Below are 57,671 nucleotides of genomic sequence, written 5' to 3'. Positions count from 1 at the left end.
AAAAGTGATCATGACTGATCTTTATCGTAAACATATGGATGATATTATTTCGGGTGAATTTTCAGCAACCATGATGAAAGACTGGGCAAATGATGATGCTAACTTATTAAAATGGCGTAAAGAAACCGGTGAAACAGCCTTTGAAAAAGCCGCTGAATACCAAGGTAAAATTGATGAACAAGCCTACTTTGATCAGGGTGTAGTCATGGTCGCTATGGTAAAAGCTGGGGTTGAACTTGCTTTTGAAACCATGCTTGAGTCAGGTATTTTACCAGAATCAGCTTATTATGAATCCTTACATGAACTTCCTTTAATTGCCAATACCATTGCCCGTAAGCGTTTATATGAAATGAATGTGGTGATATCTGATACTGCTGAATATGGTAATTATCTTTTCGCTAATGCAGCGATCCCATTATTAAAAGAAAAATTTATGCCAATGTTACAATCGGGCGATCTTGGTAAAGCGATCCCAGAAGGTAGCGTTGATAATGCGCAATTACGTGATGTAAATGATGAAATTCGTCATCACCCAATTGAAATTATTGGCCGTAAATTAAGAAGCTATATGACTGATATGAAACGTATCAATGTTGCCAGTTAATCAATCAATTAGCCAAGGCTTGGTCGTAAAAAGGTGCTTAATTGCACCTTTTTTTATGGATAAATGTTAGAAAAAATGGCTGGTTTGTTAAAGTTAAATTTTAGTATTAAATTTGATGTGATCTTAAAGGATCGCAAATGGGATCAAAAGGATCTAACTTAGATCGTTTTGATCTTGATAATGGATCACTAAAATTTTTAAAAATTATATAATTAAATAAATTTTATTTTACTTTTTTATTTATTTTTTACCTAAATTATGTTATCTTTTATGTAATTTTTTAATTTTATGGAGGGATAACATATCAATGAAAATTGCTTTTCGACCAACAGATTGTTGGCGTTGGTATTTTGATAATCAATATGATAGTTTGATGCTTGAAGTATCAAACGATATGTTATTTCGTTCATGTTATTCCAGTAAAATGTTAATTCCTGATGTTTTTAGGGAATTTCCATTTTCAGTGAGTGATGCAACATCCTATTATCAATTTTATGATAGTTGTCAAATATTGGCATTAACTGACTCGCAAAAGATTGAATTATCCATTAATGCCATTGTTGCGGCTAATTTTATTAAACCTCAAATGCCAAAAAGTTGGTATTTTTGCCAACAACCTAAGCTATATCGTCCTAAATTAGCGGACATTGTTGAAGTCAGCATGCAAGAAGGTGATCAACGGGTTTTTTTATTAGTTGTTGAAGCGGGTGAAAATGCTTCACTATGTATTATTGCTCAACCTACATTTGTGGCAATGAATAAAACATTTTATTTTTCCGAAGCAATTAAAGTGATGAATGATCGACTGGCGCCAATCCAAAAAAATGTCATGGATCAGAGTTCGTTGATAGACCTTAAGTTAGAAGCCATTTCGTAAACAATACCATTCTAATCCGACTATTGTCTTGTCAGTAAAACTTAATTTCGATTTAAACCTGTTATATTTTGATTTTGTTATTCACAGCAGGTTGTGAAGCAGGCAATGTATTGATCTGATTAATCGATGACTTAAACGGGATTTTCGTTACGGTATCGCAGTTGAATGCTTTAAAACTGAATACAAATGACTTTAAAGGATAGCATTTAGCATCAACGGTTTTAAAATGAAGCCATATAACATTATTAACGTATTGATTGGCAGGCTAACTTGTCATCATAGTGGGGTAATAATTTATTAAGTGTCAATCAACCATTTTAATCAATAATTAACGATTTATTATTGATAAATCGGGATTATATAACCAATGATCATTAAGGTTTTTTTATTAATTCAATTTTGATATCACCCTCAGGTATACAACTACAAGCTAAAATACGGTGATCGCGTTTTATTGCAGATTGAGTAAGAGGATTCACTTTTCCTTGTTTTAATACCACTGCACATTTACCACAAATTCCAACTCTGCATGAATAAGGGAGAGTAATATTATGTTGTTCCAGTTGTTCTAAAATAGTCTGTTGTTGATTTCCTTTGATTGTATTGTTCTCAAAAGTAATATTACACTGTTCGTGGTTAAACCGATTATTTTCGGGAAAAGATTTTAAATACTTTTTGGCCGGTTGCTTTTCAAGTATCTCAACAGGATCGTCAATTGATATTGATCCGACATTGCGAGCTATCATATTCATTCCAAAATCTATTTCCCCTTGCTCATCAGTCCGAAAATAGCGGAGCGTATTGAGTGGTTCATTATTAGCTAAAGGCTTTGCTGTATTAATATTAAAAGTGGTAAGTACACAGCGACTACACGGTTTAACGATATCAAAAATGACATCGCCAATTTTAATTGTTTTCCAGCCATCTTCGGCAAAAGGAAGCGCACCTTGAATGATGATATTGCTTCGAAACTGCTGAATATCGAGCTTTTCCAAGCATCTTTGTTGTAAATAATTGAATGATGCTTCATTCAATAGTAGATAAGGATAGCCATCTGCAAAGCTTACCGGTGTTTGAGGATATCGTTTTGTTCGTCTTGTCAAATTAGTGCCAATCCAACGCAGTTGCACATTTTTTTGAAGAATGTGACTAAAAAATTGGTTTAGTCTGATTGGTGCAATATGAGACGTAAAATGGTTACCCCAAACTTCGGTTGGTTCATTAGTTTCAATAAATTCATCAAATTGAATTGCTATTGATTCGTTATTTGACGTTGAAACAACAATACTGTTGTTAACTATAGCTGTTTTTAGTTTTAAAAGCTCAGGAAATTGTCTTGCGGTGATAAATGTTCCGTCAGGTTCACTAATCATCAATACACGATCATATTTGAATCCCCCTTCAACAACATTCGACGTATTTAGGGGAATACCTGCAAGCGATTTAATCGGATAGATAAATAGTTGACTGACAGCGCTCATAATAAATAAAGTGATGAGTAAAAATGATCTTAATTGTAAACTGAATTCATCGTAATTTATAGGCAGTAGATAGTACGCCTATAAATAATCGATTGGCTACATAGGCAGATCTTGTAGAACTTTAGCATATTTTACTACATAGTCTAGGAAAATATTAGCAGAAGAAATGTAATAAACGAAATGTCCTTTAGTTATGATAGCATGAGGACCTTTATTTACTCCGCAGTGGTAACCAGGATTTAATTGAAGCTCTGATTTTTCAATTATTTTCTTATATTTTTCAGCTTCAATCGTAGAATCAAATGTTAATATCAAAACAGAAAAAGAAGGATAATATTTATTGTAAATACGGGTATTACTTTTAAAACCGTACCATTTTATACCAGATCCATTAAATTGATAATATTGATTCGAATTACAATCAGAGAAGCGAACCGAGCCGGATCGTTCAAAATAGAGTCGTTCATCTTGATTGAATCCATCTTGATTAAGTCTCTTAAAGAAAGCATCTAATTTGCCAAATTCGACTTGATCAAATTTTAAGGTTAATTCAGTATATGGTACTGAGGATGTTCTATTATTGAGTTGAAAAAAATAATAAAAAATTATTATTAGTAATATTATTAAAAAAAATATGCATTGAAAAAACAAAATTTTTCTTCTTTTCATACCAAACCCCTAATTCCTTAATGATTAATTTGTTAAAATGTTATGTAATTGGAGTATAGCTAATTTCAAGGATAAAAAAATAAGTTTTACCACTAGGTGTCATTACTGATATTTCATCGTCAACTTTATGACCAATTAACGCTCTGGCAACAGGACTATTAATAGAAATCCAATTTTTTTTAGGATCAAATTCATCGGCTCCTACAATGCGGTAAATTTGTACATGACCGGATTCATCTTCTAGTTTAACCCAAGCACCAAAAAATACTTTGCCTTCTTGCCTTGGATCAGGATCGATAATGGTTAATATTTCTAGGTGTTTTGTTAAAAATCGTACTCGTCTGTCAATTTCACGCAATCGTCGTTTTCCATAAATATATTCTGCATTTTCACTCCGATCGCCAAGGGCTGCCGCATCAGATACAGCTTGAGTAACACGGGGTCTTTCTTCTTTCCATAAATATTTCAATTCACGATCGAGTGCCAAGTAGCCCTCTCTTGTTATATAATTAGCTTTTTGCATAATAAGTTTACATTCCGTTAATCGACGAGATATACAGAGATATCATGATAAATAATCAAATAAGCCATATTATAGCGGGTGAATTGACAGTAAAACCAGAACAAGTTTTAGCTGCTATTCAATTATTAGATGAAGGAAGCACTGTTCCTTTTATTGCGCGTTATCGTAAAGAAGTGACCGGTGGGTTAGATGATACCCAACTACGTACTTTAGATAGTCGGTTAGGTTATCTGCGAGAACTTGAAGATCGTAAACAAACGATATTAAAGTCAATTGAGGAACAAGGAAAACTCACCCCAGAACTGAGTCAAAAAATTACCCAAACACTTAGTAAAACTGAACTTGAAGATCTCTATCTACCCTATAAACCTAAACGCCGTACACGGGGACAAATTGCTATTGAAGCAGGACTTGAACCATTGGCCGATGCGTTATGGAATAATCCATCACTTGATCCTGATAGCGAAGCGGAAAAATTCTTCAATTCTGAAAAAGGAATCGTCGATACCAAATCTGCATTGGATGGGGCACGATACATCTTAATGGAACGATTTGCCGAAGATGCGGCATTACTGGCTAAGGTGCGCCATTATCTATGGAATAATGCGCATTTAGTTTCGCAAGTGGTTGCAGGTAAAGAAGAAGAAGGAGCAAAATTTCGTGATTATTTTGCGCAAAGCGAACTGATTTCAAAAGTGCCTTCTCATCGTGCTTTAGCGATGTTCAGAGGACGAAATGAAGGCTTTTTACAACTTTCACTTAACGCCGATCCGCAATTTGAAGAAATGCCAAAAGAGAGCTATTGCGAGCAAATTATTACTGAGCATTTAGGGATTCATTTTAATGATCAACCTGCAGATAAATGGCGTAAAGCAGTTATTAATTGGACATGGCGAATTAAGATTTTAATGCACATGGAAACCGAACTGATGACCACTTTACGTGAGCAGGCGGAGGAAGAAGCGATCAATGTGTTTGCCGCTAACTTGCATGATATGTTAATGGCTGCGCCGGCAGGGATGAAAGTTACCATGGGAATGGATCCAGGATTACGAACAGGCGTAAAAATTGCTGTTGTTGACGCAACTGGTAAATTAGTCGCAACTGAAACGATTTATCCGCATACCGGGCAAGCGGATAAAGCGGCAATGATTGTTGCGGCGCTATGCATTAAATACCAAGTTGAATTAGTGGCGATTGGTAATGGCACGGCATCGCGTGAAACCGAACGTTTTTATCTCGATGTACAAAAAAAATATCCTGAAGTCAAAGGTCAAAAAGTCATTGTGAGTGAAGCAGGCGCATCGGTCTATTCCGCATCTGAGCTAGCCGCTCAAGAATTTCCTGATTTGGATGTATCAATACGTGGTGCGGTATCGATAGCTCGCCGACTACAAGATCCATTAGCCGAACTGGTAAAAATTGATCCAAAATCAATTGGTGTTGGTCAGTATCAACATGATGTTAGCCAAACTCAGCTCGCTAAAAAACTGGATGCTGTTGTGGAAGATGGCGTAAATGCCGTTGGCGTAAATTTAAATACGGCTTCGATGATGCTGTTAGCTCGCATAGCGGGACTGAATAAAGTTATTGCACAAAATATTGTCAATTGGCGTAATGAAAATGGAAAATTTTCTAATCGTAAACAGTTATTAAAAGTTTCACGCCTTGGGCCTAAAGCCTATGAACAATGCGCTGGATTTTTGCGTATTATGGATGGAGACAATCCACTTGATGCATCTGCTGTTCACCCCGAAGCTTATCCGGTTGTGGAACGCATTTTAGATAAAAATCATAAATCATTAAAAGAGATTTTAGGTGACTCGAAATATTTAAACTCACTCAAAGCAGTTGATTATGTTGATGACCATTTTGGTGTGCCAACCGTGACCGATATTATCAAAGAACTTGATAAACCCGGACGCGATCCACGGCCTGAATTTAAAACAGCTCAATTTGCCGATAATATCGAAACCATGGACGATTTGAAAGTGGGCATGGTCATGGAAGGTGCGGTAACAAATGTGACTAACTTTGGTGCATTTGTTGACATTGGTGTACATCAAGATGGGTTAGTGCATATATCAGCCTTATCTGATAAGTTTGTTGAAGATCCTCGAAGCGTGGTTAAAGCCGGTGATATTGTCAAAGTTAAAGTGATGGAAGTCGATATTGCGCGCAAACGTATTGCTTTATCGATGCGACTTGATGATCCAACAACGCCAAACTCTGAAGGTGCTAAATCAAGAATTAACAAATCAACCAGCACGGCTAAAAATACACAGTCAACGCCTATTACCAATAGTGCAATGGGTAATGCTTTTGCCGCAGCTTTTAAAAAGGGAAAATAGCGGCGTTAATATGTGTTCCATAAAACGAAAAGGAGGCTAACGCCTTCTTTTTGTTTAATGTTTATTTCATAACATTTTAATAAAATTACTAATAATAAATACAATGGTTAAAAATAAAATCAGTTAGGTTAACTTATTTAGCTTGTGTATTTTTCCATCCAATATTCATCTGAAAGCCATTAAATAATGATAAATCAATATTTAGTTATTCCATATTACTCATATTATTATATACTATACACAATTGATTCAGTTATTTGTAGTCTTGCACAATTAGTTATCTGTAATTAATCAAATGGTTAGTTTAATTAAACTGTTTTAAGCTGATCTACTATATAGCACTCCTTAATTTAATATTCTTAAAAAGAATAGTTAACAATACTAGAATATTGCACTGTTTTTTAGAACGATATAGTCCATTGTTACCAATTTATTCAATAAAATAGACCTTTACATGGATGCAATTAACAACTTTCGAATAGTTTTTAGCGTGTATGCTGTTTTTTTTATAAATTTAAAATGTAATCGGTAACAATTTTATCAACGTTTTGATAAATTTGTCGTTCACTAAAACTTCAAATCAATAACTTTGTTTCAACTTATAGACAAGCTTATGGGTAGAGGAATTAGCATGAATAGTGATATGTTTGTTTTCAAAAAACTTTATTTGATGCAATTTATATTGAATATTGCCGTTATTGCTATTTTTGGGCTTTTTTGTCGCATTGCTTTAGCAGGATTATCTGTTTCTACGACCACTGTGGAATATATTCACGGTAATCCACCAGATATTCTTGAAACCGCTGACACCAAAGTCTTAAACGGAATTCAATTCAAATTAAACATTGATGGTCTTGATCCGGCAATTGTTTCGCCGGGGCCTGCCAATAAGATTTCTGTTGCCTACAATACTTCACCTAGTCTGTATTCATTTGCTGTTGATACTTCAAGTTTAAATGAAAGTGATATCAATGATGTGGATGGTGATAAATTAGCTACCAGCGATAGTTTTATCATTCAATCGATTAATGCTGAGTGGCGCGACCAGAACAATAATGTTATTCCTTCTGATTCTACAGCATTTTTGGGTAGTGATGTGTGTAATTCATCTACGGCTAATGCAAAATCATCGGTAAAAGTGACGATTCAATTTATTGCTAAAACTCAGTACGGTGAGCCTGATACTTCAGAACCAAGAGAAGTATCAAAAACATTTGAAGTAAGTGCTGATGACGGTATCTGTTTTATCCGACCCGGTATACTGGCTTTGATTACTCACAATGGTTGGGATGAAGGTGGGAACTATGCGCCTTATGGTGCTGATACAATAGATGTTAATCCTTCTTATAACAGCGATCAATTTACTATTCATCAAGGCTTTAAGGCCACTGCAAAAGATCAAAATGGTAATTATTTCCCAACTTATGCTTTTCCGGAAGCTCGTTTCAGAATTGTACCTGTCAATCCAATATATGATTATAGTTATACCTTGGTCAAAAATCCAAATAATTCATTAGTTAATACTGCACGTGATTCAAATGCTGATTCTAAAAGTGAATTTAAATTTACTGACAATGTACCTGGTCAAGGTGATAAATTTGTCATATTAGTGACGAATAATCGAACGCTAGCACAGTTTTATTATACTTTTTCTATAAAACATTGGTTATATTTCTTAAATAACCTTCCGGGTAATTGGCAAAATTCAAATAGATTATGTCAAAACAATAATGACAGATTGCCAACACGAGCTGAGATTACAAACTCGTCTTTAGCTTACACTCCAACCACTAATGATAACTATTATGTAAAAAATAATGGGTACAAAAGAGCAATTGGTGAAGGATTAACACCAGAATGGGGTAAAGTTTACTTCTATGCACCTTTAGATATTATTGGTCGAGATATGTTAAATGGTTTGTCAAATTTGAAAAATTTCATCTATTATGATTTCTATTTCACCAATGAACAATCATCAGTAAAAGATATATATGGAAATAATCGATACTACAGTGTAGGGATTGTAGAAGGTAACGTTATTGTTGAACCAGATATAGCATATACCTTATGTGTTAAATATTAGAGAATATATAAAATTATCTGCTTTTTCAAAAAGTGCAGTTAAAGTAATAAGATAATATCTTTAAATTTAATATTGAGTTTCCACTAAATGAGCAGATTTAAAAACCTGCTCATTTTTATTGTAAAAATTTTACAATAATAAGGATGTAGGTCGATATCTCAATTTTTTTAATTAGCTCGTCATCGTCCTGATATTTTGGCTATTTTCACATTAATCAAAACTATTTAATTATCATGATAAGTAAACAGTGGGCAAAATAATATTTTTCAGCCCAAATTGTTTTAACTCAGTAGCAAAATTTTCGACATGTTGTTTTGATGCTGGTTCCCATGTTTTGGCTATTCCTTGGACACCATGGTGGTGAAAAGCATTGATTCTCACTCTCATACTCGGATCCAACGCCAATAAAAAGTGCGCGATTTGTTCTGCCTTATTTTGAAGATCCGTATGAGTTGGGATGATCAAGAATCTGACTTCGTGTAATTTTTGGATCTTTGAAAGATATTCTATTGTTTTTATGACTCGATGATTATCTCTGCCGGTTAACTTTTTATGAACTTGGGTATCCCAAGCTTTAAGATCAATCATCGCACCATCCATGACATTCACTACTTTTTGCCAACCCGTTTGAGATAAATAACCATTGCTATCAATAAAACAGGTTAAATGTTTTAAGTCATAGGCATGTTTAATGGCATGAAACAGTTTTTCAATAAAAGGTAATTGAATGGTCGCTTCCCCGCCACTGAGCGTAATACCATTTAAAAAGGGAAGGTATTTTCGAATGATGTTTAGTATATCCTCAACACTATATCGGTAAGTCATTGGTGTTGAGTGATATTGGCAAGTCTGAAGGCAAGTATCACATTGCTGGCAAGCTGATGTTTGCCAGATAACTTGATGATGACTAAACGTTAACGCCTGATGTGGACATGTGGCGACACAGTCACCACAATCCTGACATAGTGAAATGGTATAAGGATTGTGGCAATTTAAGCATTTAAAATTACAGCCTTGTAAAAATATAACTAATCGATTTCCAGGCCCATCAACGCAAGAAAAGGGTAAAAGTTTATTAACGATTGCCCATGACTTGTTCATGACTGATCACCCGTGGTGTACGGCATAAATAGCTATTATTAACGGTATCTTGTGCGGCTTCACTACCTAAAAATGTGGTATTAATCCGTGAACCTTCTTCTTTATATTTTTTGAAATCTGATAATCTCACCATGTAGCCCGTTACTCGTACCAGATCATTACCACTAATATTGGCGGTAAACTCTCGGAAGCCAAATTGAAATGCCGCTTTACAAATTTGCAGTAAAGCGGAAGGATTATTTTTAATGGTTTCATCAATCGTTAAAATATCACTAATGCCTGATGTATAATAGTGGTGATGTTTAAACAGTGCCATAATATGGGTAACAGGATCCGGCTCGTGACCATAAGGAATTCGTAAGCCCGGTGTAGTGCCTCTATCCGTGCTGATGCCAGATTGAGCATGTAACATAGCTTTACCTTGCCAAGCATGGTTAATTTTATGATGATTAATAAAGTCGGCTAATTGTTTAGAAATGGTGGTAGCCAGTTCATTAGCATCTTCATCGACACCATAGCGACCCGCTAAGTTCGATTTTTCTTGTAGTATATTAATCGCTTCAGCCATAGCATAAATACCAAACATGGGTGCAAATCGGTTGGCATCAATTAACCCTTCTTTTACTAAAAAACTATTTTGAAAAAAGTTTGATTTTTCGTACAAAAAGGCTGAACGGGCTTTGATTAAATTTAATTGTAGTTGGCAGTAATAGGGTAGCGTATTTTGCAGAAAATCATCAATATGTTGACTGCGTTTTGCCACTTCTTTTAAGTTGATTCTTGAGAGGGTACTGCCACCACCAGCGATAGGTAAGGAGTTATAACAGCTGACAACGCCATAGCCTTTTTCATCAAAATCTTTTTGAATCATCTGATTATTGGCGATATGAGGTTTAGCCGTTTCGCAAATATTGCCTATTGCAACGGATAGTAACGCTTCTGGTGTGATGTTTTCATCATAGATAAAGGTTAAATTTGGTGCAACTTGTTTGAGTTCTTTGTCCACACGTAAAATTAGACGACAAATAATATTATCAGTTGGTCCAATGTTGGCATGCATAAAAGCATCAGGTAAATTACGATCTAACATTATCCAAAAATGTCTTAATCGTTGATAAAGTTCATCTTCAGTGAGATCCCCAACATAGGGTAACAATATTTGATCTAAACAACCCAGATAAACAGGCATGCCGGTAACGGATGGTACATGATGATAAGCAATAGTCAGCATATTTAAGGCATCATCAAACGTTTTGGCGGGGTCAAGTTCTAACCACTCAGAGCCTTGTTTAAGAAATTTAGCATAATCAGGTAATACATATCGAGGCTTATAAGGCGCATGACCCTCAAACATATCACAAATAACATTTTCGTCTAACGCTTTTCGGGTTTCATTATCAAGATCAACATAAGGCAGGTTATTTTCTGCCGCTAATGCCAATAAGTTGGCTTTCTGTTTGGGTGATAAATTAGGATCGGTGACGATTTGATAACAACTGCTTTGGAACTCTGTCATGTGCATATTAACCTCGATACTAAAAAGCAAATTTATTTAATTTAAATGGTGAACCTAATGATTATTTTTCGATAATCATGCGTATTGGTTCATAATCAGCAGCATTAATTGGCGAATGAGTTTCAAAATACTGTTTTACAACATCCGCATCACGATAACCAGTATCCACATAAGTAGGTAATGTGTTGATTATCGGATAGCCGTCTCCGCCCATCGCTAAAAAATCCAATGTCACCAGACGATACTTCTTTTGTAAGTCAATGGGTTGTTGATTGATTTTGACATTTTCAATATTTTCACCTGAGCGCGTTAAGGTAATATTTCTTAGATGAGTAAAGCCACCTGATCCTTGCTTTTTGCTCAATGCAACGTTAAGGTAGTCAATCAATTCACGTCCGGTTAACTCGACATAAACCACACTATTGCCAAAAGGTTCAACTTTAAGAATATCTCGATAAGCAATATCGCCTTCAATCAATGAATCTCGAATCATCCCACCCGATAAGATACCCAAGTCTGCACCTGTCTTTTCAATAAAAGCACTGAGTAATAATTGTCCTAAATTACTTTGCTGATATCGGACAATATGGCGATCGCCTTCAAGTCGACCGACCAATTCGCCGCTTTTAATTGACAGTTTTTTTCTGCCTTGTTCTTGATAAGGTTGCAATATCTGCAATAGCTGTGGGTCTTGAGGGATCTCAGTGGTGTAAAACTCAAGGCGTTTAGTGTCGTTGCCATTATCCACTTCTTTTTTAAGGTTAATAGGAATTAATTGATAATTTTTAAGTGTCAATTTTCCATTTAGAAATTCAAAATCTGCTCTACCTACGTATTTTCCCCATTCGTGAGCCTGTACTATCCAAGTCCCATTTTGTTGATCAGGTGCGCAGGGTGTACCGGGAACATATTCAGTGACTCGTTTATTTGCACTTGCCATACAAACCGGATTTTGAGAATGTCCGCCTACAATCATATTTAATTCGCCCGATTTTAAGCCTCGGGCTAATTCTACATCACCCGGCGCCATTGAACCGTGTTCACCATTTTCGTAGTGTCCCATATGGGTCACGGCGATAATCATATCTGGGTGTTCGTTTTGTTGAATTTGAGCAATCACTTTTTGTGCTTCAGGTAATGTTTGGCGAAACTCAACACCTTGCGTATTCATGGGTGAAGCGAGATAAATGGTATCATCAGTGGTAAGACCAAATACGGCAACTCGGATACCATTTAAGTCAAACATTTTATAGGCATCAAAGACACGATTATCCGTGCCTTTGAAGTAAGTATTAGCAGACAAAAAAGGAAAATGTGCCAATTGTTGCTGTTCACGAATGATAGATAACGGATGATCAAATTCATGATTACCAACAGCCATAGCATCATAGCCTATTTCGTTCATGCCAATAAAATCCGGTTTAGCTTGAAGTACATCAGATTCGGGCACACCTGTATTAATATCACCACCTGACAAAAGTAATAATGTTCCACCTTTGGCAGTAACTTCTTTTCTGATGTCATCTACCACCGTTTTTTGAGCGGCAAGCCCATATTCACCAATTTCATTTTGCCAAAAACGACCATGATGATCGTTTGTATGTAAAATGGTGAATTGATAGGGTTGATTCTCTTTCCAAGAATGGGCTCTTGGCTGTTGCGTGATAGCATCTGCTATTGAATTGGCCGAAAATAGTCCCAAAGCAAGGGCTAGTGATAGTTTTTTAGTTATATTTAAATAATACATGGTGTCTCCTAATTCCTTATAGACAATCACTACTCCGTAATGACCTTATAAATTAATGTTGGCACGTGCGCATTATCACTCATAGTGATATTGTCATACAGTTTTTGTTTGATCGCATCAAGTTTGTCAGTGCTAGCGTGGATGGTAAGTAAAGCTTCGCCTTGTTCCACTTTATCGCCGACTTTTTTATGTAACACAATACCTACCGCAGGATCGATGATATCGTCCTTCGTTGCACGTCCTGCACCTAATTGCATCGCTGCGATTCCGATTTGATCGGCAACAATACGAGAAACATAACCCGATTTAAGTGCTGGTAAGGCGATTTGGTAAGGGGCACTTGCTAATTTTTCAGGGTGATCAACCACAGAGCTATCACCACCTTGCGCTTCAATTAAGGTTTTGAATTTTTCAATCGCTTTGCCATTGTTTATTGCCTCTTGAAGTTTTACTCGTGCTTCATCAAGCGTTTTCGCTTTATTCGCTAACACTACCATTTGGCTGCCCAATGTCAGTACTAATTCAGTTAAATCTGAAGGACCTTGACCTTTTAAGGTATCAATGGCTTCTTTTACTTCTAGCGCATTACCAATTGCAAATCCAAGCGGTTGTGACATATCCGAAATTATCGCCATGGTTCTTCGTCCAATTTGATTGCCGATCTTGACCATTTCATAAGCTAATTTTTCTGAATCTGCCATCTCTCGCATCAATGCGCCATCACCGGTTTTCACATCTAAAACAATTGCATCGGCACCTGCAGCTAACTTTTTGCTCATAATCGAACTAGCAATAAGTGGAATTGAATTGACCGTACCGGTAACATCACGAAGTGAATAAAGTTTTTTATCAGCAGGCGTTAAATTACCCGATTGTCCAATAACTGACACACCTTTTTGATTGACTTGATCAATAAATTCTTGCTTATCTAATTCCATTTTAAATCCAGGGATTGACTCAAATTTGTCATTGGTACCCCCTGTGTAACCAAGTCCTCGTCCGGACATTTTAGCAACCGGTACACCAACGGCTGCCACTAATGGGGCAAGCACAAGGGTAGTGGTATCGCCAACGCCACCTGTTGAATGTTTATCAACTTTGATACCTTGAATTGAAGAGAGATCGACAGTATCACCCGAATGCATCATCGCTGTGGTTAAATCAGCACACTCTTTTGACGTCATGCCTTGATAGTAGATAGCCATTAATAGAGCACTCACTTGATAATCAGGGATTGTGCCATTAGTATAATTGGTAATAAAAAATTGGATTTCTTCAGTTGTTAGTGGATGTCCATCACGTTTTTTTTCAATAATATCTACAAATCTCATTAATCTTCTCTCTTAATGTCAATATATTAGGTTAATATTACCTTGGTCTGTTTATTTGATGTTAAACGACGTTTAAATCAGTCAACATTTTTGCGCATAAATTGTATAATTTAATACGACATGACATTGTCATTTTTACTCATTTTTAGTGATAATTTTTTATTATAAGAATGTTTCTAGTCTAAATCACTGGGTGAAAATGACCAAGGTAATAGCTCACCAACGGTTGTTTCTTGTATTTTTCCTTGCATATTTGTCAAAATTACGGGCATATCTTTAGCGCAAAATTCACTTATTACTTGGCGACAGGCTCCACAGGGTGAAATAGGTTCGTGGGTATCGCCAATGACAACTAATTTTTTAAATTTGCGTTTGCCTTCTGAAACGGCTTTGAAAATAGCGGTTCGTTCGGCACAGTTAGCCAATCCGTACGATGCATTTTCAACATTGCAACCTAAAATGACCTCGTCATCTTCAGTAATGAGTACCGCACCAACTTGAAATTTAGAATAAGGTACGTAAGCGTTAGAACGTGCGGTTTTGGCCAGTTCGATTAGTTTTTCAATTTTCATCATGATAATCCTGTTAATTATACCTTGTTCTATTGATGTTTAGATTGCACATTCATCGGTGATTGTAAATCCAGACGATAAATCCCAAATCCTAGATTATCTTTTTCCACATAGCTTGCTGGATATAACGAATGTTTTTCGATAACTGCTTTGGCTTCTTCAGTTGGTGATGATTCAAAACGAATATCTAATTTGGTATTACTGGTTATCGGGGCAATTTGCCAGTTATTATCGACTGCCACCTTTACCTCCCCATTTTTATGGGTGGTGTTAGTGATATAAGCCGATAAAATCACTCTTAAATCATCGGGTGAATTAAATTTAACATTTTTGCTTCCCGTTCCCGGAAACGCACCGGTATAAGCACGATAATTATTTGTTGCTATCAAGAAGGTTTGATTAGGATCAATTGGTTTTTGTTGATAGGTTAAATTTTTAATTCGTTCAGACTGCGCATTGATTAGTTGGCAATTGCCATCGTAGCGAGCAGGCTGAGTAATATCAATTTGGTAATTTACGCCATCAATCGTATCGAAATTATACGTTCTGAAATGATCCCAATCTATTAAGTACTGCGGTGTCGTGACTTTCGTATCAATCTGATTATATACCCCTGCCGAACATTCAAGCCACTCTTTGACCTCTTTGCCGGTCACTTGGACGACTGATAACAGGTTAGGGTATAAGTAGATATCCGCTGCATTTCTAAATGTAAGATCGCCTTTTTTTACATCAACAAAAGCAGTTGGATCGTTTTTTCTACCACCAGCCTTGAACGGGGCAATAGCCGATAAAACTGGTAAACCATCAAGATCTGGGTCACCTTGAATAAATTGTTTTACATATGCTATTTGCGCATCACTTATAATTTGTAATGCCGTAGTATCTTGAACTAAAGCCAAATAACTGGTGATATCACTATCAATTTTCCCAATCGGTTTTCCGACAAATTCACGTGTACCTTGGTGATCTTCTTTTAGTACGTGAGTAATATGTTGATCGGCATCAACCAGTGCTTTTTTGGTTTTCACGTCATAAATTGGGCGAGCTTGAGATTTACCTGAAGTCACTTGCCAATTTGAATTGTCACCATTTAGGACTAAATCAACAACGCCCAAATGGCTTCCCCATTGTCCGGGCATAACGGCAGGAACATGATTTATATTGCCGGTTTCAATATTAGTATTCGGTAATGATTTAAAATTGTCGCTTGGAAACACGCCATGTGAATGACCAAACATAATCGCATTAATACCCTCTACTTGACTTAAATAGTATACCGAGTTTTCGGCTAATGCTTTATAAGGTTCAGCAGAAACACCCGAATGCGGAATGGCGATAATGATATTAGCTCCTTCTTTTTTCATTTGCGGAACTAACTGTTTGGCTGTTTCTGTGATGTCTTTAACTTCGACTTTTCCATCCAAATTTAATTTATCCCATTGCATAATTTGAGGTGGAACAAATCCTATATAACCAATTTTAATAGTGTGTTGATTACCTTCTCGATCAATAACCGGCGTGTCGACAATAATATATTGTTTAAAAAAGGGCTGCCCGGTCGTTGCATCATAGACATTGGCATTAATATAAGGAAATTTAGCACCGGCAAGGCTTTTTTGCAGGAAGTCTAAACCAAAGTTAAACTCGTGATTACCTATGTTACCAACGGTATAATTTAACGTGTTCATGGCTTTATAGACAGGGTGGGTCTCACCATTTTTAAGCCCTTTATTGACAGTATAATCTGCCATAGGACTTCCTTGAATTAGATCGCCATTATCAACCAGTACACTGTTTTTGACTTCATTGCGAGCTTGATGAATTAAATTGGCGGTTTTAGCGAATCCAAAGGTATCGACAGATTGATCTTTAAAATAGTCAAAATTCATCATATTGCCATGCAGATCGGTTGTTTCGATAATTCTTAAATCTACTGTTGCTGCATGAAGCGTGCCAGAAATCAATAGGGTTAAAAGGGGTAAAGTGAGTTTATTTTTTATCATATGAATCTCCTATTTATTTCCGGTAATGCTATTTTTCATCCGTTTTAATAATAAATGTTGGTAATGAATAAATCGTTTAATAATGGCTGGGTGATAATTATTTTCATTGATTGCTGTTTGTAATGATAGCTGATCATCGGTGGTGAAACAGGATAGTACATAATCCGTCAACCGTGCTTTTTGCAAATCTTCAACAAACGCCGCATCAATTCCACACAGTGTAATATCGAGCAATTCTAAACGAGTAAAGTGAAAGATAGATTGGGCTAAACAATATTCTTTTTCGATGTCAGTACCAAAAATGCCTGCGTCATCGGTATTTAAGGTAATTCGTACACCCTGATCATAAAGCTGTCTTACTGGGTGATGATGGATATCCCCATGTAACTCATTGACTAAAATGCGGTTACTGGTTAACGCAACTTCTAATGTTATGTTGCGTCGAACTAATTCGTTGATTAATTCCTGATCTTCAATCGCTCGAATGCCATGCCCAATCCTATCTGCACCATGTTTAAGGGCTTGAATAATGCTTGCTGCGGGTTCTATTTCGCCAGCATGATAAGATTTTTTTAAATTGAGTTTTTGGGCTAATTGGTGTGAGGTTTGAAAATCATCGAAGTGACCGGCTTTTTCATTACCGGCAATATTAAAACCGGTAATAAATGGGTGAGGGTTTTTTTCAATAAATAATAGGGTATCATGTACTGTTTTCGCCCCTAAATGCCTAACACCAATCACATGATATCTTACGGTAATATTAAATTCTTTTTGTACGTCAGTTATGGCGGCATCCATTTGCTGTAAGGTTTGATGAAATCGCTCTTCATCCCAGATTATTTCACCCTGTTCTTCTGTTGCGCAAATGTGATAAGGAGATAGAAAGAGTTCGCAATAGATTAGCCCCTGTTTGGCATTTCGATAAAGAAAATCATAAGTAATAAGGTAATAATCTTCGGGGGTTTTTACAAAATTTGAGACAGTATCATAGGTTTGAATAAACTGAACAAAATCAGTTTCATCATAGCGATATCGCCCATTTTTATATTCGTTAGCATCATATTCACCCGATTGATAGCATAACGAAGATGGGAAGGTAATATGATTTTTATCAGCTAACTTTTTAGCCATAAAAGGGGTAATACTACCTTCAACATGTTCATGTAATATCACTTTAGGAAGCAATGGTTTATTCATTTGATAAGTTATCTTTTTAATATGCTTTCTCGGCTCCCACTATTAGGTCGCTTAACACAAATAGTGATAGATTAATGGCATTTTAGCTTTGCTAATTGCGTTGTTATCTATTTTACCTTGATCAGGTATCTTATTTCCATACTTTTTGTGTGACCAATTTTTATTTTGTGAGATAGGTATCGTTTTATTTTAAACAGTATCACCCTGATTAATCACATCATCTCAAGGTTAAAAAGGATAATTTTAAACGCTAGCTTAATCAATATGCTTGTTTTTTATTCAAACAGAAGGACAATGATCATTATCCTTCTGTGATTGAATAATACTTCTTAATAACAATTAATTAACGGCCTCGGCTGTTTTTTGTTCATTGGTGTCATTTTTAAATATGACCATAAATATGACAGCCAGCACCAGCGCATAGCCAGCAAAAATGAGCCATACGGTATGCCAATCTGTGATCTGTTTTTCATCAATGATTTGCGTATAGTGTTCGGCGACAATTCCGCTAATCACCGAACCTAAATAAGCACCAATACCATTAGTCATTATCATAAATAGACCTTGAGCACTGTTACGTATACTTGGCGATACCGATTTTTCGACATACATGGAGCCAGAAATATTATAGAAATCAAATGCACAACCATAAACTATCATCGAAAGTAACAGTAATACAAAGCCAATTGGTGATGGGTCGCCATAGGCAAAAAGACCAAAACGCGCAACCCAAGCTAGAATACTAATCAACATTACATATTTGATGCCTAATCTTTTCATAAAGAAAGGTACAAATAAGATAAATACGACTTCCGATATTTGTGAAATCGACAATAAGACTGACGGGTATTTCACAACTAAACTCGTTTCATAGATCGGAATGTTTCTAAAGTCTCGTAGGAATTGGTCACCAAAAGTATTGGTAATTTGTAAAATTCCACCTAATAAGACCGCAAACAGGAAGAATATTGCCATTCTTGGTTGCTTAAATAAGACAAGTGCATCTAATCCTAACGAACTGATAAGCGATTTTTCTTTGATTGCATTTTTTGATGTCGGAATCAAAGGGAGTGTTAACGACACCAGACATAATACGACTGAACCGGCTGCCGCTGTGTATAGTTGCATGTTACTAAGATCAAATTTTAAAAAGCTAACTAACCACATGGCAACAATAAAGCCAATTGTGCCAAATATTCGAATGCCGGGAAATTCAGCGATGACATCAAGCCCTTTAGATTCGATACATGAATAAGCTATTGAGTTTGATATCGCAATGGTAGGCATGAAAGCTAAACAATGAATAAGCATGACAATCATCATCATAGAGGGTGAAGTAATTAATGCAGCAATGCATAATGTAATTGCACCAATTAAATGACAAAGCATGTATAAGCGATTAGCAGGGATCCATCTATCTGCAACTACACCTAATAAACCCGGCATAAATAGCGATGCTAACCCCATTGAACCATACACTAATCCAATATCTGTTCTTGAAAAGGATAAAACATCATTCATGTAAGAACCGAAGGTGATTAACCAACATCCCCAAATAAAAAATTGCATAAAAAATATAACTTTTAGTTGTAACTTAGTATTCATTTCAATTCCTTATTCAATGCGATCTTTTTCATAACTTCTTACCTAAAATATAATCAATAAATTGATTGCAACTTCAACCTGTTGTATAGCGATATTGCGTGAAACCGAAAAATTTTTTTTTGACTGAACACTTTTGATGATGTAGTTCAGTCATTAACAATTTTGAGTAATTAAAAAAAATGGCAGTCATTCTGCCATTTTAGTTTTGGTTTAATAAAACCGATTCTAACGCAACGGTGATCATTTCTTTAAAACCAAGTTGACGCTGTTCAGCTGTCATGGCTTCGCCTTTACGTATATGATCAGATACCGTACAAATAGCTAATGCTTTGGCACCATATTCCGCGGCAACCCCATAAATTCCTGCTGCTTCCATTTCAACCCCTAAAATGTTGTATTTTTCCATTACATCAAACAGTTCGGGTTCAACACTATAAAAAAGATCAGCTGAAAAGAGGTTACCCACTTTTACGTTAACACCTAATTTTTTGGCTGCACTTACAGCGTGGCAAGTAAGATCAAAATCGGCAATAGCTGCAAAATCATGATCCTTAAAACGAATACGATTAACTTTAGAATCTGTGCAAGCACCCATACCAATAATCACATCGCCAATGTTTACATTTGGGCTAATCGCACCACATGAACCGACACGAATGATATTTTTTACACCATAAAATTTTATTAATTCTGTTGTATAGATAGAACAAGATGGAATGCCCATTCCATGCCCCATAACAGAAACTTTTTGACCTTTATAATAGCCAGTAAAACCTAACATCGCTCTTACATTGGTCACTTCTTGTGCATTTTCTAAAAAGGTTTCTGCAATAAATTTTGCTCGTAATGGATCGCCTGGCATTAAGACAGTTTCTGCAAAAGCATTTTCAATTGCGTTAATGTGTGGGGTAGACATTAATTTCTCCTGAAAGTTTTTGAAAAATATATTTCTGTTACCTATTTTTTGATAAAAGATTGCCCATATTCCATTGGTGATAAATCAAAATAATCGGCAACACTCTGACCGATATCAGCAAAGGTTTTACGATGCCCTAGGGAACCAACAGGAACACTATCACCGTAAACGATGACTGGAATATGTTCACGAGTATGATCTGTGCCAGCCCAAGTTGGATCGCATCCATGATCAGCACTGATAATCAGTAGATCACCCGGTTCGATAAGATCTAACATTTCGGGTAAGCGAGAATCAAAATATTCTAGCGCAGCAGCGTAACCGGCAACATCACGTCGATGACCATAAGACGAGTCAAAATCAACAAAGTTAGTAAATACAATCGTATTATCTTTGGCTTGTTTTATCTCTTCAATTGATGCATTGAAAAGGGCTTCAATACCGGTTGCTTTAACTTTTTTTGTAATACCAACATGTGCATAAATATCGGCTATTTTACCGATTGATACGACAGTACCTTGTTTTTCATCAACCAGTTTTTTTATCATGGTTGGGGCAGGTGGTTCAACGGCTAAATCGTGGCGGTTACCGGTACGGACAAATTCCCCCGCTTTTTTACCGATAAATGGTCTGGCAATCACACGCCCAATGTTATAATTGCCTTTATTCAGTTCATCACGCGCGATTTCGCAGATTTCATATAATCTATCTAAGCCGAATGTTTCTTCATGACACGCTATCTGAAAAACTGAGTCGGCTGAAGTATAAAATATCGGTTTGCCACTTGTCATATGTTCTTCACCTAGCTCATCTAGAATAATAGTTCCTGATGAATGGCAGTTACCTAAATAACCAGATAGGTTGGCGCGCTTTACAATTTTATCTAATAATTCTTGAGGAAAACTATTGGTGGTGTTGGAAAAGTAGCCCCAATCAAAAAGTACAGGAACGCCAGCTATTTCCCAATGTCCTGATGGTGTATCTTTACCCGAAGAAATTTCACTAGCATAGCCATAAGAACCGATTATTTCACCTTCTGTGTGCATTCCTTGGGGATAATAACCGGTCGATTCGTAGGCTGCTTCGATTAAGCCTAGCTTAGCTAAATTAGGTAATTTTAATGGACCTTGGCGTCCTTTATCGGCTTGACCTAATGCACAGGCTTCGGCAATATGACCTAATGTATTCGATCCTTCATCTCCATATTTTTTTGCATCTTCGGCTCCACCAATTCCAAAGGAATCGAGGATCATAATAAAAACTCTTTTCATAATTTCCTCTAAATCTCAAATATCACTAAGCTTGGCAACCATGTTATGAAATAACGATTGCTAATATTGTGATCTAGCACACATTTGCTTACTTTATTAAAGTCAATTGTGTAACAAAAAAATTTTTTTAACGATTAAAACTATTTTTTGAGCCCTTTATAATAAAAGGTTTTCAGGTTAGTTATAATACATGATAAAAAAAAACAGAAAAGATTTAAGCATCGTTTTAGCTGATTATTTGATTAATATTAACGGATTTTGTAAAAAATATTATGACATATTCGCTAATAGAGCGATTAAATAATGTTTTGTTAAGCAATTTGCAGAAAATTATTATTGAAGAAATTAAATGATAAATTTAATTATGATGAATCAAATCTCAAAGGTGTTGTGTTAAAATGAACTATTTAATATCTCAATTATTTAACAAGATGTTAACTAATTCACATCATATTAGCATAGCCCATTTAAGGAATGACGTTATATAAAATCCTGAAAGCTAACTTTAGACATTAACACAAAATAAATACCAATTTAATTAATACACGTTAGTTTGCCCATTTAGGATGAAGTTAATTATAAAAAATAAAGGTAGTGAATAATGAATCAAAAAATCCCGAATACTTTTGGTCTTGAAGTTTTTGCTAAACATGTCATCACGGTATCGAGCGTTTTGGAACTACAAAATGTTTGGAATGATAATGTTAATCAACCGATTATGATTATAGGCGAGGGGAGTAATACCCTTTTTACTTGTGATTTTGAAGGCACAATTATCGTTAACCGCATTAAAGGTATTACTATAACTGAAACGGAAAACGAATGGTTGTTAAAAATAGGCGCAGGAGAAAACTGGCATGATGTCGTAACAAAAACGATCACACAAAATATTGCCGGTCTAGAAAATTTAGCGCTTATACCGGGCTGTATCGGCTCTGCACCAATTCAAAATATCGGTGCTTATGGTGTTGAATTTCAAAAAGTTGCTGACTATGTTGAATTGCTTGAACTTGCAACCGGTAATATTATCACCGTGACTGACGGGCAATACGGATACCGTGAAAGCATTTTTAAACAACACTATTCTCAAGGTTATGCGGTAATTTATGTCGGTATAAAATTAGCAAAACAGTGGCAGCCAGTACTCACTTATGGTGAATTAAAAAACTTTGATGCTAAAACTGTCACGCCTAAAATGATTTTTGATAAAGTGTGTGAAATTCGTCGCAGTAAATTACCCGATCCTAACTTACTTGGTAATGGTGGCAGTTTTTTTAAAAATCCAGTGGTGGAAAAAGTTATTGCTGACAAACTACTTGAATTCTACCCGGCAATGCCAATATACCCACAATCAAACAATCAAGTTAAATTAGCCGCTGGTTGGTTAATCGATCAGTGTGGCTTAAAAGGCTATCAGATTGGTGGTGCTGCTGTTCATCAACAACAAGCATTGGTTTTAGTTAATATCAATAAGGCAACGGCACAAGATGTAGTTGATTTAGCTCGTCATGTCAAAAATGCCGTTTTAAACAAATTTTCGATACATCTTTCCCCTGAAATCCGCTTTATCGGTGCAACAGGCGAAATTGATGTAGATAATTTTTTATAATCATTTTGAACTATGAAACACTCTTATTCATTTCCGATTTTATTAACAAGTTTACTCTTTGTTACGATCGCTTTATCAGCATTAAATACCCAAGTACCACTGTGGTTAGAAAAAGACCAGTTTTCTTTAGGGCAAATTGGTCTGGTGGGGTCGAGTTATTTTGCTGGTAACTTGCTTGGTACAATCACGGCAAACTGGTTAATTAGTCATTTTAATGCTCGTTATACTTATACCTATAGTTGTTTACTTTTCGCTATTGCCACCATTGGCTTAAGTTTTTCAATGGATTTTTATAGTTGGGCAATATGGCGTTTTATGATTGGTATGGCTTGTGCGGTGACATGGGTTGTGATTGAAAGTTGCATTTTAGTCACCGGAACAGTACGTACACGAGGAAAAATGCTAGCGGTTTATTTAACAACTTACTATATTGGTACGGTGTTAGGGCAAGCGTTGTTAAGATATTTTCCGCAAGAAGTACTCTATTTTGGACTGGTTATTACACTATTAATGGCATTGGCTATTTTATTTATTTTGCTTACTCACTATAAATTACCAAAAAGAAAGAAAAGCGGTTTAAATATTGTTCCAATGATTTTACATAAGCCTTCTCGGATAGGGCTTATCGGTTGTATGATTGCGGGCATGTTAATTGGTTCTTTATATTCATTATTACCTGTCTACTATTCACATTTAGGGTATAGCGATAGCCAAGTCGCTAATTGGATGATTTTACTTATTTTGTCTGGCGTTATTGCGCAACTTCCTGCTAATTGGTGTGCAGATAAATATGGCCGTCGAGTGGTGTTACTGATTGAATCTTTAATCATGTTAGTTGCTTGCTTATTATTGGTATTTAACTTATTTGATGTGTTTGCCATTATTTTATTAGGCACAACCATCTACACGATTTATCCAATATCCATGGCATGGGCTTGTTCTTGTGTACGAAAACAAGATATTGTATCAATGAATCAAGCAATGTTATTAACCAATACGTTAGGAAGTCTTATTGCGCCGGCGATCATTGCTTATGTCATGGATATAACCAATAACTCTTATTTATTCATCAGTTTTGCTATAATTTCACTTTATTTTATTATTTTATTAGTCTATAAGCGAGGAGCGAATGCGCAGTTATCAAAATCCCCTTAAATTAATTGAAATTCTAGCCGACGGAAATTTTCATTCCGGCGAAGAGCTAGCGTCTGATTTTGGTATTACGCGTGCCGGAATAAACAAATATATTAAAGTGCTCCGTGAATGGGGAATTGAATTATCCTCGATACAAGGTAAAGGCTATAGTTTAAAAATACCGATGGACTTATTTAATAAATCCAAGATAGATCAGTATTACCAAGCTGATAGTCGTGTTGAAATTTTACCAATTATCGACTCAACTAACCAATACATGCTGGATAAAATACCCGATTTAAAATCGGGAGATTGCTGTATAGCCGAATTTCAGTCAAAAGCACGAGGAAGACGGGGGCGTCAATGGTTTTCACCTTTTGGTACCAATCTCTATTTTTCAATGTATTGGCGATTAGAGCAAGGCATTGCAGCAGCTATGGGACTAAGTCTAGTTGTGGGTATTGTTGTTACGCAGGCTTTACGTGAATTATCGGGTCAAGATATTAAAGTAAAATGGCCTAATGATCTCTATCTAAATGACCAAAAATTAGCAGGTATCTTGGTCGAATTAGCTGGTAAAACTGGGGATTGTGCTCATGTTGTGATTGGTATCGGGGTTAATTTAAACATGACCAATCCCGACCCAAATATTGTCAATCAAAAATGGGCTAATTTAGGGAACATCAATCGTAATTTATTGGTTGCCAAAATTGCAAAAACATTACGGGAAAATTTAGAAAAATTTGAAAAAAATGGATTAGCATTTTTTATTGATGATTGGAATCATCTCGATAATTTTATCCATCGTCCTGTTAAATTACTCATTGGTGATGATGTGATTCGAGGTGTAGCAAAAGGTATAAATGATCAAGGTGCTTTACTGCTTGAACAAAATGGCAAAATCCAAGCATATATAGGTGGTGAAATCTCATTACGAAGTGATGAGTAACAAATTGTTCCCTGTATACACAGGGACAATAAATTCTTATAAAATTCAATAAATATCATGTTTATTAACTTTCCACTTTTTGGTAAAAATTCTGCAAAGTGAGTTAATGGCTGTACCCTGTTAGTTAACAAGTAGAATGTGACAAAGTCCAAAAAGCAAAACATTTCACTGCAATTCATTAAAATCCATTCCCAAAAGCGAGAAATGACCTTGTAACTAGAAATGGGTCGGTGCACGAATAAGTTACAAGAAGAATAGGCGCATTCAACTCCTTGTTAAATTCAATTAACCAACTGATTAATATAAACTAATGTGTTTAAAATATCTAAAACCCAGCTGAATAAAAAAACAACAAAAAAGTTGGTAGAATTTTAAACTTTGCTATTTTAATTAATAAACAATAGGTTATAATTAGGGTGTTCCCTGTATACACAGGGATAAACCGGAGTTACTAATAATGGTCTTTACGCTGCTATTGTGTTCCCTGTATACACAGGGATAAACCGCCCTAGTGCGCGTGGGTTGGGGCGGATAAATAGTGTTCCCTGTATACACAGGGATAAACCGCATGGGTGATATGGCCGAGGCATTCCGAGAATGTGTTCCCTGTATACACAGGGATAAACCGGTTGCAGATTGACCAGCGACAACATTATCGATCGTGTTCCCTGTATACACAGGGATAAACCGATCGGCGATTCAACGCCTACCGAAATCAGCATGTGTTCCCTGTATACACAGGGATAAACCGTGGCTAAAAGAAAATCTAAGCGAGGCTCAGGCGGTGTTCCCTATATATACTTAGGGATAAACCGAATAGAATTAAACGCCGAAATTCTTAGATGTGCGTGTTCCCTATGCACATAGGGATAAATCGTTCCCCTCAAATAGGGCTATCTTTAAAATTATCGTGTTCCTTAAATACATAAGGATAGCCATTATTTTCAAAGATCTAAAAATTAATACTTTGTTTAAATTCCTAATTATTTCTTCTGTTATCAAACTTCTAACTATTGTTATAACGTCAATCTGCGAATTAATGGTTATAACATTCGGCATAAAGCCGAATAAAACAAGAAGATAAAGGTAAGATCAATATAAAGTCGTTCGTTAAAATCATCTACCAAAAAGTAGCATGTTATCTTGTTCTCAAGAATTGCTCGGTGCGCAGTAAAAATTACAAAAGAGTTTCCGCTAAAAAAACTGCATGATTACAAGTAACTATATGATAATTATAAAATTACATTCCTAATGTGTATTAAACTAAATCGCCTAAAAAAACAACAAAAAATCGGTAGAATTTTACACCTCCCTATTTTAATTAATAAACAATAGGTTATAATTAGAGTGTTCCCTATACACATAGGGATAAACCGGCTGATTTTATGTTCTATGCCAACACCGGCGAGTGTTCCCTATACACATAGGGATAAACCGGTCGGGGAGCCATTTTTACGGTGCCCTCCTCAGTGTTCCCTATACACATAGGGATAAACCGCCCTCAATTACATGAGGGCGTTCTCGTTAATAGTGTTCCCTATACCGCAGATAGCACAGCGTGCCTGTTTGGTCGGTTGGTGTTCCCTATACACATAGGGATAAACCGGGTAAACACGATTTCATCACGGAACTGATCAAGTGTTCCCTATACACATAGGGATAAACCGATGCGGTATTAACTGGCAATAATCAGATATTCGTGTTCCCTATACACATAGGGATAAACCGTGTGTGATATATTCCATTGAAACATCGTTATCGTGTTCCCTATACACATAGGGATAAACCGATCCTGTATTTTCGGTTCGAGCGGCAGTAGATGTGTTCCCTATACACATAGGGATAAACCTCGATACAGCTAATACCAGTAGGTGATCTAAACTATGTTCCCTATATACTGTTCGCATGCGAACAAAATGGATTACAGGAAGCGTTTGCAGGGATTTCGTAAAATAAAGCTACTTGATCGGGCGTAGACATCAACAAAATAATGCCACCTGTACCAATTATGAACCCATTTGCATAAGTTTTTATCTCACCATTTAAAATATGTTCAGTATTGATTGTTACTTGAGTACCTTTACCTGCTTGTTGTTGAATTAATTCAGCAGGTGTAGAAGAAGGTTTAAAGTTATTAAGATAATCTCCAGCTTCACTTCCTGTATGCGTCGTCCTCGTTTCAGCAACATTATTCCAATTAACCTCATCTAATTCAACCTCTACCGCTTCAATTTTATGATGTACTTTCGCTCTGACTTCAGTGCCGGCTATTTTGATGCGGGCGTATTTTAATAAGCGTAGTGAACGGGTTAAGGGTTCGGCTATGCCGCCGGCTATTATTCCCTCTAAACTGTTTTTTAATCGTCCTTCTGCAAAACTATCGTCTGGTTTGGCTTGTAAATATTCGGTTATTGGGTTAGCCAGTTCGGGAAATTCTTGTACTAAGTTTGACAGGCGTTCTTCATGAGGGCTAAATACCGTAAAATCTGTGACACTGCCTGCTATCATCCCTCTTGCCCTCGAGCCAATTTTTTTGCAAAGGTCGGATAAACTTGCTGGTTTTAAACATAGGAATAAATCCGACAAGAAATTGACTCACGGCATGAGTTAAAGCCTGTAAGGTGGTCTCTGATAGTAAAACGTTTTAATAAATTTATTTTATAAATGCGATTATGATTTCATTCTTGTTTTATTTATCAATAATATAATTATTAATCTTCGGCAAAATAAATATCAAAAGAACATTCTAAATCTAAATCTGATAGTGCTTTCATTTGTTCTGGCCATAATACTGGACCACTATGTCCAAATTTAGAAAACCAAACACATTTTAGAGTTAATTTAATATCTTTAATTTCTTGTATTTTTTTCAAATTGGTAGCAAATGGAGAGATTTTACTTACAATCCAATCAATATGTTCTCTAAGATCTTTTGAATTTACAATTCCTTCCGAAGATAAAAACCAACCTGAATTTTTAACTTCTCTAGTCCGTCCCAAACTATTGGTAATTTTATCTCCAGCTAATGTTATATAAGTCGGTTCAACTTCTAATAATTTAGTAATTTCATTAGGATTTATTGCACCAGTGTATATCATTAATCTAACAAAACATTCACTACATGTTTCATAGTCTGAACATATAGGTGTAATTCTATTCTTTATAAAATTCATGGTAAATAATCTCCAATATTGCCTATAATCTCACCATTCTTCCCAACATAATCACCATTATCTAAAATTCTGCCATGAAAATTATTAGGTAATTTTCCTGCATCAGCCTTCAGTGCTTCAAGAGCTCGCCCCCATTCTCGAGAAGTTAAATTTGTTACGAAATATTCATTTAATTTATTAGCAGTGTTTTTCTCTAACTTATTTCCTCCAGTTTGCAATCCCTTAGGAACTCTACCTGAAGCACCAACACTAGGCGGAACTGGTAGTGGTAATCCTTATGCATCAATTCAATTTCCATTTAGCAATTGGTATAGAACAATTAAAAATTCCCATTTATCTTCTTATTTTCATATTGTTGGATATATACATCTATAGGGTATGCTGTTCCCAACTCATATATTTTTCCACTATCTTTATCTATTATAAATGGACAATTACCGATTAATTGTGTTGAAAAATCACCAGTTTCTAAAAACTCTCTGGATTGGAAACAAAAAAGCCATCCTTCAGAAAATCTGTCAATTACAGTGATTTCTACAGGAATATCGTATTCAGCTAAATAATTTTTAGCTTTATTTAACGCTTCAATAAAAGTAATCATCAATTAGTCCTTAAAAATTTGAAAGATTTGAATTTGCTCATATCCGCAGCTTTACCTGTTTGACCATCTAAGAAACGTATTTTCCCATTTTGATTTACAACATTAAAAACATGCCCTGGTTGCCCTGGTCCATAGGAACCGAATACAATACCCCTTGCACCAGTTCCAGCATTTGACATTTGCTCAATAATATTATTAGGACCACTGACATTTTGAAATTTTGTCCCATATTGTTTTTCTAATACGGATATTGAGACTCCATTTTTTGAATTAATGGGTAAAGCGGATGCGGGATTACCACCCAATGTTGCATCAGTTGCTATAGCACAATTAACACAATTATGAGTTCTACCTTCAGTAGGGTAACCAGGATTTACATCACGTATAGAACCTGCCGTATCATTAAGAATAGAACTCGTCTTCACCTTTTCAGCAACATTATTCCAATTAACCTCTTCTAATTCAACCTCTACCGCTTCAATTTTATGATGTACTTTCGTTCTGACTTCAGTGCCGGTTATTTTGATGCGGGCGTATTTTAATAAGCGTAGTGAACGGGTTAAGGGTTCGGCTAAGCCGCCGGCTATTATTCCTTCTAAACTGTTTTTTAATCGTCCTTCTGCAAAACTATCGTCTGGTTTGGCTTGTAAATATTCGGTTATTGGGTTAGCCAGTTCGGGAAATTCTTGTACTAAGTTTGACAGGCGTTCTTCATGGGGACTAAATACCGTAAAATCTGTGACACTGCCTGCTATCATCCCTTTTACCCACGAGCCTACATTTTTCAAGGGTTTAATAAATTTGGTTGCCCTTACCGCCGGTATAAACCCGACAATAAATTGACTGACACCATGTGTTATCCCGCCTGAGATAGTCTGTGGTGGTGATACCTCAGGCATTTGTATAGGATTAGGTGCCTGACCAATCGGTTTATCACTGATAATTTCTGCATGGATTCGAGCCAAAAATAGCGGCGATATCGGATTAATTAAGGTGCTATCCCATAATAAATCGAGTGTACTTTGCCCCGCATCTCGTAAACCACCCAATATCTGTAAGGGGACATCTTGATACCAGGCTCGGTGCTGTGTTTGGCGGTCAAAGATGACATCCACTAATTTTATATCCGGCTCAAGATTGACGTAAGCATGCCCACGACTATCAAGTTGTCCCTGATAAATCATTCGTTGATTACTGTTATTAAATAACGTAAAAGATTGATTCGGTAAGTTTTCGACACTGAATTCTATCCAGTTATCATCATCAAAGAAAAACAACTCCCGTTCCCGTATTTCTGCCGGGGTTAATTTACGTGGCGCTTTGTTGCTCGGTAGTCTTAAAAAATTGGTTTGAGGCGGTAATAATCCACAATCAAGTGTGAGCGGTTTTTCAATTAACAACGCCCGACCGGTTGTTAGTGCTTCTGTTAAGGCTTGCGTGACTTTGGCATTATCATGACCATAGTGATTATTGCCATAGTATAACCCCAAGTTTTCCAGTGTAGGGTAAAGCTGTTGACATTGTTCAGGATGTTGAATGCAATGAGCAATAGCTTCATCTTGTGCTGCGCTGTAATCGTAACGAACAGTGTTATAACCGGATGCTTGTAACTGTGTTTTGGGAAACTCATAAAACCCATACTGAGCTAACAGACTTTCGGGGGCTTTCTTTTGTAGTGCCAGCCACTCTTTTTGAGTAATCAATTTATAACATTTCATACAGCTTGTTGTTCTCTATCCCTTATATACCAAATCCGTAATGCATAAGCTTAAACTGACGATTTAAAGCTAACATTTTGCATTTTATGGTTTTATTTTGCATTTTTATATAAAACCATTTTTTTAGGATAGATTATTTTTTGACAGGCGACAAGCTTTTTTTTCTTTTTTTGGAAACAAATACGCAATTTATTGGAAATGATCACCCGTTATTTTTTTAATCTCAATAAACAAATTCTAATTATAAATCATTAATCAAATGGTGTTGCACAAGCAATAACCGATAAAAGTCAGAATAATGTATTTACTTCTGGCTCTTTTAATCTAGGTATAATTTCTTTATGTTCAGTTTAATCATCAATTGTTAATTTTTAAACGATTGAAAATATAGCGCCCGTGTATTTAGTTGCTAAAGTACAACCCCTTCATCCATAAAATTATTGAACATACTTTTAAACACTAACTGATTATTTATCGCTTAAATTTGCTAAGTGAATTAATGTGATAGCCCATTAGTTAAGTAAAAATAAGGCGAGGGCACAAAAGGAAGATGATACATGGCAATTAGTCATGACCAATTAACGAAACAAGACAAGTCAGGCTGTAGGTAAAAATAGGCTGGTGCGCAAGAAAGTTGTAAAAAGATGAAATGCCTAAAATAACATTTGGAAAGTAACTAACTATATGATAAATATTTAATTCTATTTTAGATAGCTAACAAAGAGATCGCCTAAAAAAACAACAAAAAAGTTGGTGGAATTTTACACTTTGCTATTTTAATTAATAAACAATAGGTTATAATTAGGGTGTTCCCTGTATACACAGGGATAAACCGTATCTAAATTTTAGCCGCTAAAATATAACTATGTGTTCCCTGTATACACAGGGATAAACCGGTAATTTGATATTACTTTTTTCGCATCCATTAGTGTTCCCTGTATACACAGGGATAAACCGCCCTTGGTGGGTTTCCTGAAAATTTTCTTTTAGTGTTCCCTGTATACACAGGGATAAACCAGAGGATTTTATGATCTTTTATGGCATCAATTTCGTGTTCCCTGTATACACAGGGATAAACCGCACCTAACCCCCTATCGGTAAATGATGAAATGGTGTTCCCTGTATACACAGGGATAAACCGGGGCGCGTTACTAAACCTAAATATATTATAGAGTGTTCCCTGTATACACAGGGATAAACCGAGAATGCGGAAAACACGATGGTCTACAAAGTAGTGTTCCCTGTATACACAGGGATAAACCGAAACAGGAGAAAGATAATGGCAAATAGAGGAAGTGTTCCCTGTATACACAGGGATAAACCGCTACCTTGAGGATCGCAATCCATGATTGCTATGTGTTCCCTGTATACACAGGGATAAACCGAACTCTTTTTGTGTATTTCCTATCGATAACCTGTGTTCCCTGTATACACAGGGATAAACCGATACATAATTTCGTGATTAATTTTTATTTTAGGTGTTCCCTGTATACACAGGGATAAACCGTTAACAAATAAAATCATCGCATTGACGAGTGCGTGTTCCCTGTACACACAGGGATAAACCGCATCTAAAACGATTTTATGAACTGCAAGAAGGGTGTTCCCTATACACATAGGGATAAACCGGCGGCCATGGCGCTCACAATGTGGGGTGCAAAGTGTTCCCTATACACATAGGGATAAACTGTTCGCATGCGAACAAATATGAATAATCGGTAAGGTTTCTTTTATTCTTAATAGCGCCAAGCAGGCATTTTGTGAAAATCCCTGCTTGGTGGGCGTAGATAGATGCCATATGGTTTTAAAACGTCTAAAAACTCATTTTTTGACAATGGCGTTTCTGCAACTTGTCATTTATAATCCTTATTTTTTAAGTTTAAGCAATCTTAATGCATTGGCTGTGACAATCGCTGTTGTTCCCGAATCAGCTAATACAGCAAGCCAAAGTCCTGTAATACCAAATAGGCTGGTAATTAAAAATATCAACTTAATGCCTAAAGCAATCGTAATATTCTGTTTGATATTACGGTTAGCAAAGCGCGTTAAACGTATCAATTTTGGTAAACTCAATAAACTATTTTTGGTTAAAGCCGCATCGGCTGTTTCGAGTGCGACATCTGTTCCGCTACCCATTGCAATACCTACAGTAGCGGCTTTCATGGCAGGGGAGTCATTAATACCATCGCCAACCATGGCAATAGCGGTTGTGGTGCTTATTTTTTCAATTTCATTTAATTTATCCGCTGGTAAAAGTTCCGCTCGGTAATCAATATTGAGCTGTTTAGCGATAGCTTTGGCTGCTCGTTCATTATCGCCTGTTAACATCAAGGTTTTTAAGCCTAATTGATGAAGTTGATTGAGTACACTGACCGCATCTTGGCGAAGTACATCTTGCAAAGCAATGATACCCAATAATTTTTGATGAGATACTACAACGACAACCGTTTTTCCTTCAGTTTCAAGCTGTTGTATAAGCTGTGCATCTTCTTTTGTTAATTGGGTTGAAAGGGTATCGAGCCTATTCGGAGCTACAACGTAAAAAGTCTCTTGATTGATATCTCCTTGAATACCGACCCCAGCAATCGCTTTACGATTATTGGCTTCAGTAAAAACAATCTTATTTTGTTTAGCATAGTCAAGGATAGCTTTGGCCAACGGATGATGTGATCCACTTTCCACCGCAGCAACAACAGTTAACAAGTGTTCGGTTGTGATATCACGATTGATAACATCGGTAACTTGAGGTTTGCCTTCAGTCAGGGTTCCGGTTTTATCAAAAGCAATCATTTTGATTGAACCTATATGTTCTAGGGCTGCACCGCCTTTAATTAAAACACCATATTTAGCCGCACTCGATAACGCAGAAGTAATAACAGCCGGTGTTGAAATAACTAACGCACATGGGCAACCTATTAATAGTAACGTTAATCCACGATAAATCCATGTGTACCAATCAGTCTGAATCAATAGAGGCGGAATAACCATTACTAATAGCGATAATAGGGCAATAGCAGGGGTATAATAGCGACTAAATCGATCAATAAATCGCTCTATCGGTGCTTTGCGTTCTTCAGCATCTTCAATAAGTTGTAAAATACGGTCAACAGCGTTTTGTCCTGTTTCTGAGACAACTTTTAATTGAATGGTGTTATCTACCACTAGTGAGCCAGCTAAAATTTTATCACCATATAAATAATTGACTGGAATCGATTCCCCTGTTAGTGCGCTTTCATCAATGCTGGCTTGCTCACTGATTAAGATCACATCTGCCGGTAATCGACCGCCTGATGATATTTCGATAATATCGTCCGGTTTAAGACTGTGACTTGCCACCGTTTTTCGATTTCCGTCAACAACAATCACGGTTTCTTCTGGCATTAATTCAACCAGTGAGGAAATACCTTTTTTAGCTTTATTGCTGGCAATCCCTTCAAGCATTTCGCCAATCATAAACAAAAAAATCACCATGGTGGCTTCTTCTGCGGCACCGATAAATAGTGCACCAATAGCCGAAATACTCATTAGCGTTTCAATGGCAAAAGGAGTGCCGCTACGGGTTAATGTGATGGCTTCTTTGGCTATTGGAATGATGCCAATAATAGCCGTAACAATGAAGGCATATTTACCTATATCATGATTGATTAACAGGATGATATAACTTATTACAATTAAGATACCCAGCGTCACTAAAGGCAGTAGCGCTTTTTTATCCAAACTGTGTGAATGCTCATGATGATGATGTGGCGAAGATTCAAAAATAGGGGTATAACCTAATTCAACCACTTTATCTTCAATGAGTTTGATAATTTCTTTATTTTTGTTGGGCACAAATACCATGAGTTTTCCAGTTGAAAACGTCATTTTTATTTGATTGATATCGGGTAACGTTTTGATTCCATTTTCAATTTTTTGGGCGCAATGCGCACAATCCATGCCTTGAATTTTCCATGTTAATTTGACAGTTGGGCTTTGCTGGTCAGGTTCATCGGGTGGAGGATCAAGATCATTGGTTTGCGTTTCAATATGATCATGATTTTCACGCCCCAGATTGGATTGATGGTTTTTATTAATATTACGAGCATGAAGTGAATTATGTGCATGATTATGTGTGATGTTTTGGCAGCTATCATGGCAGTGATGATCAGCGTGCTGATGAGTGGATTTGTTATTATATAACATAACGTTACCTCGGCTAGTTGATGATTTTTATTGTACGCTTGTATCATTAAAAATAAATCATTTTTTTAATGATATTTGTCAAGGTTTGGTTTGTATTAATTAAAAAGGATTGAAAACAAGTCATGCGGGATTAAACCCGAATGCTTAACATGTTTTTTTGTTATGCTTATTTTCAGTATATAATTATTTCATTCTATATACAGGAAATCACTATGCCGAATACTTCATCTTTTCGACAATTAAAAGGGGTAATTTTTACTGCTTTTCTTGTTACTACTTTCATTATCGGGATCGCAGGCGCTTTACAATCTCCGACATTAAGTCGTTTTTTAACTGATGAAGTCAATGTTGATCCCATTCTTGTCGGTCTTTTTTATTCAGTCAATGCGATTGCCAGTATTGTGGGGAGTTTCTTATTGGCGAAATATTCGGATAAAAAAGGGGACAGACGATTCATTGTCATATTCTGTTGTTTAATGGGGGTTTTCAATAGTCTGGTTTTTGCCTTTTCTCGGCATTATGTCTTTTTGATTACGTTGGGCGTGTTATTTGCGGCATTATCCTCAGCGGCAATGCCACAAATTTTTGCGTTATCACGTGAGTATGCGGTTAAAACGGGTCGTAATGTTGTGGCATTTAACTCACTTATTCGAGCTCAACTTTCCTTGGCTTGGGTTATTGGTCCACCTTTGTCATTTGCGTTAGCGATCAATTATGGTTTTACTACCATGTATCTAAGTGCAATGGGGATGTTTTTTGTTGCGATGATCTTTGTCGCCATTTTTTTGCCTTCAGTCGAAAAAAATCCGGCTACACAGCAAACTCAAGCTATGAATCAGCAGGAGATAAATCAACCGTTATTCCAAAATAAAAATGTGGTTTTTTTATTTTTATCAACCGTATTTATGTGGACAGCGAATATGATGTATATCATCGATATGCCATTATATATAAAATCGAGTTTACATCTGTCGGATTCCTTGCCGGGTCAGTTAATGGGGCTTGCTGCAGGAATCGAAATTCCGGTTATGCTAATTGCCGGTTTTTTAGTACCTTATTTAGGAAAACGTAATCTATTTTTTATTGCAATTGGCTGTGGTGTTCTGTTTTATATTGGCATCATCCTGTTCAAAAATGAAGTGGCATTATTTTCATTGCAAATTTTTAATGCACTTTTCATCGGTATTGTGGCGAATATTGGAATTATCTATTTTCAAGATCTTCTTCCTACCCGAATGGGCGTTGCTTCAACGCTTTTTAATAATGGTATAACGTGTAGCGTTATCATTGCCGGTCTGATTCAAGGTTTCGTCTCTAAAGCATTTGGACATGAAATGATATATTGGATCGCTTTAATTATGGTGGCGGTTTCTTTCCTGTTTTGTGCTTTTGTTAACGAATCAAAATCAAATCATTAATAGTCTTTGTACGTCTTTCGATATAGGAAAGACGTATGCATTAAGCATTAGTCAAAATTTAACGCATTTTGCAATGTGTTAAGACTAGGATAATGTGTTCTTTCATAACTCATGGGCGTGATTGCAACGTAGCCACTGTTTGCTATATCCAGTTCTTTGTCTTCATGGCAAGCGGTTTGATTTCGTTTAGCTCTGAACCAAAAATAGTCATGTCCTTCTGGATCTTTAGTCGGGGTGAGTATCAGTTCGCTTACATCCGGTTCCCCTTGTTTGGTGAGTTTATATCCTTTTATTTGATCAGCATTACAATCTGGAAAATTGACATTAAAACAGATGTTTTTAGGCATTGATAACCCATGCAATTTTCGAATGACGTTTTCAGCATGGTGTATGGCACAATGCCAATTTGTCGGTTGATTATCTTCACTGCTCACTTGGCTTAATGCCATTGCCGGTACGCCAAGGGTCATCGCCATCATGGCTGCCCCAACGGTACCCGATAAAATCGTTTCAAAGCCAACATTAGACCCATTATTAATACCGGATAAGACTAAATCAGGTAATTGGTCTGTCATTAGATGTTTTAATGCAAATAACATGCAATCTGCTGGCGTACCATAAACGGCGTATTCGGTATGAGAACGTTTAGAGACTCTGAATGGGGCTTTTAAACTGACGGAACAAGAAACGCCGCTTTGATCTATAATTGGCGCCACTACCCAAACTTCATGAGCCAGTTTTTCCGCCACATTTTTTAATATTTTGATACCTTGGGCATCGATGCCGTCATCATTCACTAATAAAATACGATTCACTAATTTGACATCCATTTTGTTTCCTTATTTTGTTCGTTACTCAGTAAAAGTGTCACATTGTTCAATTGAACCACTATCAAACCCTTTTTTAAACCAAGCGTAACGTTGTTTCGACGTGCCATGTGTAAAACTATCGGGTACTACATAGCCATCACGTTGTCGTTGTAGGCGATCATCACCAATGGCTTCAGTTGTGTTCAGTGCTTGCTCGATATCACCAACTTCAAGTAAGTTCTGTTTTTGAACTGCATTTCCCCATAACCCTGCATAGCAATCGGCTTGCAATTCTAATCTTACTGATAATTGATTATCGCTAACATCGGAATATTGTTTAAATTGTTTTAGTTGATTAAATGTGCCGAGTAGATTTTGCACATGGTGACCGATTTCATGGGCAATGACATAACCTTGCGCAAAATCACCGCCACCGCCTAGTCGCTGTTTCATCTCTTGATAGAAAGAAGTGTCCAGATAAACCGTTTGATCAATACTGCAATAAAACGGCCCCATAAAGGTTTGACCAGTACCGCAAGAGGTTTGCGTTGAACCTGTATAAAGAACTAATTTGGGTGGGATATAGGTTTTGCCGAGGCGTTTAAATTCCTGGCTCCAATAATCTTCAGTGCTGGCTAAAATGACCGACGTAAATTTCGCTGCTTGCGGATCATCAATCGCATACTCAGCGCTGTTTTGTGGTGTGCTGTTAAGATCAATAACATCAGAATTGAGTAAACCGGTTAAATCAACGCCATAATAGCCGGCGATTAAAACAACAATGAATAGAACAACTCTACCTTTACCACCAATAGGAATTCGCGTTCCTAATTCACTTCCTGATTGTGAGCGGCGATCTTCAATATTATCACTCTCTCTTTGGTCTCTCCAGCGCATAGGAATTACCTCATCAGTTTTAGTAACGTCATTTTAAAGGATTATTTCATGGGATACTAGGTAAAGTTAAATTTGTTACAGGTGAACGATTTAGAAAAGAGTAGAACAGCTATTTTAAAAAAATTTAACCAGAATTGTGTCGAATATATTGACGTGAAACTTTCAACTATCAGATTGGTTGTAATTTTACAACCTGATCTTATGTTGCTATAATTAAAGCCTATTTTTTGTCAAACTAAACGTCATTATCAAACTTAATTGATTGATAGTAATAACGATAAATCGTTTTAATCTTTTCTGTTCCTTGTATATCTTCAAAATTTAAGTAATCAATAAACCATTTGTTGTCACTAAAGCACTATAGCAAGTCTTTATCAAAATTGTATTCAACTTATTCCATAATTTGCATGAAAATAGGCGGTTTTTTATGAAGAAGGCAAAAAAGTCAATTACAAAACCTTTGAATATTAATGATATTACCATTATTGATGATAGTAAGCTTAAAAAAGCCATTACGGCTGCTGCACTCGGTAATGCGATGGAGTGGTTTGATTTTGGTGTTTATGGTTTTTTAGCCTATATATTAGGGCAGGTGTTCTTTTCAAATGCATCGCCCAGTGTTCAAGTTGTCGCTGCGTTAGCCACTTTTTCAGTCCCTTTTTTAGTGCGTCCATTGGGCGGTGTGGTGTTTGGTTTATTAGGTGACAAATTAGGACGGCAAAAGGTGCTGTCTATGACAATTGTGATTATGTCGTTAAGTACCTTTTGTATTGGCTTAATTCCTTCTTATGCAACTATTGGGATTACCGCACCAATCTTATTGTTACTGGCAAAATTAGCACAAGGATTTTCAATTGGTGGTGAATATTCTGGAGCGGCAACCTTTGTGGCTGAATATTCGCCTGATCGTAAACGAGGATTTATGGGGAGTTGGCTGGATTTTGGGTCAATTGCAGGCTTTTTAATTGGGGCAGGGTTGGTTGTCATTTTATCTACTTTATTAGGTGATGCCAAATTTCGAGATTGGGGATGGCGTATCCCGTTCTTTTTTGCGTTACCTTTAGGGGTAATTGGTCTGTATTTGCGTCATGCGCTTGATGAAACGCCCACTTTTCAGCAACAATCTGAGTCTAATGAACAACGGTCTGAAAAACCAACTAAAATTACGTTAAAACAGATTTTAACCCAATATTGGAAAAGTTTTATGGTCTGCGTGGGCTTAGTGATCGTGACCAATGTTACCTATTATATGTTGCTGACGTATATGCCAAGTTATTTATCGCACGATTTAAATTATCATTCCGATCATGGTGTATTGCTGATTATTGCAATTATGATTGGTATGCTATTTGTTCAACCCATGATTGGCTTAATAAGCGATAAAATTGGGCGAAAACCCTTTATTATTGGCGGTAGTGTGGGATTATTTATTCTTGCTTATCCGGCCTTTATGATGATTAATAGTGATAATATTGGTTTAATCTTTTTGGGATTACTAATACTTGCTGTACTACTTAATTGCTTTACAGGTGTGATGGCATCTATTTTACCGGCTATTTTTCCTACCAATATCCGGTTTAGTGCGTTAGCTATCGCTTTTAATATCTCGGTATTAATTGCCGGGGCAACCCCAACAGTGGCAGCTTGGCTTGTCGAAGAAACCAATAACTTATATATGCCTGCATACTATTTGATGGTTGTGGCAATGGTTGGGTTAGTCACTGGTTTAAAAATGCGAGAAACCGCAAATCAACCATTAAGAGGCGCCACACCCGCTGCTTCAAATCGTCGCGAAGCAAAAGAAATTTTATCGGATCATTTTGATTCAATTGAACAAAAAGTTGAAGATATTGATGAGCAAATCGAAAATCTGCAAGAACAGCGTCAAGATTTAGTCGATCAACATCCTAAACTAGATTAACGACGATAAACATCGGGACGTCGAACAGACTTTTTGAATAAGTGATTTTGCTGATATTGAACATGCTCAAATCAAGAGGGGATAAGATAATCTTCTCTTGATTCTCTCATCCCTCCAAAAAATTGAAAATTGTTGTGTGACGGTTTTACAAGTGATAATTGTCAAAGTCCCATTGCCAAGTATTGTAAGTGTTTATTTGCTTTGGGTTTGGTGGATACTTGCCGATTGTGGTTGTTCAATTCTCTTACTGAAAGTTTATTAAATAGGAATTGTCATGATTGGATTGTAATCCTAAAACAGTTAACAGAATTTGATTTAAACATATAAGGTTAGGTGAGGCTCTCTTTAAATTCACATATATTTTTTAAATAAATAATAAGCCATACCTCCTAATAGTATGCTGATTGCATAGAGCTTCCATAGACTTTGCCAGATGATTGAGAAATCGACATTTTTTAAATAAATCTGTTTAGTCAATTCGATAAAGTGACGCACCGGATTGATTTCAGTTAAATACTGTAAACAGAGTGGCATGTTTTCGATTGGCGCAATAAAGCCAGATAGTAAAATAGCCGGCACCATAAAGGTAATAATGCCGATAAAGGCTTGTTGTTGAGTTGAGCAAAGAGCAGAGATAAATAATCCAAATCCCACTAAAGAGAGTCCGTAACTCATCATACAGAGATAGTACCAAATAAACGATCCTTGAAACGGGATTTGATATATAAAAATACTGGCAATAAGTACTATTGTTCCTTGTAATGTTGCCACAATGATTGCCGGTATCGCTTTACCAACAAAAATTTGCCATGTCATTAAAGGTGAAATACGTAGTTGGTCAAGCGTGCCTTGTTCACGTTCTCTCGCTACTGATAACGAGGTTACGATCATAACGCCAATGGTGGTAATAAGTGCAACCAGCGAAGGTAAGATAAAATGTTTATAGTCTAAATTACTGTTATAACGGTGACGAACGATTAATCCTCCCTTATCTTGATTCATATTTTGTTGCTGATATTGCATAATAATTTGTTGAATATAGTTAGCGGCAATTTGGGCACTATTTGATTTACGACCGTCTAAAATTATTTGGATTTGTGGCGATTGTCCATTCAGTAACTTGCGAGAAAAATCAGCAGGAAATTGTACAATCACCAAGGCTTTTTGATGATTAATCGTGTCAGTAATGGCTTGCTGTGAATCTAATATCAATACGTTTGAAAAACTGCTGGCATGGGCTAGTCGATCGATTAACTCCGTTGTTGGTTCATCAATCGTGGGGCGATAAACGGCAATGGTCGCATGATTGACATTCAAGGTTGCAGCAAAGGGAAAGATAAAAATTTGTAACAATACTGGCACGATTAAGATAATGCGTGTCTGTTTGTCTTGCCAAAGTAGGGCTAACTCCTTTTTGATTAGAGTTAATGTGCGGTAAAAGGCGATAGTGTTGAAAAATTTTAACATAGTATTATTCCTTTACCTTAATCTAATTGCATTCGAGTTTTTTTGAAAATCACCACAAATAACAGCAATAAACACATAAGTAAAAAGCCTGCATTAATTAGCATGACTGAAAAAATATCGCCCGCTAAAAAGAGAGTTTGTAGAATATTGACGTAGTAACGTGCAGGAATGATATAGGTAACTAGTTGAATGATAGCGGGCATACTATTGATTTCAAATACAAAACCTGACAGCATGACCGCAGGTAAATAGGCCGCATTTAACGCTATCATTGCGGCATTAAATTGATTCCGCGTAAGCGTGGATATTAATAAGCCAAGTTGCAAAATCACCAATAAAAATAGACTGCTGAGTAGTAACAATAACGTAAAGGATCCACGAAAAGGGACATGCATAATGCCTACGGTGACAATAAAACAGATAATTAAGGCTATTAAACCGATTAAGTAATAGGGAATCAATTTAGATAATAAGAACTCCAACTTGGTCATCGGGGTAGAGAGCAATGCTTCCATTGTGCCACGTTCCCATTCTCGAGCAACGACTAACGACGTCAATATCGAGCCAATTATCGTCATAATAATGGTTATTGCACCGGGCAAAATAAAATTTTTGCTGATTGCTGCGGAGTTAAACCAAACGTGTGAAGTCATGTCAATCATTGGTTGACTATTCATTAATTGCTGTTGACTGCGCTGCTGTAACCAGATTTGCCACACACCGGTTAAATAGCCTTGTACAAAATTAGCGGTATTCGGTTCACTTCCGTCGGTAATTAACTGAATGGCTGCTTGCCTATTTTGCACTTGTTGAGCAAAATTAACTGGAATGATAAGCATACCTCGAATTTCGCCAGCATTTAATTTTGCCGATAATGCTGAACGATTATCCAGATATATGGGTTCAATATAGGGGGAACCATTTAACACTTGGACAAAATCATGCGCAGGTTGACTTTTTTGTTCAACTAATACCCCAACACGGATTTTATTGGAATCTAAACTGATACCATAGCCAAATAAGAAGAGTAATATTAATGGAATAATAATTGACATGATCCAACTGCTCGGGTCACGAATAATCTGTTTCATCTCTTTTTTACACAATGTTAATGTTCGAGAGAGTGAAAATATCATGTTGTTGCCCCTGAGTTAGCGTCGTTCACCAATTTAATAAAGGCTTGCTCCATGGTGGCGTTGCATGCGACCGATTGCTTAAGTTGGTTGGGGGAGCCTAAAGCAATCAACTTACCACCATTAATTAATGCAATGCGATCACAATATTCTGCCTCGTCCATAAAGTGAGTGGTGACCATGACCGTAACCCCTTTTTCGACTAAACTGTTGATATGGATCCAGAACTCACGACGAGTGATAGGATCGACGCCAGATGTCGGTTCATCAAGAAACACAATATCGGGTTTATGCATTAACGCACAGGCTAAAGCTAATCGCTGTTTGAATCCTAAGGGGAGTGATCCTGGTGTTTTGTCTAAAATCGGCTCAAAATTAAATGCGGTTATCATTTCATTCATGCGCAGTGTTTGTTCACTGCCCATTAAGCCGTAGATGCCTGAAAAGAAGCTTAAATTTTGGAATACAGTTAATCTGTCATATAAAGAAAAACGTTGTGCCATATAGCCAATGCGTTCACGTACTTTAGTTGCACTTTTTTTGAGATCAAATCCCAATACTAACGCTTGCCCATCACTAATCGGTAATAAACCACACATCATTTTAAATGTTGTCGATTTACCTGCGCCATTGGGCCCTAATAAACCAAAGATTTCACCACGCTTTATGGCAAAATTAACATGATCCGTTGCAATAAAATTACCAAAAATTCGGGTTAGATCTTTTGCTTCTATGACAATATCGTTTGGCAGACCGGCAACCTGTGGCATAATTTTAGTTAATATTGATTCTTTTTGAGTTATTCCGCCTAATCGGTCAATAAACGCATCTTCAAACCGTCCTAAGGTAGGTTGATAAGTGATGTTAGTTGTCCCAAGTTTTGCTATGACTTGTTCAATGGCGTGATTCGGCTTGAGTATTAAGCGAATACGATCACCTTCGATCACACCGTCACTGACTTCAGGGAGTTTTAAGGCCGTTTGTAATAACCGACGATGTGAAATTGGCGAAGCGAGCAGGTAAACCCGATCTTTGACACGTTCAGTTAAACATGAGGGTTGACCTTGAAAGAGTAATTCACCTTGATTCATCAGTAAAATTGTTTCACATTGCTCGGCTTCATCAAGATAAGAGGTGCTCCAGATAATTAACATCCCTTCTTTGGCTAGTTGATGAACCATGTGCCAAAGTTCTTGGCGTGAAATAGGATCCACGCCAACACCAGGCTCATCAAGTAATAATATTTGTGGATCGCCAAGCAAAGTACATGCTAACCCCAATTTTTGCTTCATTCCCCCCGATAACTTGCCCGCCAAACGTTGGGTAAATTTAGTTAAATTGGTGAATTTTAGGAGTTTGGCAAAAATTTGTTGACGTTCTTCTTGTTTGATATGTCGCAGATCAGCAAATAAATTAAGGTTTTCACTAACCGTCAAATCCTCGTAAAGACCAAACTTTTGAGGCATATAGCCTAAAATTGCGCGCAATTGATCCCGATCTTCAGTAGGATTATATTGCGCAACATTAATTTGACCTGCACTTGGCGAAAGCAAGCCTGCCAGCATACGCAATAGTGTTGTTTTCCCTGCACCGTCAGGGCCAACCAATCCTGTCACACCCTGTGCAAAAATTGTTGTCGATAAAGGTTTTAGTGCGACAGTGACTTGCTGATTTTTTTGCTTAAAGACTTTGGTCACATGAGTGAGTTTGATTTGCTGGCGATTTTGTTTACTCATAGCGATTATTCTGCAAATTTAATCGTTACCGGCATGCCTTGGCGCAACATATCATCCGCTTGACCGTCACCAGTTTGACGTATTTGAATACGTAAACGGTAAACTAAATCTGTACGTAATACAGGGGTTTCGACGGTTTTAGGTGTAAATTCGGCCGTAGGCGATACAAAACCAATCTGTCCAATATAGGGTTTATCTGGCTGTGAATCGGTATAAATATAGACAGTTCTACCCGGAATGGCTTGATGTAAATTGACCTCGTCAATATAAGCACGTATCCAGACAGGTCTATCTATAGATATAGCATAAATCGGGGTTCCTGCGGTTAACATTGTGCCTGATTCTACTGCTCGAGTTAAAATGGTGCCGTCGGTTGGTGCATAAAGTTCGGTATCCAATAAGTTAAGTTCCGCTTGGTTTAACTCGGCTTTAGCCGCTTGCACGGTGGCTTGTGCAGCTTCAATTTCTTCTTTTCGGTAACCATTATTAAGTTGATCAAGTTTTTGCTTTGCTGTTTGTAAATTAGCGTTAGCTTGATTACGTAAGGTTAAACTGTTTTCAAGTTGATCTTTAGAAATGGATGATGATTTCATCAATTTGACCATGCGTTGGTAGTTATTTTCAGCATAATCATAACTTGCTTGATACTGTAAAACTTGTGCTGCTGCTTGGGCAACTTCTTCTTTACGATATCCGGTTATCATTAAATCAAGTTGCGCCTGCTTTACCATCAGATTTGCTTTCGCTCTATTTAAAGCGATTTGATAAGGTTTTGCATCCAGTTTAGCCAATAGATCGCCTTGTTTAATCGAATCTCCTTCTTCGTGATTTAATTGTATTAAGCGTCCTGATACACGAAAGCTACTGTTTACCGTTCTGATATCCACATTACCATATAAAATCAGCGATGAAGGACTTTTATACATGAACCAAATCGCCCAAATTACTGCAATAATAATTAATATTAACAGGGCGATAAGCCCTTTTTGTTTCATGGATATTCTCATTTAGTTTACTCGGCAAGATGTTTTAAAAGTTTAGATAAGATTGTGCGTAACTGTTGACGTTCTTCTTGGGTAATAACTTGCCAAGCTTGAACCACTTTTTTTTCCATGGGCGGTATTTCATATTGAAAAAAATTGATGCCTTTTTTGGTTAAAATTAAGCAATGTGAGCGACGATCATGCGGATCAGCTTGGCGGGCGACTAAGTCATTTCCCACCAGTGTATCAACAAAACGGGTAATTTGTACGCGAGTAAAATTGGTTAATTCGCTGATTTGCGATGGTTTTACCCCTTCAGGGTGAAAGGCGTTAATCACTAATAAAACCGCAAATAATTTATCATCTAATTCATAATGTCGGTAGGTTTGATTCAAATTTTCTAATAGTGCTTCGGTACTAAATTGCAATAAGCGACTTAAAAAAATCTCGTCATAGTTTGAAGAGAGTCCACGAGCTTTAAATTTTTCAATCAGTTTTTCAACGGTTGCTATCGGGATTGCCATCACATCACCTTATTTAGATAGTTTCATTTGAAACTATATCAAATGAAATTACTTTTCACAACCATTAATTTAGTTAACTAGTTTTGTTGTTATCCGTCATCGGTAATAATTTACTATGATATTGGCGACGGTATTCGGTCGGGGTACGTTCAGTTTTTTTTCTGAAGATTCGACAAAAATAGTGACTATCTTTGAAACCTGATGCTAAGGCAATATCTTTGATATTTAAATCATAGTCTCTAAGGCGAGTTTTTGCATATTCCAGACGTACATGGGTAAGATATTCATTCAAACCTATTTTACCTTCTCGCTGGAATAGGTGAGATAGATAATTGGGTGAAATATAGAACATTTTAGCGAGAAAATCTCGGGTAATATCGTCACGAAAATGGCTATCAATATATTGCCGAATTGCCTCAAATAAGCTAGCTGTTTTGGTTGAGGTTTCGACATCAACATTCAGTAAGTCGAAGGTATGACTTAATAAGCTTTGAATAAGATGATAAGCGGTAGGAGCACGCTCGCAAGGCTGATGCTGCCAAGTTAGTTCAGCTAGCGCTTGAAGGATAAACGCCCCAATACGTGCTCCTCGCCTAGGTACATTAATTTGATCATAAGATGTCAGTGCTTGACCGTCCCACTGGTTGATAGTTATGCTAATTTGTTGTTTATCATACAGGATGCTTAATGTGGTGAAGGGGGTTGTATAAGCGGGCTTGCTCCAACTTTGTGCTGTAATATATAAAAGATCGCTAGGAAATAACGTTTTTTCAATAATGTTTCCCTGATAGTCTGCCAATTGTATGGATTGTTTTCCCTCTATCATGATTTCTATTCTGGGTAAACTGACTTGATCAGCAAGTAGTGGTGCTGATTGAGCATAATTAGCAAAATAAATCTGATTCGTTTGTTGATGATTAAGGCATTTTGCTAGCACTTCATTGATCGTTATCGCCATATCGCTATCTTCATAAAATAATATCGTAGATAAATCTAGTTATGTATCGTAATCATGATTATATACTGCCAAATAGTATTTTAAAGTATCAAGTAAATCGTCAATTTTATCAATGGGTTATTCTTAATAATGTTTTTAGTGTGATCTCACTCACATTTTCTTATCAAGCGTACAAATATCCAGTAAATCGCAGGATTGTCATCTAGGCTATCGGTTTAATATTATCTAGTATGGTATCAATACAGTGATTAATGATTTGAACATTCAGCAGGAGTTAACCATGGAGTTATATTTAGATACCGCCGATATTGAAGCCATTAAACGTCTAGCCCCCATTTTACCGATTAAAGGCGTCACAACCAATCCAAGCATTGTGGCAAAATCCGGTCAATCACTCTTTACCTTATTATCGACACTGCATGATTTATTAGGCGCCGATAAATTACTGTTTGCACAGGTACTTTCAAGCGATGCATCATCCATGATAAAAGAGGCAGAACAACTTCGAAGAGTCGTACCCAATATTGTTACTAAGATTCCTGTTAATGCAGAAGGACTGAAAGCGATTAGAGCTTTAACACAACAAGGAATCCCTACTTTAGGTACTGCTGTTTATGGCGCAGGGCAGGGATTATTAGGTGCGCTAGCCGGGGCTAAATATATTGCGCCTTATGTCAATCGAATTGATGCCCAAGGCGGCAACAGTAAAGATACCGTGCAAGAATTACAAAAACTGTTAGCGTTACATTGTCCTCAAACCATGGTGTTGGCGGCAAGTTTTCGCACACCTAGGCAAGCATTAGATTGTCTGTTAGCCGGATGTCAATCTATTACCTTACCGGTGGATGTAGCTGAACTATTTATCTCCGATCCAGCTGTAGATGCAGCGATAGTAAAATTTGAACAAGATTGGCGTAATGCGTTTGGTTCACTAACTTATTAATTTAAAAACTGTCATCATTTGTTATCACATTCCGCCTAATTGTGTGGAGTGTGTTTGTCTGTGTTTCTGAACATTAATTGAAAAGATACCCTAAAAATTTAAGTTTTGCTGTATGATAGTTAAAAATGAAATATTAGGTTAGCCATAATGACAGGAAAAAAACAAACATCTATTGTTAACGCACTTTTAACAGTATTGAGAATTGAAAGGTTATCGCATAGTTTTATTCGAATTAACTTTAGTTGTGATAAACAGCTGACGGTTAATCCTTTATGGATTTGTCCTCATTTAAAATTATTGTTTGCTGATCCTTCAACGGGAACGATAATTTTTCCACAATTAGACGACAATAATAAAATTCTGATAAATGACAAGATTCGTCAATTGGCTCGAAGTTATAGTATTCGTCATTATGATGAAACGGCACAGCAATTAACGATTGATTTTGCCATTCATCAAGAGGGATTAGCTTCAGTTTGGGCTCAGCAGGCTAAAGTCAATGATCAGATAGGTTTAGTCGGCACAGCGGCAAAACTTATGTTTAATCAGCAAAGTTTGGTGTTGATTGGTGATATAACAGCTGTACCTGCCATTTGTTATACGCTTGAACACCTACCTAACAATGTTAATGTTCAAGCGTTTATCGAAGTCAATCACCCAACAGATATTATGGCTTTACCGAATAGTCTAAATACTCATGTTAACTGGCTGATACAAGATGTTAATCAGCCAAATCAACTTGTTGAAACAATAAAAAAAGCGAATATTGTCCATAGTGATAATTTACTTATTTGGGGTGGAATGGAGCGGGATTTAGCCCAGCAAATTCGACATACGCTTAAAGATAATTATCCTCATTTACCCCCCGATGCATTTCAAATTATTAGTTATTGGCGACATGGTTTTGCTGAAGGGGAGTTTAAACATCGTGAATAGTAACGTGTAATTAAGATGAACATTCTAGCTCATTTACATCTTGCCACTTTAGCTAATAGCTCCTTAATTGGCAATAGTGTGGCTGATTTTGTTAAAGGGGATCCTTATCTTGTTTATCCGCAAACGATAGCCGACGGTATCATGTTACATCGTAAAATTGATAGCATGGTCGATGGTTTGACTGAAGTGAAACAAGCCAAAACACACTTTATCAAACCGCATCAACGTGTCGCACCGATTGCACTTGATATTGTATGGGATCATTTTTTATCTAAACATTGGACTGATTATGGCATGGGGCAATCAGTGTCTGAATTTGACCAATACACCAGACAACAAATTCAGCCCTTTATTCATCTCTATCCTGAACATTATCAGCATTTTATGCAGTCAATGTGGCAAGGCAAATGGTTAGAAAATTACGCAAATCTTGAATTTGTTGGAAAAGTGCTTAATGGTATGGCCACCCGACGACCAAAGCTATGGTTATTAAAAGAGACTATTTATGATATTAAGCAGCACTACAAAGAATTCGAAGCGCTGTTTTTTATTTTGTATCCTAAAATGTGTCGTTTAATAATAGCTGATCCTATTTAGTTATCATCCCCGCTAGGACTACCTGTTATTAATGTAAAATTAGACTTAACAAATGTGAATTAATAACTTGGATGTGTCCTAAGCGGATTGCTAATTACCGTAGATACTAATTGGGTAATATAATTTTCCCGTTTTCAGTCGTGATTAAATCCTTTTGGTTTGGTGTTTGCGAAATAGGGACAAGCGTATTTTCGGTCAATTGTGGAGCAAAACCTATTTTACCACCTCTGGCTTTTGCACGAACAACTTGGCTTTCAGGTAAAGAGGCATGATTCGTTAAATGAAACCATAACCATTCCATGGCATCTTCCCCATAATAATCAATTGGTAAGAGCGAATTATCAAATGGATAAGTGCCATCCAAGTAGCTGGTGTTTTCAATCTCATAATAGCGCAGTTGCGAGGCGTTACCTTCTACTTGGCTATTTAATGCGACATAAGCACGTGCAGTATAATCAGGTAGCTGTTTAACGTTATGACGAGCATGAACGATAAGGGTTTTTGTGCCATGTAAATTTGCTGATGCACTCACTTGATTAATGCCAAATTTAACTCGAGGATGCGTTAATTTTTTATATAAACATATGGCGCCCTTAGCATTATAGTCAATGGCTTTTTTGTTATCTGAACCCGAAAAGAAATCGCTTCTTGGTGAATAGGCATCTTCATTATTAACCAGTGCTAAAGCCGTTGAATCATCCGTTAACCATATCGGTAAATGACCCGTTGCAAAAGACCATAGCTGTTGAAATGTCACTTCGTGTAAACTCGCAACTTTACCTTGATAATTTATCGGATTTTGTTGCGTACTTGCGACCGAGTAGCCACACATTCTATCGGTGACATCAAAATGACCATAGGCACTGATATATTGATAAGGCAATCCAATTGTTTCTTTATAATAAAAATAAGGGAGTTGGATATCCATTGATGGCGTCCAACCATAGCTATGTAATTTTTCAAGTGCTTCTTCAGGGGTACCTTTTGTTAATAAGTTTTCTTTTTTTAGCGCATCACAACGGTTTTGCGAATAAAGGTATTTGTCGGCAAACGGAATAGTGATCGTTTTGTGCTTAGCTACAATAGCAGGTATAGCACAAGGAATATACAGGGACGCATAACTACTGTAATCAGCAATTGATTTATAATCGATTTTTTGAGGAGCACTTTTATTATATTGAATGGAAACGGTGCTATTTTCAACATTGGGTTGAATTTGTGGATTAACCGCAACGATACCTTTAATGACATTGTCAGTATCAAGTTCACCTGCTTTTAATGCTGCACCGCCACCATCACTTGCACCATAAACTAAAACTATTGTGTTATCCTTATTAAAATGAAACTTAGAATCAGAAGGGAATTGTGTATTAAGGGCATAAAAAGCAAATTCAATGGATTTTAATACAAATTCGCCCCATCTTTCTTCAGAATTTAATCGTGAATGGAGTTGTTTTATTGCATAGCGATTTGGATATTTTTTAATAAATCTATCTCTATTGAAAATAGTGGGTTCGAATAATAAATTAGTAGATTGAGTATGCCCATTTATGGCATAACCACGCTTATGCTCAATATCATAAATACCATTGCCTAAACCTTTATCATTATAAACAACCGCACAATTGTGCCGAAGTCCCCATAAACCACGAATTTGCACATCTTTTGCATTATATAACCCGTCTGAATCCGTCGCAGGCACTGCAACAATACATGGTTTATTTTTATCAAAATCAAGCGGGATTTGCAGTAACATGCCCACCTTTTCTTGTTCTAATTTTAGTGTTGCTAAAATTTCAAATCCCGGAATTTTGCCATCAAAAAGGGGACTTAATTCCTGGCGTCTAAATCCAAATAAGGAGCCTTCACCATTATTGATATTGATAAAACGATTGAGTTTTGCTTGCCGTAGCTCTTGAATGGTTGGCTGAGTCGGATCACTGAAATGTGGGGTATAAATTGACGTGGATAAGGTAGTAAATCCTAACCCTGCCGTAACGAGGTCATCACTGTCACCATCGTAATAAACGGCTTCTTCGGTAAGTAGCCAGTCGGGAGCTGAGATTGAGTAATTTTGAGAAGAATTGGTCTGAATATCTTGTTGAGCGTGCAAGGAAATTGGAATAAGCGTGGAGCTAAAAAGTAATAATGATAATAATGTTTTAACGTGAAAGTTGTGCAATTGCATTTCAAATATTCCTTTTTGATAGTCAGACTGTTAAATAGTTGCGTATCATTCATTGCAATCAAAAACATTAACAATCCTGTTAATGTTAGTTTTTGAATGACAAATCCATTATAAATTATTTTCTAATTTTTGGTATGATTTAGATTGGATAGGTTCCAAAATGCCGCGATAATTTTTTCGGATAATCGCCTTTTTTGGACACACATTCCTATGTCAAAAGGTTGCATTAAGTTGGTTGACCATTCAGTAATACGCTCTCTTATTCTTTCGGGACTGTTTTCCATCACAACTTTCGGTAATAAGGCAACACCGCAGCCTAATGCCACCATTGAAACAATGGCTTCATGTCCGGCAACGGTGGCATAAATTTTAGGGCTGGTAATTTTCTGTTGCTTAAACCAAAGATCAATACGTTGTCGGCTTGGGCCATGCTCAGGTAAAATGAAAGGGATATTATGCCAATCGGGCTTTTTTTGATGAAGTTTATCACTAAAGGTGCTATTAAGTTTGGGTATTAACAAAACCATTTCAATTTCACCAAATTTTAAAAATTCAACACCAGCAGGCAATTGTTTCGGTTTGCCTGCGATAGCGAGATCCGCCTCGTTAGACTGGACTTTTTCAACGGCATCTGCCGCATCGCCAGTTGATAATTTAATTTCAATCAGTGGGTAATGTATACGAAACTGGTCTAAAATGTCGGGTAAATGGCTGTAAGCGGCTGTCACTGAACAAAAAAGTCTTAATTCACCAATGAGCTGTTGATTGGATAATTCTAACTCTTGTTTTAATTGCTGATGTTGACTAATAACTTGGAGTGCAAAACGTTTGACCTTTTCGCCAACTTGGGTGATTTGAACTTGCCGATTATCACGTATAAAAAGCGGATGACCAAAATAGTCTTCCATGCGTTGGATTTGCCGTGATAAAGTCGATGGGCTAACATGCATAGCATTAGCTGTCATACCAAAATGACACGTCTCACATAAATGTAAAAATAATTTCAAATCACGAATATTCATAGAAAGTTCCGTTTTGATAAAACTTTTGCGTAGTTCAGCGCTATTTTATACTGTAAATGTACAAATTGGCTAGGCTAGTGAAGATATTATGCAGAGATAATTAAATAAGGGAAATCACAGGTAATACATTCATGGCAATGCATAGCGATACCTGTTAAAATGCTCGATTATTTTTGTACAGGTTAATGAACGTTAATTTTATGACAGAACAAGCTTATTTAGACGAAGTTAATGCTCGTCGCACTTTTGCTATCATTTCGCACCCTGATGCCGGTAAAACCACGATTACCGAAAAGGTTTTGTTATTCGGTCACGCAATTCAAACTGCCGGAACGGTAAAAGGGCGTGGAGCCAATGCGCAACATGCAAAATCTGACTGGATGGAGATGGAAAAACAACGTGGTATTTCTATCACAACTTCTGTGATGCAATTTCCATATAATGATTGTTTAGTCAATTTACTTGATACCCCCGGGCATGAAGACTTTTCGGAAGATACCTATCGCACATTGACAGCAGTGGATAGCTGTTTAATGGTCATTGATGCGGCTAAAGGGGTGGAAGATCGTACTCGTAAATTAATGGAAGTGACACGGTTACGTAATACCCCAATTTTAACCTTTATGAATAAGTTAGACCGTGATATTCGTGATCCAATGGAGCTGCTTGACGAAGTTGAAAACGAGCTTAATATCCTATGTGCACCGATCACTTGGCCGATTGGTTGTGGTAAGTTATTTAAAGGCGTGTATCATCTGAAAAAAGATGAAACCTATCTTTATCAATCAGGTAAAGGTCACACTATTCAGGATGTACGTATTATTAAAGGGTTAAATAACCCCGAATTAGATACAGCGGTGGGCGAGGATTTAGCTCTGCAATTGCGGGAAGAGCTGGAACTGGTTCAAGGTGCATCAAATGAGTTTGATTTGGATGCTTTTTTATCTGGTGATTTAACCCCTGTCTTTTTTGGTACAGCGTTAGGTAATTTTGGTGTCGATCATATGCTTGATGGCTTAACTGCTTGGGCGCCAACACCACAACCTCGTCAAACGGATAAGCGAGAAGTGAAATCCTCAGAAGAAAAATTTAGTGGCTTTGTCTTTAAAATTCAAGCCAATATGGATCCAAAACATCGTGACCGAGTTGCTTTTATGCGTATCGTGTCAGGGAAGTATGAAAAGGGCATGAAGTTACGCCATGTGAGGATTGCCAAAGATGTGAATATTTCTGATGCCTTGACATTTATGGCAGGTGATCGTGAACATGTCGAAGAAGCTTATGCAGGCGATATTATTGGATTGCACAATCATGGTACGATTCAAATCGGTGATACGTTTACGCAGGGGGAAGATTTCAAATTTGTTGGTATCCCTAATTTTGCGCCTGAATTGTTCCGACGGATACGATTAAAAGATCCGCTTAAACAAAAACAGCTATTAAAAGGATTGGTGCAGTTGTCAGAAGAGGGGGCTGTACAGGTATTTAGACCCTTATCCAACAATGATTTGATTGTCGGAGCGGTTGGCGTTCTGCAATTTGATGTTGTGGTTGCGCGCTTAAAATCCGAATATAATGTAGAAGCCATTTATGAACCGGTGAACGTCACAACCGCCCGTTGGGTAGAATGTAGTGATGTGAAAAAATTGGAAGAATTTAAACGTAAATGTGAACAAAATTTAGCGCTGGATGGTGGCGATAATCTTTCTTACATTGCACCAAGTATGGTGAATTTGAATTTAACACAGGAACGTTATCCGGATGTTGAATTTAGAAAAACACGTGAGCATTAATGTAAACTTCATTTATCCGTTTTTGGTATAACCGATAATGCCAATTAAGAAGAGCTAGGTGACTAGCTCTTATTTAATCTTCTTCAACATCAAGCCCATTAATAGCAAAACCATCGAAAGAACTCCAGTTTGAAAATACTTCAGTCAAGGCATTAATCATGCCAAATAGCTCATCTTCTTTACCTTCAAAGCTAATTTCTGTGAAGTCCACTATATGATCAGTTGAATTAACATCAGAATTCTCATCATTTGACCCTTCTTCGATTTCACTATTTGTTTGGTCATAGGAGTAATATTTTTCGAATTCTTCACTGAGTATACCATTTTCAAGGGCAATGACGATTTTATGAAGATTTTCATCTCCCCATGATAACCATTTAGCACTGATATCATAAATCAGTTCATAATCAGTACGATAAACCATGATAATATATTTTAAGGAATAAGGTTCAATATACTGGATAATTTGCTTGCTTTGATTAATATCTTTTAACCAAAATGGGACTACAATCTCAATTTTTCCTCCCCAACTTTCACTCAATTTTTTTATCGCTTGCGCCCATTGTTGCCAAATCAGATCTTTATTTTGGTCATAATCACTTAATAAATAGGGTTCTATATCATATTGAATTCCAGCAAGACAAGGTTTATTTATACGTCGCTGACAGAATTGCTTAATTATTTGATTACGTTCAATCGCATTTTGTAAACCACTTTCAAGTATCATTTCTGCTGCTCCTTCAACAGCAATGATCTCAATACCATTTTGAAATGCGATGTCTAAAAGATTTATTAGCTGTTCTTCATATTCAATTTGCTGGTTTTCAATAAATAATTGTAAATAAATCTGATTGATCCCTTTTGATTTTATCTTTGTGATAAATTGGTTAGGTGAATTATTCCATGTGGTTGCTTTCCAATTCCACATAGCAAGATTGCGGTTTTTTTCCGTATAAGTTAAGTTATTAACCAGTGTATTTGAATGTGTTGATTGTTCAATGTCCAGTTTTGGAACATTTGAACTATCAGGTTGAGCGGATGTATCAAGTGATAAGGGTTGATTTTGATCAATCATAAATGGAACCGGATCACTCATTGCTACCTGCTCAATAATTTGCGTTGTATTTACCACGGCACTTAAAACAGAATCGCTATTAGGATTCGACAAATCATGTTGCAATGCCGTATCGTATTGGCTCGTTTCGGTGTTTTTAAGGTTGTTCAACATCGACACATTACCCGCAAAAGCCGCAGGCAGGACAGTAATTAGAATAAATAGTACATTGCTTGATAGTCGTTTAATGTTATTTATCAAATTTAACTCTCTCCATTTTTCCCCAAGATAATTTACCTTTTTTCAAACGGAAGAAACCTTTAAATTTCCAATATAAACAGATTTGTCGATAGCCAAAATTATCAATTAGCGAAATAAAAAGTAGTGATACAAAATATCTGATTTTATCTAATCCTCTTAGCAAGAGGCCGTCAATGGCAATGGCAGTCGAGGTGATTAAAATATTGTAACTAATAACAAGTAAAAAATAGGATAAAATTAAATTACCATCGACCACATCAAAATAACAAAAAAGGGGTAATAATACATAACCTAATAATTCAGCAATCGGCCCTAAAATATCGGTTAAAATCGAAAAAGGTAAAAGAATAAAACTTAATCTTTTATATTTTAACTTAAAAGTAAACTCCCGAAAATGCAAATAAGTTTGCAATGCACCAATATGCCAACGTATTCGTTGATTCTTTAATACTTTCCATTTTTCGGGTACTTGAGTCCAGCATACCGCAGTTGGGACATATTCTATTTTATAATTGGCTTTGGTATCATAGATTAGTTTATGTAATTTTACCGTAAAGTCAAAATCTTCACCAACCGAGTCAGCCGAAAATCCACCAATTTTTATGGCTAAATCTCGACGGAACAAGCCAAATGCGCCTGATATAATCGGTAATATTTTAATATGATTCCAGGCCACTTTAGCCATTAAAAATGAACGCATATATTCCAATGCTTGTAATTGAACAATGTATTTTCTTGATAGTTTTATTTTTGTTACCACCCCTTTATTAATCAAACAACTGTTTGCAACTCGAACGGTTCCACCCACGGCAATAGTTTTAGGACTGTAAATAAAAGGAATAACCGCTTTAGTTAATGCATCGGGTTCTAAAATGGAATCAGCATCAATGAGACAAACGATAGGGGCTTGACTTAAATTGATTGCCGCATTATGTGCATCGGCTTTGCCTCCATTGACTTTATCTATCACGCGAAGACGGCTATCTTTTTGAGAGATATAAACCCCTCTTATTTTGGCATGAGATAGGTGATTTTGTTCCACATTATTTAAATGATGGGCGGTTTCTTGTAATCGAAAATGGTCATAAATTAATTGAAAAGTATTGTCGGTTGAGCCATCGTTAATCACAATAATATCAACATTAGGGTATTCCGTTGCGAGCATCGATTCAATACTATCGATAATGGTAACGCTTTCATTATAGGCAGGCATAATAATAGAGATAGCCGGTAAAATACCTTCATTCTTTTTAATATTCTGAATTTTTTTATCGTTATCTCGCGCTTTAATTAGTACATAAACAGAAATGATAAGTTGCAAAAAATAGATGAGCACTTGTAAAAGTCCGACAATCATTATGAGAATAACCAGCACTTCCATGCAAAGCTTGATTGCATAGTATAAATCATTGTTCATAAAGTTTACCCGTGTTTAATTTTGAAAATATTGTTGTTTTTATCGAGGATATGGACAAATCGCTTAGTCGTAAAATCAAAATATTCTGTTATCAATTCTTCAATACTACATATCTTTTCTTGATAGCAGAATTCATTAATAAAATTAAGTAGATAACAGCTGTGAATAATACCGGAAGAACTATTTTGTAAATCGATTAACGATTCATAAAACGCCCGCATATAATCGCGTCTATCTTCTTTGGCTAACATAGCGTAAGGCGTGATATAATTTATAGAAATTTGGGTTAAGATATTAGGTAGATTATCAACAATTTTGCTAAATTGTTGATTTGCTAGTTCGGTTTCAAACTCTAAAAGCTTATAGGATGGAACTAATCGTAAAAAACAAAATAGACC

At 36.5% G+C, this 57,671-nt stretch carries 44 protein-coding genes, 1 pseudogene and 3 CRISPR repeat arrays (2 of these 48 cut by a window edge); of the genes and pseudogenes, 13 read left to right on the top strand and 32 right to left on the bottom strand.

The features are described from left to right. Together ilvC and ACGH6P_RS07170 are read left to right on the top strand one after the other, a co-directional pair. Window positions 1-604: the 3' end of a ketol-acid reductoisomerase gene (gene ilvC / locus ACGH6P_RS07175; RefSeq protein WP_220215362.1), read on the top strand. It extends 875 nt beyond the left edge of the window; only the last 604 of its 1,479 coding nucleotides appear in the window; its start codon lies beyond the left edge, outside the window; the stop codon is at window positions 602-604. Window positions 605-911: 307 nt separating this feature from the next. After that, the gene (locus tag ACGH6P_RS07170) at window positions 912-1,481 is read left to right on the top strand and encodes a cell division protein ZapC (RefSeq protein WP_411590692.1); all 570 of its coding nucleotides are present in this window, start codon (window positions 912-914) and stop codon (window positions 1,479-1,481) included. A 374-nt stretch (window positions 1,482-1,855) separates the two neighbouring features. On the opposite strand, the gene ACGH6P_RS07165 is transcribed toward ACGH6P_RS07170, so the two are convergent. The 3 genes from ACGH6P_RS07165 to greB form a co-directional block, all read right to left on the bottom strand. Continuing rightward, window positions 1,856-2,965, bottom strand: coding sequence for a YcbX family protein (locus ACGH6P_RS07165; protein ID WP_411597131.1), 1,110 nt, complete (start codon window positions 2,963-2,965; stop codon window positions 1,856-1,858). Between the two features lie 93 nt (window positions 2,966-3,058). Beyond that, on the bottom strand, window positions 3,059-3,631 hold the full coding sequence (locus tag ACGH6P_RS07160) for a hypothetical protein (protein ID WP_220225796.1): 573 nt from the start codon (window positions 3,629-3,631) through the stop codon (window positions 3,059-3,061). Window positions 3,632-3,671: 40 nt separating this feature from the next. Next, window positions 3,672-4,154, bottom strand: coding sequence for a transcription elongation factor GreB (greB, locus tag ACGH6P_RS07155; protein WP_411597103.1), 483 nt, complete (start codon window positions 4,152-4,154; stop codon window positions 3,672-3,674). A 44-nt stretch (window positions 4,155-4,198) separates the two neighbouring features. Here greB and ACGH6P_RS07150 point away from each other — a divergent pair. Next, window positions 4,199-6,371, top strand: a pseudogene (locus tag ACGH6P_RS07150) (Tex family protein); the annotation flags it as partial. A gap of 765 nt (window positions 6,372-7,136) precedes the next feature. Further along, window positions 7,137-8,588: a hypothetical protein gene (locus tag ACGH6P_RS07145; RefSeq protein ID WP_411597102.1), complete on the top strand. Its 1,452-nt coding sequence runs from the start codon at window positions 7,137-7,139 to the stop codon at window positions 8,586-8,588. Window positions 8,589-8,819: 231 nt separating this feature from the next. Here the strand turns inward: ACGH6P_RS07145 and ACGH6P_RS07140 are convergent, their stop codons facing one another. The 10 genes from ACGH6P_RS07140 to ACGH6P_RS07095 all read right to left on the bottom strand — a co-directional run bounded on the left by ACGH6P_RS07140 (window position 8,820) and on the right by ACGH6P_RS07095 (window position 21,850). Next, the gene (locus tag ACGH6P_RS07140; protein ID WP_411597101.1) at window positions 8,820-9,689 is read right to left on the bottom strand and encodes a YjjW family glycine radical enzyme activase; all 870 of its coding nucleotides are present in this window, start codon (window positions 9,687-9,689) and stop codon (window positions 8,820-8,822) included. Next, window positions 9,664-11,211 (bottom strand): YjjI family glycine radical enzyme, encoded by a 1,548-nt coding sequence (locus ACGH6P_RS07135; protein ID WP_411597100.1) that lies wholly within the window; start codon window positions 11,209-11,211, stop codon window positions 9,664-9,666. Before ACGH6P_RS07135 ends, ACGH6P_RS07140 begins: the two co-directional genes overlap by 26 nt. 55 nt (window positions 11,212-11,266) lie before the next feature. After that, entirely contained in the window at window positions 11,267-12,952 is a 1,686-nt protein-coding gene (ushA, locus tag ACGH6P_RS07130) for a bifunctional UDP-sugar hydrolase/5'-nucleotidase UshA (RefSeq protein WP_411597099.1), read from the bottom strand. Window positions 12,953-12,981: 29 nt separating this feature from the next. Next, complete coding sequence (locus ACGH6P_RS07125; protein WP_411597098.1) at window positions 12,982-14,283, bottom strand: pyrimidine-nucleoside phosphorylase; 1,302 nt, start codon at window positions 14,281-14,283, stop codon at window positions 12,982-12,984. Window positions 14,284-14,459: 176 nt separating this feature from the next. Next, window positions 14,460-14,855: a cytidine deaminase gene (locus tag ACGH6P_RS07120; protein WP_267351102.1), complete on the bottom strand. Its 396-nt coding sequence runs from the start codon at window positions 14,853-14,855 to the stop codon at window positions 14,460-14,462. 29 nt (window positions 14,856-14,884) lie between these two features. Next, window positions 14,885-16,861 carry a bifunctional 2',3'-cyclic-nucleotide 2'-phosphodiesterase/3'-nucleotidase gene (locus ACGH6P_RS07115; protein ID WP_411597097.1) on the bottom strand — a complete coding sequence of 659 codons (1,977 nt, stop codon included), beginning with the start codon at window positions 16,859-16,861 and terminating at the stop codon, window positions 14,885-14,887. Window positions 16,862-16,870: 9 nt separating this feature from the next. Further along, window positions 16,871-18,058, bottom strand: coding sequence for an adenosine deaminase (gene add / locus ACGH6P_RS07110; protein ID WP_267351105.1), 1,188 nt, complete (start codon window positions 18,056-18,058; stop codon window positions 16,871-16,873). A 339-nt stretch (window positions 18,059-18,397) separates the two neighbouring features. Next, on the bottom strand, window positions 18,398-19,663 hold the full coding sequence (locus ACGH6P_RS07105; RefSeq protein WP_411597096.1) for a nucleoside permease: 1,266 nt from the start codon (window positions 19,661-19,663) through the stop codon (window positions 18,398-18,400). A gap of 199 nt (window positions 19,664-19,862) precedes the next feature. After that, window positions 19,863-20,579: a purine-nucleoside phosphorylase gene (gene deoD, locus ACGH6P_RS07100; protein ID WP_267379417.1), complete on the bottom strand. Its 717-nt coding sequence runs from the start codon at window positions 20,577-20,579 to the stop codon at window positions 19,863-19,865. Between the two features lie 41 nt (window positions 20,580-20,620). Beyond that, a complete protein-coding gene (locus tag ACGH6P_RS07095) occupies window positions 20,621-21,850 on the bottom strand; it encodes a phosphopentomutase (RefSeq protein WP_267379419.1) in 1,230 nt (409 codons plus the stop codon). Window positions 21,851-22,448: 598 nt separating this feature from the next. Between ACGH6P_RS07095 and murB the strand changes: the two genes are divergently transcribed. The 3 genes from murB to birA are packed head-to-tail and all read left to right on the top strand — an operon-like array spanning window position 22,449 to window position 25,542. Then, window positions 22,449-23,459 carry a UDP-N-acetylmuramate dehydrogenase gene (gene murB, locus ACGH6P_RS07090; protein ID WP_411597130.1) on the top strand — a complete coding sequence of 337 codons (1,011 nt, stop codon included), beginning with the start codon at window positions 22,449-22,451 and terminating at the stop codon, window positions 23,457-23,459. Between the two features lie 12 nt (window positions 23,460-23,471). Further along, on the top strand, window positions 23,472-24,614 hold the full coding sequence (locus tag ACGH6P_RS07085) for an MFS transporter (protein WP_411597095.1): 1,143 nt from the start codon (window positions 23,472-23,474) through the stop codon (window positions 24,612-24,614). Next, window positions 24,589-25,542 carry a bifunctional biotin--[acetyl-CoA-carboxylase] ligase/biotin operon repressor BirA gene (gene birA / locus ACGH6P_RS07080; protein WP_267351116.1) on the top strand — a complete coding sequence of 318 codons (954 nt, stop codon included), beginning with the start codon at window positions 24,589-24,591 and terminating at the stop codon, window positions 25,540-25,542. Before ACGH6P_RS07085 ends, birA begins: the two co-directional genes overlap by 26 nt. 416 nt (window positions 25,543-25,958) lie before the next feature. Further along, window positions 25,959-26,293: direct repeats of the CRISPR family, unit length 29 nt; unit sequence GTGTTCCCTGTATACACAGGGATAAACCG. Window positions 26,294-27,118: 825 nt separating this feature from the next. Beyond that, window positions 27,119-27,392: direct repeats of the CRISPR family, unit length 29 nt. Window positions 27,393-27,432: 40 nt separating this feature from the next. Here birA and ACGH6P_RS07075 read toward each other — a convergent pair. The 6 genes from ACGH6P_RS07075 to ACGH6P_RS07050 form a co-directional block, all read right to left on the bottom strand. Beyond that, window positions 27,433-28,050, bottom strand: a complete 618-nt coding sequence (locus ACGH6P_RS07075) for a hypothetical protein (RefSeq protein ID WP_411597094.1) — start codon at window positions 28,048-28,050, stop codon at window positions 27,433-27,435. Between the two features lie 203 nt (window positions 28,051-28,253). Beyond that, window positions 28,254-28,715 carry a DUF4279 domain-containing protein gene (locus ACGH6P_RS07070; protein WP_218837305.1) on the bottom strand — a complete coding sequence of 154 codons (462 nt, stop codon included), beginning with the start codon at window positions 28,713-28,715 and terminating at the stop codon, window positions 28,254-28,256. Further along, window positions 28,712-28,933: a hypothetical protein gene (locus tag ACGH6P_RS07065; protein WP_065557898.1), complete on the bottom strand. Its 222-nt coding sequence runs from the start codon at window positions 28,931-28,933 to the stop codon at window positions 28,712-28,714. Before ACGH6P_RS07065 ends, ACGH6P_RS07070 begins: the two co-directional genes overlap by 4 nt. A gap of 101 nt (window positions 28,934-29,034) precedes the next feature. After that, window positions 29,035-29,316 carry a YrhB domain-containing protein gene (locus tag ACGH6P_RS07060; RefSeq protein WP_187756470.1) on the bottom strand — a complete coding sequence of 94 codons (282 nt, stop codon included), beginning with the start codon at window positions 29,314-29,316 and terminating at the stop codon, window positions 29,035-29,037. Continuing rightward, a complete protein-coding gene (locus tag ACGH6P_RS07055) occupies window positions 29,316-31,034 on the bottom strand; it encodes a toxin glutamine deamidase domain-containing protein (protein WP_411597093.1) in 1,719 nt (572 codons plus the stop codon). The genes ACGH6P_RS07060 and ACGH6P_RS07055 overlap by 1 nt, the downstream gene beginning before the upstream one ends. An 806-nt stretch (window positions 31,035-31,840) precedes the next feature. Next, a CRISPR array of direct repeats spans window positions 31,841-32,724; the repeat unit is 29 nt; unit sequence GTGTTCCCTGTATACACAGGGATAAACCG. Between the two features lie 176 nt (window positions 32,725-32,900). Continuing rightward, window positions 32,901-35,216, bottom strand: coding sequence for a zinc/cadmium/mercury/lead-transporting ATPase (locus ACGH6P_RS07050; protein WP_411597092.1), 2,316 nt, complete (start codon window positions 35,214-35,216; stop codon window positions 32,901-32,903). A gap of 212 nt (window positions 35,217-35,428) precedes the next feature. Here ACGH6P_RS07050 and ACGH6P_RS07045 point away from each other — a divergent pair, with 212 nt between their 5' ends. Then, window positions 35,429-36,634 carry an MFS transporter gene (locus ACGH6P_RS07045; RefSeq protein ID WP_411597091.1) on the top strand — a complete coding sequence of 402 codons (1,206 nt, stop codon included), beginning with the start codon at window positions 35,429-35,431 and terminating at the stop codon, window positions 36,632-36,634. A 47-nt stretch (window positions 36,635-36,681) separates the two neighbouring features. Here the strand turns inward: ACGH6P_RS07045 and surE are convergent, their stop codons facing one another. Then, window positions 36,682-37,464: a 5'/3'-nucleotidase SurE gene (surE, locus tag ACGH6P_RS07040; RefSeq protein WP_220215340.1), complete on the bottom strand. Its 783-nt coding sequence runs from the start codon at window positions 37,462-37,464 to the stop codon at window positions 36,682-36,684. Window positions 37,465-37,485: 21 nt separating this feature from the next. Next, on the bottom strand, window positions 37,486-38,340 hold the full coding sequence (locus ACGH6P_RS07035) for a neutral zinc metallopeptidase (RefSeq protein WP_411597090.1): 855 nt from the start codon (window positions 38,338-38,340) through the stop codon (window positions 37,486-37,488). A gap of 427 nt (window positions 38,341-38,767) precedes the next feature. Here ACGH6P_RS07035 and proP point away from each other — a divergent pair, with 427 nt between their 5' ends. Next, window positions 38,768-40,261, top strand: coding sequence for a glycine betaine/L-proline transporter ProP (gene proP / locus ACGH6P_RS07030; protein WP_411597089.1), 1,494 nt, complete (start codon window positions 38,768-38,770; stop codon window positions 40,259-40,261). A gap of 351 nt (window positions 40,262-40,612) precedes the next feature. Here the strand turns inward: proP and ACGH6P_RS07025 are convergent, their stop codons facing one another. The 6 genes from ACGH6P_RS07025 to ACGH6P_RS07000 form a co-directional block, all read right to left on the bottom strand. After that, a complete protein-coding gene (locus ACGH6P_RS07025) occupies window positions 40,613-41,728 on the bottom strand; it encodes an ABC transporter permease (RefSeq protein ID WP_411597088.1) in 1,116 nt (371 codons plus the stop codon). A gap of 17 nt (window positions 41,729-41,745) precedes the next feature. Further along, complete coding sequence (locus tag ACGH6P_RS07020; protein ID WP_411590094.1) at window positions 41,746-42,864, bottom strand: ABC transporter permease; 1,119 nt, start codon at window positions 42,862-42,864, stop codon at window positions 41,746-41,748. Beyond that, entirely contained in the window at window positions 42,861-44,597 is a 1,737-nt protein-coding gene (locus tag ACGH6P_RS07015) for an ATP-binding cassette domain-containing protein (RefSeq protein ID WP_411597087.1), read from the bottom strand. Before ACGH6P_RS07015 ends, ACGH6P_RS07020 begins: the two co-directional genes overlap by 4 nt. Window positions 44,598-44,602: 5 nt before the next feature. Beyond that, window positions 44,603-45,592, bottom strand: a complete 990-nt coding sequence (gene hlyD / locus ACGH6P_RS07010; protein ID WP_411597086.1) for a secretion protein HlyD — start codon at window positions 45,590-45,592, stop codon at window positions 44,603-44,605. A 17-nt stretch (window positions 45,593-45,609) separates the two neighbouring features. After that, complete coding sequence (locus ACGH6P_RS07005; RefSeq protein ID WP_411597085.1) at window positions 45,610-46,104, bottom strand: MarR family winged helix-turn-helix transcriptional regulator; 495 nt, start codon at window positions 46,102-46,104, stop codon at window positions 45,610-45,612. 73 nt (window positions 46,105-46,177) lie between these two features. Beyond that, window positions 46,178-47,062 (bottom strand): helix-turn-helix transcriptional regulator, encoded by an 885-nt coding sequence (locus tag ACGH6P_RS07000; RefSeq protein WP_411597084.1) that lies wholly within the window; start codon window positions 47,060-47,062, stop codon window positions 46,178-46,180. 280 nt (window positions 47,063-47,342) lie between these two features. Between ACGH6P_RS07000 and fsa the strand changes: the two genes are divergently transcribed. The 3 genes from fsa (at window position 47,343) to ACGH6P_RS06985 (ending at window position 49,538) form a co-directional block, all read left to right on the top strand. After that, window positions 47,343-48,005 (top strand): fructose-6-phosphate aldolase, encoded by a 663-nt coding sequence (fsa, locus tag ACGH6P_RS06995; RefSeq protein WP_267359249.1) that lies wholly within the window; start codon window positions 47,343-47,345, stop codon window positions 48,003-48,005. Between the two features lie 147 nt (window positions 48,006-48,152). Further along, on the top strand, window positions 48,153-48,941 hold the full coding sequence (locus tag ACGH6P_RS06990; RefSeq protein WP_411597083.1) for a siderophore-interacting protein: 789 nt from the start codon (window positions 48,153-48,155) through the stop codon (window positions 48,939-48,941). 15 nt (window positions 48,942-48,956) lie between these two features. Next, window positions 48,957-49,538, top strand: a complete 582-nt coding sequence (locus tag ACGH6P_RS06985) for an ACP phosphodiesterase (protein ID WP_267352208.1) — start codon at window positions 48,957-48,959, stop codon at window positions 49,536-49,538. Between the two features lie 106 nt (window positions 49,539-49,644). Here the strand turns inward: ACGH6P_RS06985 and ACGH6P_RS06980 are convergent, their stop codons facing one another. Together ACGH6P_RS06980 and ilvY are read right to left on the bottom strand one after the other, a co-directional pair. Continuing rightward, window positions 49,645-51,726: a 3-hydroxybutyrate oligomer hydrolase family protein gene (locus tag ACGH6P_RS06980; RefSeq protein ID WP_411597082.1), complete on the bottom strand. Its 2,082-nt coding sequence runs from the start codon at window positions 51,724-51,726 to the stop codon at window positions 49,645-49,647. Window positions 51,727-51,848: 122 nt separating this feature from the next. Continuing rightward, entirely contained in the window at window positions 51,849-52,748 is a 900-nt protein-coding gene (gene ilvY, locus ACGH6P_RS06975; protein ID WP_267352206.1) for an HTH-type transcriptional activator IlvY, read from the bottom strand. Window positions 52,749-52,948: 200 nt separating this feature from the next. On the opposite strand from ilvY, the gene prfC reads away from it, so the two are divergent. Next, window positions 52,949-54,541, top strand: coding sequence for a peptide chain release factor 3 (prfC, locus tag ACGH6P_RS06970; RefSeq protein ID WP_267352205.1), 1,593 nt, complete (start codon window positions 52,949-52,951; stop codon window positions 54,539-54,541). Between the two features lie 73 nt (window positions 54,542-54,614). Here prfC and ACGH6P_RS06965 read toward each other — a convergent pair whose 3' ends face one another. The 3 genes in view from ACGH6P_RS06965 to ACGH6P_RS06955 are tightly spaced (at most 5 nt apart) and all read right to left on the bottom strand, a layout consistent with a single transcriptional unit that may run on beyond the window. Next, on the bottom strand, window positions 54,615-55,856 hold the full coding sequence (locus tag ACGH6P_RS06965) for a hypothetical protein (protein WP_411597081.1): 1,242 nt from the start codon (window positions 55,854-55,856) through the stop codon (window positions 54,615-54,617). Beyond that, a complete protein-coding gene (locus tag ACGH6P_RS06960; protein WP_267352203.1) occupies window positions 55,846-57,273 on the bottom strand; it encodes a glycosyltransferase family 2 protein in 1,428 nt (475 codons plus the stop codon). The genes ACGH6P_RS06965 and ACGH6P_RS06960 overlap by 11 nt, the downstream gene beginning before the upstream one ends. Window positions 57,274-57,278: 5 nt before the next feature. Beyond that, window positions 57,279-57,671: the 3' end of a hypothetical protein gene (locus ACGH6P_RS06955; RefSeq protein WP_411597080.1), read on the bottom strand. 531 nt of this gene lie beyond the right edge of the window; the window shows 393 of its 924 coding nt (coding positions 532-924); the start codon falls outside the window, past its right edge; it ends in the stop codon at window positions 57,279-57,281.

Origin of the sequence: Gilliamella sp. CG25 (assembly GCF_046635705.1) — a bacterium.
Lineage (GTDB): Bacteria > Pseudomonadota > Gammaproteobacteria > Enterobacterales > Orbaceae > Gilliamella > Gilliamella apicola_I.
This window is presented reverse-complemented; position numbering and strand designations above follow the sequence as displayed.

Excerpts from the sequence above, each read along its gene's own strand:
- ACGH6P_RS07170 (WP_411590692.1), top strand. The coding sequence starts at position 912 with ATGAAAATTGCTTTTCGACCAACAGATTGTTGGCGTTGGTATTTTGAT.
- ACGH6P_RS07160 (WP_220225796.1), bottom strand. The coding sequence starts at position 3,631 with ATGAAAAGAAGAAAAATTTTGTTTTTTCAATGCATATTTTTTTTAATA.
- greB (WP_411597103.1), bottom strand. The coding sequence starts at position 4,154 with ATGCAAAAAGCTAATTATATAACAAGAGAGGGCTACTTGGCACTCGAT.
- ACGH6P_RS07145 (WP_411597102.1), top strand. The coding sequence starts at position 7,137 with ATGAATAGTGATATGTTTGTTTTCAAAAAACTTTATTTGATGCAATTT.
- ACGH6P_RS07140 (WP_411597101.1), bottom strand. The coding sequence starts at position 9,689 with ATGAACAAGTCATGGGCAATCGTTAATAAACTTTTACCCTTTTCTTGC.
- ACGH6P_RS07135 (WP_411597100.1), bottom strand. The coding sequence starts at position 11,211 with ATGCACATGACAGAGTTCCAAAGCAGTTGTTATCAAATCGTCACCGAT.
- ushA (WP_411597099.1), bottom strand. The coding sequence starts at position 12,952 with ATGTATTATTTAAATATAACTAAAAAACTATCACTAGCCCTTGCTTTG.
- ACGH6P_RS07125 (WP_411597098.1), bottom strand. The coding sequence starts at position 14,283 with ATGAGATTTGTAGATATTATTGAAAAAAAACGTGATGGACATCCACTA.
- ACGH6P_RS07120 (WP_267351102.1), bottom strand. The coding sequence starts at position 14,855 with ATGAAAATTGAAAAACTAATCGAACTGGCCAAAACCGCACGTTCTAAC.
- ACGH6P_RS07115 (WP_411597097.1), bottom strand. The coding sequence starts at position 16,861 with ATGATAAAAAATAAACTCACTTTACCCCTTTTAACCCTATTGATTTCT.
- add (WP_267351105.1), bottom strand. The coding sequence starts at position 18,058 with ATGAATAAACCATTGCTTCCTAAAGTGATATTACATGAACATGTTGAA.
- ACGH6P_RS07105 (WP_411597096.1), bottom strand. The coding sequence starts at position 19,663 with ATGAATACTAAGTTACAACTAAAAGTTATATTTTTTATGCAATTTTTT.
- deoD (WP_267379417.1), bottom strand. The coding sequence starts at position 20,579 with ATGTCTACCCCACACATTAACGCAATTGAAAATGCTTTTGCAGAAACT.
- ACGH6P_RS07095 (WP_267379419.1), bottom strand. The coding sequence starts at position 21,850 with ATGAAAAGAGTTTTTATTATGATCCTCGATTCCTTTGGAATTGGTGGA.
- ACGH6P_RS07085 (WP_411597095.1), top strand. The coding sequence starts at position 23,472 with ATGAAACACTCTTATTCATTTCCGATTTTATTAACAAGTTTACTCTTT.
- birA (WP_267351116.1), top strand. The coding sequence starts at position 24,589 with ATGCGCAGTTATCAAAATCCCCTTAAATTAATTGAAATTCTAGCCGAC.
- ACGH6P_RS07075 (WP_411597094.1), bottom strand. The coding sequence starts at position 28,050 with ATGATAGCAGGCAGTGTCACAGATTTTACGGTATTTAGCCCTCATGAA.
- ACGH6P_RS07070 (WP_218837305.1), bottom strand. The coding sequence starts at position 28,715 with ATGAATTTTATAAAGAATAGAATTACACCTATATGTTCAGACTATGAA.
- ACGH6P_RS07060 (WP_187756470.1), bottom strand. The coding sequence starts at position 29,316 with ATGATTACTTTTATTGAAGCGTTAAATAAAGCTAAAAATTATTTAGCT.
- ACGH6P_RS07055 (WP_411597093.1), bottom strand. The coding sequence starts at position 31,034 with ATGAAATGTTATAAATTGATTACTCAAAAAGAGTGGCTGGCACTACAA.
- ACGH6P_RS07050 (WP_411597092.1), bottom strand. The coding sequence starts at position 35,216 with ATGTTATATAATAACAAATCCACTCATCAGCACGCTGATCATCACTGC.
- ACGH6P_RS07045 (WP_411597091.1), top strand. The coding sequence starts at position 35,429 with ATGCCGAATACTTCATCTTTTCGACAATTAAAAGGGGTAATTTTTACT.
- surE (WP_220215340.1), bottom strand. The coding sequence starts at position 37,464 with ATGGATGTCAAATTAGTGAATCGTATTTTATTAGTGAATGATGACGGC.
- ACGH6P_RS07035 (WP_411597090.1), bottom strand. The coding sequence starts at position 38,340 with ATGCGCTGGAGAGACCAAAGAGAGAGTGATAATATTGAAGATCGCCGC.
- proP (WP_411597089.1), top strand. The coding sequence starts at position 38,768 with ATGAAGAAGGCAAAAAAGTCAATTACAAAACCTTTGAATATTAATGAT.
- ACGH6P_RS07025 (WP_411597088.1), bottom strand. The coding sequence starts at position 41,728 with ATGTTAAAATTTTTCAACACTATCGCCTTTTACCGCACATTAACTCTA.
- ACGH6P_RS07020 (WP_411590094.1), bottom strand. The coding sequence starts at position 42,864 with ATGATATTTTCACTCTCTCGAACATTAACATTGTGTAAAAAAGAGATG.
- ACGH6P_RS07015 (WP_411597087.1), bottom strand. The coding sequence starts at position 44,597 with ATGAGTAAACAAAATCGCCAGCAAATCAAACTCACTCATGTGACCAAA.
- hlyD (WP_411597086.1), bottom strand. The coding sequence starts at position 45,592 with ATGAAACAAAAAGGGCTTATCGCCCTGTTAATATTAATTATTATTGCA.
- ACGH6P_RS07005 (WP_411597085.1), bottom strand. The coding sequence starts at position 46,104 with ATGGCAATCCCGATAGCAACCGTTGAAAAACTGATTGAAAAATTTAAA.
- ACGH6P_RS07000 (WP_411597084.1), bottom strand. The coding sequence starts at position 47,062 with ATGGCGATAACGATCAATGAAGTGCTAGCAAAATGCCTTAATCATCAA.
- fsa (WP_267359249.1), top strand. The coding sequence starts at position 47,343 with ATGGAGTTATATTTAGATACCGCCGATATTGAAGCCATTAAACGTCTA.
- ACGH6P_RS06990 (WP_411597083.1), top strand. The coding sequence starts at position 48,153 with ATGACAGGAAAAAAACAAACATCTATTGTTAACGCACTTTTAACAGTA.
- ACGH6P_RS06985 (WP_267352208.1), top strand. The coding sequence starts at position 48,957 with ATGAACATTCTAGCTCATTTACATCTTGCCACTTTAGCTAATAGCTCC.
- ACGH6P_RS06980 (WP_411597082.1), bottom strand. The coding sequence starts at position 51,726 with ATGCAATTGCACAACTTTCACGTTAAAACATTATTATCATTATTACTT.
- ilvY (WP_267352206.1), bottom strand. The coding sequence starts at position 52,748 with ATGAATATTCGTGATTTGAAATTATTTTTACATTTATGTGAGACGTGT.
- prfC (WP_267352205.1), top strand. The coding sequence starts at position 52,949 with ATGACAGAACAAGCTTATTTAGACGAAGTTAATGCTCGTCGCACTTTT.
- ACGH6P_RS06960 (WP_267352203.1), bottom strand. The coding sequence starts at position 57,273 with ATGAACAATGATTTATACTATGCAATCAAGCTTTGCATGGAAGTGCTG.